49 protein-coding genes and 1 other RNA gene (2 of these 50 cut by a window edge) are annotated in these 57671 nt (G+C 53.8%); 27 read left to right on the top strand and 23 right to left on the bottom strand.

Going from position 1 to position 57671, the window contains the following annotated elements; translation table 11 throughout:
* The 4 genes from PSR63_RS15480 to PSR63_RS15465 form a co-directional block, all read right to left on the bottom strand.
* A protein-coding gene (locus PSR63_RS15480; RefSeq protein ID WP_274326579.1) for a hypothetical protein crosses the window boundary here: on the bottom strand, positions 1-222 show its 5' portion. It extends 126 nt beyond the left edge of the window; only the first 222 of its 348 coding nucleotides appear in the window; the start codon lies at positions 220-222; its stop codon lies off the left edge, out of view.
* A 339-nt stretch (positions 223-561) separates the two neighbouring features.
* Positions 562-1449 carry a DUF3592 domain-containing protein gene (locus tag PSR63_RS15475; RefSeq protein ID WP_274326578.1) on the bottom strand — a complete coding sequence of 296 codons (888 nt, stop codon included), beginning with the start codon at positions 1447-1449 and terminating at the stop codon, positions 562-564.
* A gap of 1161 nt (positions 1450-2610) precedes the next feature.
* The gene (locus PSR63_RS15470; protein WP_274326577.1) at positions 2611-3255 is read right to left on the bottom strand and encodes a hypothetical protein; all 645 of its coding nucleotides are present in this window, start codon (positions 3253-3255) and stop codon (positions 2611-2613) included.
* 620 nt (positions 3256-3875) lie between these two features.
* The gene (locus PSR63_RS15465) at positions 3876-5366 is read right to left on the bottom strand and encodes a cation:proton antiporter (protein ID WP_274326576.1); all 1491 of its coding nucleotides are present in this window, start codon (positions 5364-5366) and stop codon (positions 3876-3878) included.
* Between the two features lie 639 nt (positions 5367-6005).
* Between PSR63_RS15465 and PSR63_RS15460 the strand changes: the two genes are divergently transcribed.
* The 7 genes from PSR63_RS15460 (at position 6006) to PSR63_RS15430 (ending at position 13158) form a co-directional block, all read left to right on the top strand.
* Positions 6006-6473, top strand: a complete 468-nt coding sequence (locus tag PSR63_RS15460) for a hypothetical protein (protein ID WP_274326575.1) — start codon at positions 6006-6008, stop codon at positions 6471-6473.
* A gap of 63 nt (positions 6474-6536) precedes the next feature.
* On the top strand, positions 6537-6785 hold the full coding sequence (locus PSR63_RS15455) for a hypothetical protein (protein WP_274326574.1): 249 nt from the start codon (positions 6537-6539) through the stop codon (positions 6783-6785).
* Positions 6778-7176 (top strand): hypothetical protein, encoded by a 399-nt coding sequence (locus tag PSR63_RS15450; protein WP_274326573.1) that lies wholly within the window; start codon positions 6778-6780, stop codon positions 7174-7176. The genes PSR63_RS15455 and PSR63_RS15450 overlap by 8 nt, the downstream gene beginning before the upstream one ends.
* Positions 7177-7216: 40 nt before the next feature.
* On the top strand, positions 7217-8596 hold the full coding sequence (locus tag PSR63_RS15445; RefSeq protein ID WP_274326572.1) for a DUF4339 domain-containing protein: 1380 nt from the start codon (positions 7217-7219) through the stop codon (positions 8594-8596).
* Between the two features lie 17 nt (positions 8597-8613).
* Positions 8614-9774 carry a LamG-like jellyroll fold domain-containing protein gene (locus PSR63_RS15440; RefSeq protein ID WP_274326571.1) on the top strand — a complete coding sequence of 387 codons (1161 nt, stop codon included), beginning with the start codon at positions 8614-8616 and terminating at the stop codon, positions 9772-9774.
* Position 9775: 1 nt separating this feature from the next.
* On the top strand, positions 9776-11011 hold the full coding sequence (locus tag PSR63_RS15435; RefSeq protein ID WP_274326570.1) for a DUF4339 domain-containing protein: 1236 nt from the start codon (positions 9776-9778) through the stop codon (positions 11009-11011).
* Between the two features lie 872 nt (positions 11012-11883).
* Positions 11884-13158 carry a hypothetical protein gene (locus PSR63_RS15430; RefSeq protein ID WP_274326569.1) on the top strand — a complete coding sequence of 425 codons (1275 nt, stop codon included), beginning with the start codon at positions 11884-11886 and terminating at the stop codon, positions 13156-13158.
* A 470-nt stretch (positions 13159-13628) separates the two neighbouring features.
* On the opposite strand, the gene PSR63_RS15425 is transcribed toward PSR63_RS15430, so the two are convergent.
* From PSR63_RS15425 to PSR63_RS15395, 7 genes are all read right to left on the bottom strand, one after another.
* The gene (locus tag PSR63_RS15425) at positions 13629-13922 is read right to left on the bottom strand and encodes a hypothetical protein (RefSeq protein WP_274326568.1); all 294 of its coding nucleotides are present in this window, start codon (positions 13920-13922) and stop codon (positions 13629-13631) included.
* Positions 13923-13988: 66 nt separating this feature from the next.
* On the bottom strand, positions 13989-14411 hold the full coding sequence (locus PSR63_RS15420; RefSeq protein WP_274326567.1) for a hypothetical protein: 423 nt from the start codon (positions 14409-14411) through the stop codon (positions 13989-13991).
* Positions 14412-14464: 53 nt separating this feature from the next.
* Complete coding sequence (locus PSR63_RS15415) at positions 14465-14881, bottom strand: hypothetical protein (RefSeq protein WP_274326566.1); 417 nt, start codon at positions 14879-14881, stop codon at positions 14465-14467.
* Between the two features lie 93 nt (positions 14882-14974).
* Positions 14975-15280 carry a hypothetical protein gene (locus tag PSR63_RS15410; RefSeq protein WP_274326565.1) on the bottom strand — a complete coding sequence of 102 codons (306 nt, stop codon included), beginning with the start codon at positions 15278-15280 and terminating at the stop codon, positions 14975-14977.
* A 56-nt stretch (positions 15281-15336) separates the two neighbouring features.
* Positions 15337-16269 carry a tyrosine-type recombinase/integrase gene (locus PSR63_RS15405; protein WP_274326564.1) on the bottom strand — a complete coding sequence of 311 codons (933 nt, stop codon included), beginning with the start codon at positions 16267-16269 and terminating at the stop codon, positions 15337-15339.
* 56 nt (positions 16270-16325) lie between these two features.
* Entirely contained in the window at positions 16326-16790 is a 465-nt protein-coding gene (locus PSR63_RS15400) for a helix-turn-helix transcriptional regulator (RefSeq protein ID WP_274326563.1), read from the bottom strand.
* Positions 16791-16878: 88 nt separating this feature from the next.
* On the bottom strand, positions 16879-17814 hold the full coding sequence (locus PSR63_RS15395; RefSeq protein WP_274326562.1) for a Holliday junction DNA helicase RuvB C-terminal domain-containing protein: 936 nt from the start codon (positions 17812-17814) through the stop codon (positions 16879-16881).
* A gap of 337 nt (positions 17815-18151) precedes the next feature.
* Between PSR63_RS15395 and PSR63_RS15390 the strand changes: the two genes are divergently transcribed.
* From PSR63_RS15390 to PSR63_RS15380, 3 genes are read left to right on the top strand one after another with little or no spacing between them, the layout of a single operon-like run.
* Positions 18152-18418 carry a hypothetical protein gene (locus tag PSR63_RS15390; RefSeq protein WP_274326561.1) on the top strand — a complete coding sequence of 89 codons (267 nt, stop codon included), beginning with the start codon at positions 18152-18154 and terminating at the stop codon, positions 18416-18418.
* Complete coding sequence (locus PSR63_RS15385) at positions 18415-18816, top strand: TspO/MBR family protein (protein ID WP_274326560.1); 402 nt, start codon at positions 18415-18417, stop codon at positions 18814-18816. Before PSR63_RS15390 ends, PSR63_RS15385 begins: the two co-directional genes overlap by 4 nt.
* On the top strand, positions 18813-19328 hold the full coding sequence (locus PSR63_RS15380) for a DUF6933 domain-containing protein (protein ID WP_274326559.1): 516 nt from the start codon (positions 18813-18815) through the stop codon (positions 19326-19328). Before PSR63_RS15385 ends, PSR63_RS15380 begins: the two co-directional genes overlap by 4 nt.
* Before the next feature lie 9 nt (positions 19329-19337).
* On the opposite strand, the gene PSR63_RS15375 is transcribed toward PSR63_RS15380, so the two are convergent.
* The 6 genes from PSR63_RS15375 to PSR63_RS15350 form a co-directional block, all read right to left on the bottom strand.
* Positions 19338-19535 (bottom strand): hypothetical protein, encoded by a 198-nt coding sequence (locus PSR63_RS15375; RefSeq protein WP_274326558.1) that lies wholly within the window; start codon positions 19533-19535, stop codon positions 19338-19340.
* Positions 19532-19687, bottom strand: a complete 156-nt coding sequence (locus PSR63_RS15370; protein ID WP_443111044.1) for a DUF2256 domain-containing protein — start codon at positions 19685-19687, stop codon at positions 19532-19534. The genes PSR63_RS15375 and PSR63_RS15370 overlap by 4 nt, the downstream gene beginning before the upstream one ends.
* A gap of 22 nt (positions 19688-19709) precedes the next feature.
* The gene (locus tag PSR63_RS15365) at positions 19710-20423 is read right to left on the bottom strand and encodes a methyltransferase family protein (protein ID WP_274326556.1); all 714 of its coding nucleotides are present in this window, start codon (positions 20421-20423) and stop codon (positions 19710-19712) included.
* The gene (locus PSR63_RS15360; protein WP_274326555.1) at positions 20420-20893 is read right to left on the bottom strand and encodes an alpha/beta hydrolase; all 474 of its coding nucleotides are present in this window, start codon (positions 20891-20893) and stop codon (positions 20420-20422) included. Before PSR63_RS15360 ends, PSR63_RS15365 begins: the two co-directional genes overlap by 4 nt.
* 15 nt (positions 20894-20908) lie before the next feature.
* Positions 20909-24676, bottom strand: coding sequence for an RNA-directed DNA polymerase (locus PSR63_RS15355; RefSeq protein WP_274326554.1), 3768 nt, complete (start codon positions 24674-24676; stop codon positions 20909-20911).
* A gap of 66 nt (positions 24677-24742) precedes the next feature.
* Positions 24743-25060, bottom strand: coding sequence for a helix-turn-helix domain-containing protein (locus tag PSR63_RS15350; RefSeq protein WP_274326553.1), 318 nt, complete (start codon positions 25058-25060; stop codon positions 24743-24745).
* A 101-nt stretch (positions 25061-25161) separates the two neighbouring features.
* On the opposite strand from PSR63_RS15350, the gene PSR63_RS15345 reads away from it, so the two are divergent.
* The 6 genes from PSR63_RS15345 to PSR63_RS15320 are packed head-to-tail and all read left to right on the top strand — an operon-like array spanning position 25162 to position 35049.
* Positions 25162-26688 carry a type I restriction-modification system subunit M gene (locus PSR63_RS15345; protein ID WP_274326552.1) on the top strand — a complete coding sequence of 509 codons (1527 nt, stop codon included), beginning with the start codon at positions 25162-25164 and terminating at the stop codon, positions 26686-26688.
* A complete protein-coding gene (locus tag PSR63_RS15340) occupies positions 26681-27919 on the top strand; it encodes a restriction endonuclease subunit S (RefSeq protein ID WP_274326551.1) in 1239 nt (412 codons plus the stop codon). Before PSR63_RS15345 ends, PSR63_RS15340 begins: the two co-directional genes overlap by 8 nt.
* 3 nt (positions 27920-27922) lie before the next feature.
* Positions 27923-31192 (top strand): type I restriction endonuclease subunit R, encoded by a 3270-nt coding sequence (locus PSR63_RS15335; RefSeq protein WP_274326550.1) that lies wholly within the window; start codon positions 27923-27925, stop codon positions 31190-31192.
* Complete coding sequence (locus PSR63_RS15330) at positions 31189-31926, top strand: M48 family metallopeptidase (protein WP_274326549.1); 738 nt, start codon at positions 31189-31191, stop codon at positions 31924-31926. Before PSR63_RS15335 ends, PSR63_RS15330 begins: the two co-directional genes overlap by 4 nt.
* 18 nt (positions 31927-31944) lie before the next feature.
* The gene (locus tag PSR63_RS15325) at positions 31945-33096 is read left to right on the top strand and encodes an SIR2 family protein (RefSeq protein ID WP_274326548.1); all 1152 of its coding nucleotides are present in this window, start codon (positions 31945-31947) and stop codon (positions 33094-33096) included.
* A complete protein-coding gene (locus PSR63_RS15320; RefSeq protein ID WP_274326547.1) occupies positions 33097-35049 on the top strand; it encodes an ATP-binding protein in 1953 nt (650 codons plus the stop codon).
* A gap of 794 nt (positions 35050-35843) precedes the next feature.
* Here PSR63_RS15320 and PSR63_RS15315 read toward each other — a convergent pair.
* From PSR63_RS15315 to ssrA, 5 genes are all read right to left on the bottom strand, one after another.
* Positions 35844-36638, bottom strand: coding sequence for a DNA-methyltransferase (locus tag PSR63_RS15315; protein WP_274326546.1), 795 nt, complete (start codon positions 36636-36638; stop codon positions 35844-35846).
* Between the two features lie 184 nt (positions 36639-36822).
* Positions 36823-38181 carry a DNA methyltransferase gene (locus tag PSR63_RS15310; protein WP_274326545.1) on the bottom strand — a complete coding sequence of 453 codons (1359 nt, stop codon included), beginning with the start codon at positions 38179-38181 and terminating at the stop codon, positions 36823-36825.
* A 275-nt stretch (positions 38182-38456) separates the two neighbouring features.
* Positions 38457-39467 carry a hypothetical protein gene (locus tag PSR63_RS15305; RefSeq protein WP_274326544.1) on the bottom strand — a complete coding sequence of 337 codons (1011 nt, stop codon included), beginning with the start codon at positions 39465-39467 and terminating at the stop codon, positions 38457-38459.
* 604 nt (positions 39468-40071) lie between these two features.
* Positions 40072-41808, bottom strand: a complete 1737-nt coding sequence (locus PSR63_RS15300; RefSeq protein ID WP_274326543.1) for a hypothetical protein — start codon at positions 41806-41808, stop codon at positions 40072-40074.
* Positions 41809-42018: 210 nt separating this feature from the next.
* Positions 42019-42378: a transfer-messenger RNA gene (ssrA, locus tag PSR63_RS15295) on the bottom strand.
* Between the two features lie 346 nt (positions 42379-42724).
* Here ssrA and PSR63_RS15290 point away from each other — a divergent pair.
* Positions 42725-43564: an MBL fold metallo-hydrolase RNA specificity domain-containing protein gene (locus tag PSR63_RS15290; protein WP_274326542.1), complete on the top strand. Its 840-nt coding sequence runs from the start codon at positions 42725-42727 to the stop codon at positions 43562-43564.
* On the opposite strand, the gene PSR63_RS15285 is transcribed toward PSR63_RS15290, so the two are convergent.
* Positions 43540-44505, bottom strand: coding sequence for a DUF368 domain-containing protein (locus PSR63_RS15285; protein ID WP_274326541.1), 966 nt, complete (start codon positions 44503-44505; stop codon positions 43540-43542). The two genes, PSR63_RS15290 and PSR63_RS15285, sit on opposite strands and share 25 nt — an antisense overlap.
* Positions 44506-44867: 362 nt before the next feature.
* Here PSR63_RS15285 and PSR63_RS15280 point away from each other — a divergent pair, with 362 nt between their 5' ends.
* From PSR63_RS15280 to PSR63_RS15235, 10 genes are all read left to right on the top strand, one after another.
* Positions 44868-46544 carry a tetratricopeptide repeat protein gene (locus PSR63_RS15280; protein ID WP_274326540.1) on the top strand — a complete coding sequence of 559 codons (1677 nt, stop codon included), beginning with the start codon at positions 44868-44870 and terminating at the stop codon, positions 46542-46544.
* 307 nt (positions 46545-46851) lie between these two features.
* A complete protein-coding gene (ispE, locus tag PSR63_RS15275; RefSeq protein WP_274326539.1) occupies positions 46852-47808 on the top strand; it encodes a 4-(cytidine 5'-diphospho)-2-C-methyl-D-erythritol kinase in 957 nt (318 codons plus the stop codon).
* Between the two features lie 31 nt (positions 47809-47839).
* Positions 47840-48472, top strand: a complete 633-nt coding sequence (locus PSR63_RS15270) for a SpoVG family protein (RefSeq protein ID WP_274326538.1) — start codon at positions 47840-47842, stop codon at positions 48470-48472.
* Between the two features lie 100 nt (positions 48473-48572).
* Entirely contained in the window at positions 48573-49997 is a 1425-nt protein-coding gene (locus tag PSR63_RS15265; protein ID WP_274326537.1) for a class II fumarate hydratase, read from the top strand.
* 131 nt (positions 49998-50128) lie between these two features.
* A complete protein-coding gene (lepB, locus tag PSR63_RS15260) occupies positions 50129-51151 on the top strand; it encodes a signal peptidase I (RefSeq protein ID WP_274326536.1) in 1023 nt (340 codons plus the stop codon).
* A 122-nt stretch (positions 51152-51273) separates the two neighbouring features.
* Complete coding sequence (locus PSR63_RS15255) at positions 51274-51729, top strand: hypothetical protein (RefSeq protein ID WP_274326535.1); 456 nt, start codon at positions 51274-51276, stop codon at positions 51727-51729.
* A gap of 127 nt (positions 51730-51856) precedes the next feature.
* Positions 51857-52915 (top strand): tetratricopeptide repeat protein, encoded by a 1059-nt coding sequence (locus PSR63_RS15250; protein ID WP_274326534.1) that lies wholly within the window; start codon positions 51857-51859, stop codon positions 52913-52915.
* 639 nt (positions 52916-53554) lie between these two features.
* The gene (fusA, locus tag PSR63_RS15245) at positions 53555-55648 is read left to right on the top strand and encodes an elongation factor G (protein ID WP_274326533.1); all 2094 of its coding nucleotides are present in this window, start codon (positions 53555-53557) and stop codon (positions 55646-55648) included.
* A gap of 231 nt (positions 55649-55879) precedes the next feature.
* Complete coding sequence (locus PSR63_RS15240) at positions 55880-57034, top strand: LLM class flavin-dependent oxidoreductase (RefSeq protein WP_274326532.1); 1155 nt, start codon at positions 55880-55882, stop codon at positions 57032-57034.
* Positions 57035-57090: 56 nt separating this feature from the next.
* Positions 57091-57671, top strand: the 5' portion of a protein-coding gene (locus tag PSR63_RS15235; RefSeq protein WP_274326531.1) for an alpha/beta fold hydrolase. It continues 202 nt past the right edge of the window; 581 of the gene's 783 nt are visible here — the first part of the coding sequence; its start codon is at positions 57091-57093; its stop codon lies off the right edge, out of view.

Raw genomic sequence — 57671 nt, 5'->3', positions numbered from 1 at the left:
CGGATACAGTACGGACAACGCCCCTCCCTTTTTGAATGCAGCCACGAACAACACCATCACCGCGATATAACAGACAACGCCCCCAAGGATCCGCGGATTGAGCAGATAACTGCTGATCGAACCGCCTGCGGTTTCGGCACCCGATTTATAAAGAAACTGTCCCACTGCCCCTATCAAGGAAGCCAACAGAAAGAGAATGATCGACACGACCGGAGTTGTCACAAAGATGCCTCCCAATGAAGTCAAAAGAGAAGTTGGCCAGGTAGCCGGAGCCACCATAATCAAGTCGGTGGCGCCCCAAGCAATGCAGCGTTGCCTAGATCATACTTGGCAGCCCTGACCAAATCACCATCCTACCGGTCACTTCCAGCGAGAGTTCTTGGCGGTCGTTCGATCCATGCAAGGGATGGCTGGCTGGCTTCAGAAAAGCGAAAGAAAAACGCATCTTGCCAAGTCGGACATGGTGGGTCGCAGTGGGGGCGGCCAAAAGGACCCGCGACGGGTCTAGCGGCTAATTAACTCAAACTGACATAGAGATTTGATCAGGGGATGACTTAATAGTTACCCAGCCGAACTCCATTCGCCCTGACTGGTGAAGAGATTGATCAAACTCTGAATACGCGACACCATCAACGCGCCTCCCATCAGAATAAACATGCACGACATCAACAGCGGTAGGGCTATGGTGCGTACATATTGTACGTTCGGGTAGAGTACCGAATCAGAATGTTCTTCAGGGTTAACGTAAACGACGACCTTACGGCCGACGGGATACTTCGCTACAAACCGATTTGCGAAAAACTTCGTTTTAAAATCAAGATGATCCTCTCCCCGCAATTGGGAAGACTCGTAAGTACGACCATCAATTTCGTAGCTGTAAATGATGACTACGCCATAAATATTCTGAGTCCCCTCCTCGCTAGACCGAACTGTCCTACGTATCCAACCTGAGTCTACTATCTCCCCCTCGACTTGACGCCACATCGTAAACGAATGCTGCCTTCGCCAAGAGTCAGGTATAGCGGCCATACCGCCCAGTCCCAAAAGCAGTAGAAGGAGACCACCAAAGAATTTGAATTCGACTACGAGAATGAGGAGGATTACAACACAAATAACACCGAGCAAAATCCACTTGAGAGTACTACTTAGCCCTGCTGACTTACCGTGCAGCGAAGCCAAGTTCGCAGATTCATCTACTGTCGACGGCTCACACGGAACGGAAGGTTGATCCGTTTTCTCATCTTGGGAAGGCGGTGCTTCGGCTTGGTTGGTTTGGATTGCGACTCTTTTGATCCTGTCCCAAACTGATTTCAACTCTTGAAAAGGACCATCCGCAGAATTACTTACAAGATCGGAGCCCACCACTTTCTTTGCTCTCACAAAGCCGAGCAATTGCTTGTGGCTGAAAGGGCCTTGTACTTTTTCGCCGCGTTTCAAGAAGTACTTCAAAGCATCGTAGTCCTAATTTCCTGATAATCGGAAATCGATTTGCGACGGGAAGCAAAGTGCTGAACCTTATAGACGTGCTGACAACCTCCTTATCCTTCGCGTCAATCGACTCTGCTGAACTCTCATCGCCGAGAATTTGAACACTTTCTAACACAATTCTAATCGAATCTCAAAAGATGACGTTCAGCAACACCTTTTGCCCAACCCAGCCGTTTTTCGGTTTGGACCGTTCATGGTGGCCAAATTCAACCATGATCAAGAGTTCGACCTTGTGGAAACAATCCACCAGCGGTGCCCGTCTATGATGTGGACGCCACAATGTATCGGTGTTTCTTTGCGTTTTCTGTCAACGAGTGGAACTGACCATTCACTCAAGGAAATCGTAGTCCTACCATTATGTTTCATGCAGTTTCCGGCAGAAGAAGCATGAAATGACGGATGAGAAACCGAGGGAATTAGAACGGTGCCACTTACCTCTGGCAACACTCGATATCGTGATCGCCGGGATGGTTGCGACCGCAAGGGAGTACTATAAGTGGTGATCGTTTGCGAACGTGCTTCGATTATCGATCACATCCTTGGATTTGTGTCGGTGATTCAATGAATGGCTACTTGCTTCTAATTCTTCTCGTGTTCTTGTTGGCGGCCATAACAGCTTGGACCTGGTGGCAAAAGGGTCGAATTCCTTACCGTTCACTGCCACGACCGTTTCGAGAGCGACCGTCATTAGAAGAGACTTGGAAACAGGCCTGCCACGATGAAACGATATCCGAGGCAGACACTTGCCTGCAGATGTTATGCGAAGCATTCTCGTTCGACCCAGATGATCGCTATCGATTTGCCCCGAATGACCGCATCGTGGATGTGTACCAAGCTTGCTATCCTCGCTGGCAGATATGGAATATCGGCGATTGTATGGAGATCGAATCACTAATGATGGACCTTCAGCGGCGTTTTCAACTCGACGACGTAGAAATCTCTGAGATGACGATCATCGAGATTGCGGGCCTAATGAAGTCCTCTTTACGGTCCCAAGAAAGCTAAGCGATCGACATAAGCCATCCGCTTTCTTTCCAGAGGCTATTTCTTCAACGATACCGTCGCCAAATTTGGCGGTCCCATTCAGCCATGATCGAGTGATTCGCTTGTGAAAACTTGGGTCTACGGCATTAAGGAAATGATTGCCCAGTATGTTCGGGCGATTGCCGCTGGCAGCACGATTAGGATCGCGATGAAATGGGGCCAGCGAACCTCCATCCCTACCAGCAAATCAACGATGTAGACCACCCCAAACAGAATGCAAGCCGCCAACCAGATCAAGGCCGGCGCGATACCCGGATAGTCGTAACGTATGCTGTGAAATTCGGTCATCGCTCCAAGCATCATGAGTACTGCGAAGATCCCATAAGCAATCATCCAGCGAGTTGGCAGAGGGTGTTTTTGTGCTCGAAGTCCGAGTAACAACGGTAGCCAATACAATGGCACGATTACCCAATGAGACACAATCCGAATCACCGAGATAGCTCCATCCCCCATCTGACCTTGGATCCACACCGTTTCTATCTGTCCGTCCTCGTCAATCATTTCAAACGACGTTGGACTCAAGTATGTGTATGAACCCTCCAGCAACTCGACGGCATCTAGGCTGTTATTCAACAAACAGAGCGTGGCCGCCAGGTACCATAACCAGACGCCCGGATAAGGGATGGGTGGTAGCTTTTGCAACAGCCTCGATACGAAAAACACGAGACCTGCCAGCGAGGTGCCCACAGCCAGACCGATGCTGATCTCTACGCCAACGGTCACAGGGGTCCATCCTTCCGCGTCGTCCGGCGCAAAGAGCAACCCAGACACGGCGAATGCTACCGTACAGCAAGTGACCCAAACAAATAGGTGCGCGATCGTAAGTTTTTGCTTGTCCAAATTTCAGCCCCGGAACCAACAAGGGACGGGTGTCTTTGTAGATACAACCTTACGACCGTCGATGCCGTCGCCCCTTCACCTGATTTGACCTACTCACACCTAGGATTGTCCTTCGTAGCTGGATTGACCAACAACTCGCCGAACTCGGCTTGCTCTCCTGGCCACTCAACGCTGCCGAAAACGCTGCGAGGCCATGACGTGACCGCAACTCCATGTAGAAAGCCACCTTGCGACGAAAGAATCTTGCCGAAACGTCTCCTTATCGGACCATTTATAGGGCCCATCGGAAAGCTCTCGACGGTAATTAGAAACCAACCACGACATGATCCCTAACGAGGTTTATCTTATTCGTCATCTCACCCAGGACTCGTCCTTATTGTGCACGAACGGCATAGTCGAAGTAGGCTTCGGTGGCGAGGGCTGGGTTGTTGTCAATTTGGTGGTGCTCGTACGGAGGTGGCCACAACCTCCTGCTTCAGCTTTGACTAGATCGCCATCAGTAGCTAGTGGGCGTCTGCTTTGCCTTGCCCTGCGAGACCCAACTGGCGCAGCATCGGCCCCATGGTCAGCCCGCCGACGAGGATCGAGAAGGCGACGACAACGTAGGTCATCGTCAGGACGAGTTCGCCGACGTTGTCGTACTGCGATTGCATGGCGTGGATCTCTTCCTTGAGCGATAACGCGAGTGCAACACTGATCCCGCCGCGCAGGCCGCCCCAAGTCATGACCTTGATCGCGTGCGGCGTGAATTCTCGGCCGGTCATCTTCTTCAAGGCAGTTATCACCGTGCCAACTGACAGGAACCTCGCCAGCAGCGCCGCGGGGATCGCCAGGGCCCCGGCCAACAGATACGGCACCGTGAACGAGAGCACCAAGACCTCCAGCCCGATCAGCACAAACAGAACCGCGTTCAGCAGTTCGTCCACCAATTCCCAGAACGTATCGAGGTGCTCGCGCGTCTTGTCGGACATCGCAAACGTTCGGCCATGGTTACCCAGGATCAGCCCAGCGACCACCATCGCCAATGGCCCGGACACGTGCATCGCCATCGCCAAGGCATACCCGCCGGTCACCACGGCCAGCGAAAGCAAAATCTCCGTCGCGTAGTGATCAATGCTTCGCAACAGGAAGAACGCGATCATCCCCAGCACGAAGCCCAGTGCAAGCCCGCCGCCGGCTTCGAGCGCGAAGAGCTTGGCGACATCCATTGCTGTCGTCTCCGCCTTCTCAATGTGTTTTTGATCATCGAGCGAATGTTCGCTTTCGTGTTGTTCCGCATCCTTTGCTGCCTCAGGCGTGACGGCTGGTGGATCGCTATCCGCGTCGGGTCGTTTCCCTAAATCTTCCTCGCTCTGTTCAACGACGTGGTTGGACTCATGCTTCTTCTCTACGTCTTCATGCGATTCCCCATGCTGGCCCAACCCCGCGATCCCCAGCAGCGCAATAAACACCACCACGCCCACGCCATCGTTAAACAGCGACTCGCCCGCGATCTTGGTCTCCAGCGGCTTGGGCGCGCCGAGGCTCTTGACGATACCCAAGACCGCGATCGGGTCGGTTGGCGCGACAATCGCCCCGAAGATCAGGCAGTAGATGAAGCGGACTTCGATGCCAAGCCAGCCGGTGATGACATAGGTGAGCCCCCCGACGATGAACGTCGTCGCAAGGACGCCGACGGTCGCGAGTAGAGCGATGGCCGCAGACTGCTTCTTGAGGTCGTTTAGGTCGACATGCAACGCCCCGGCAAAAAGCAAATAGCCGAGCATGCCCTCCATCAGCGTCTGGTCGAAGTCGATCGAACCGACGAGCATCTCAGCCGCGGTGAGCGCGCCCGCCTCCGGTACGATCCAATCAATCAGTAGCAGGGCGACCGCGTGCAGCATGGCCAGCAGCATCAAGCCTACCGTCGTCGGCAGCTTGAGCAGTTTGTGGTTGATGAACGCGAAGGCCGCTGCGAGGGCCACGAGGATGCCGGCGATATTGAAGAAGCTCATGGCAACCTTTATACCGTACTTCGCTGGAGGAAAAAGAGGGAGAACACTGTCTGATCGCCTGCCGATACGCCGAATGCAGGCGCGCTTCGCGCTGGGGTCGTCAAACGATCAGATGGAATGAATGACGCTGGATTCTTCCGTCGAAGATCACAGTCTGCGAACGCCGTCATTTCCAGAAACTTTAGGGGAGTTGAACCTGAGTGCGGTATGACGATCCTGTCGGCTTGTTGTCTGATCCCCTAGGAGGTTTGCTTCTTTAATAAACCTCCCGCTGTGGTTGTCAGCATGCTTATCGACCGTTTCGTTCAATTAGCGGGGCGAGCGACACCTTGTCATGATGTTGATCTCAGGCCGACCGAAAAGAACTCGCCGACCGCACCCGTTATGGCATTCACGTAACCCAAAAGAAAAACGCACCCCGCCGAAACCGACAAGGTGCGTTGAAAGTGGAGGCGGCGGGCTGGCAGTTTGGTCGCCACAACCCCAGAAATACAAGGGCTTTACAAAACGGCCTTTTTCTAATTGGCCACTGGTTTGGCCACCACCAACCAGACTATTTGGCCACTTTGTTTTGCGAATTTTCGCTCTCTAGGCACCTGCTACCTCTCCAAATTTTGAACCACAAAGTTTGGAGCCATCATGCGAAACAGCAGCGCCGCCGAAGTCATTGCCCGATTCTGGATCATGGGGTTCTTAATCTCATTGCCCATCGGCATTCCCGCCGTCGTGACCGGGGCCATCAGCCTCGGATTCTTGGCCTCCATCGCCTTCATCGTCGCCGTATTATTCAACACCGCTCAGTGGCTCGGGCATCGACTCCTGTTTGGTCACACCGAAGAGTATCGGGAGTTCACGGCCAACGGACTCGACCCGTGGTTTGACCATTCGTGCCCGTGGCCCTTCCGCTCGGACGCTGAAATTCTTGCATCGCCAGAAGATGGACCAGCAGAGCGATGGTACTGCCCATACTGCCACGCTGAGATGGTCGATCTGGATTTCCATTGTTGGAACTGTGGCCAAGGCCATTGGCTGTGCGGGAACTGTAACGCTCCCATTGAAGGTGAGTTCGCTCCGTGTAATCGGTGTGGGAACAGTCCACCTCGGTAAGTAGGCACCTGCTAGTGAGGAAGCGCTTTGTGCCCAAAAACTGCAACCGAGAGGAGTTTCCAAATGAAATTGGATGTTGCCGAGTGTGAAGTTCTGTCGCTCGATACCGGCGTGATTGACTGCCCAACCACGGCGAAGAAAGTGCCTGTTCTGTTTATGACAGTGCGAGTCACAGGCCAAGGGATCGTCAATCTGGCCATTCGCAACCCGAGACGACTCAAGTACGACGTGCCGCTGGTGATCCGTAATTCTGCTGTCTTGAACGGAGGCAAGTTTGTGCCCGAGCATCCAGAGGGAGATGACAATGAATGAGAACATACCAGCAATCACCGTCGTCAAGCGAGGATGTGACAAGTTCCCACGCTTCATCGTCGCCAAAGGAGACGCCTACAAGAATCCCGTGTTTTGGGACGGCTCGGATTGGACGGCCAACGAATCCGAGGCCCGAATCTTCGCAAACGTCACCGAGGCGTCTTGGGTTTACCACGATGCGATGATGGAGAGTCTTCAAGATCGCCCGGTCCATCGATTTGTGGCTCCGCTGTATATCGAACTACACGGGGAAAAGCCGAAGCTCGAAGACCTTCGCAAATGGCTGGAGAAGGCCGTGCGGGTTGTGGTGAACTCACCCGATCATGGTCTTGGGCCGGAAGAGTCCGTGGCGATGATGATTCTCGATGCAGAGGAGACGAAGGGGGAGTGAATGTTGCAGTTCGTGAAAAGTCAGGGGATAATGCCAAGCCATGAGCGAGAAACTTTGGCACTATTCACAAAACGGCGAAACGCACGGTCCAATCACGTCGTCGCAACTGAATGAACTGGCCACAACTGGCCAGCTTTCCCCCGACGATCTCGTTTGGCATACCGACATGAAAGATTGGCGTCGGGCAGGGACCGTAAAATGGCTGTTTCCTCATCTGTGTGAAACAAAAGTTTCAACTCCGACTCAACCACCTGAGGCACGAAAAACAGGTGTGTCGCTTAAGGAGGGTCAAAGGTGGTGGCAGAACCTTTTCGTCATTGGTTTGTTTTGTCTGATCTTTCCTCCGGTCGGTTTCATTTTGCTCATTTTCAAGCTCGTCGGCACTGAGAGACTTTCAAGGAAAACTCTACTCATTGGTGGAGGTGCCGTTGCTGCCCTGCTTGTCATGAGCATAGTAACCTCAGTTTTCCAACGTGAAGCTGCTGCTGTCAAGATCGCACAAGCGGAGTCGCTATGGGATCAGGGAGATAGAAGTGAGGCAGGCCCATTCTACCTTTCCATCGTACAGGAATTATCGGATTGGATTCCCACAGAGAAACGATCCAGTGTCTATGGAAGGACATTCGACTTTCTCGCCGAAGATGGTCGTGAAGCTGAAGCTAAAGATGTTTACGAGAAAATGAACTCCTATGTCTCGCCCGTTAGCCCTATGGTTTCGAGTGATGTTGGACGGGAGTTGATTGCGACAATTCGTTCGGGGTCAACAATCGCTACAAAAACAAAGTCTTCCTCAGCTTCAGCGGAATCTGGCGAAATCGGAACACTCGAAGAGTTGGGCGATGCAGCCTATGAAAACCTGCCCTTTGCGGACGTAGAAGAAAGTCCAGATATAGCAGCAGTCCCTCTCACGGAAGATTTTGCCAAGGCTGGCACTTTCCGTTTCCGCTCCATTAACCCTGATATGCTTAAAGCTTCCTTGACACCACAATTATGGGAACAGACATCGATCACAGGTTACAAGGAACGCACGCAGATTGGTGAATCAGACGTGACGTTCAATATTCAACTTAGTAAAGGTGAGCCAAAAACTATGCTCCAATATCATGGTGAAGGCTTCACCTCCCCGATCATCCGTATCGGTGCCTTGCCCGGAGATCAGTGGGAATGGATTAATCTCGATGTGGTTGGTGAGGAGGTGATAACTCGTTTCCATTACCGACGCTGTGTACGCCACAATGAAAGACGCTGTGTCATGATTGAAAAAGAAATCTTAGGCGATGATAGAATGCCAGTAGTTGCAAAGTGGGTTAATTGGTACGCCGAAGGAATCGGTCTTGTGAAGCAATCTGAGTATCATTGGTGGTCGTCAAAATTGAACTTTACACATATCAGAGCCAAACACAGAATCATCGATCAATAAGTTGATAGAGCCGATTCATGACAAACGAATGGTTTTTAGCTGATGACGGAAAGGGCTATGGACCTTTCTCAGCTTCACAGCTTGAGAAATTGGTAGAAACTGGGGTTATAGAGCCTGATGACCTTGTGTGGCGAGATGGTGACTTGGAGTCCATTCCAGCCAGCGTCATTGGAAGCAATCCACCGCCACCTTTACCTGATGGCAATACCCCTAAAACCTCACGTTCGCTCAATATGAAAGGCTGGGGGGGGGTAGCACTGTGGACGTTGGTGCTAATGATAATTGGCTTCGGAATCGTGGCTCAGTTTCGAGATGAGCCAACCGCTTGGGCAAGGGTCTCGGGTGCCATTCAAGACCTCCGAGATAAGATTACCGGAGAAGACCTTGTTCAACAGACCCGAGAATCATTGGATCGTCAAGATGCTTTGCTCAGACGAGAATTGCAAGCAATGGACGAGAGGGTTGACGCAGCAGCAGCAGCAACCACTCCCAAACCACAGCAACCAGACTCGCCTGAAAAAAATCCGAGTAAGACGAGCGAAACAGCCAATGTGAACTCCCCAGAGATTCCCACAAATGTTGGCGGATCGGTAACGCCCGACACGGTATTCTCGTTGACGTTCGATGATAACTATGTGCCACGAAGTCAACTTGCCGCCAAAGGGATCGTTCTTGTGGACGGTATCGACGGAAGGGCAGCAGCGTTCAAGGATAGGCGATTACTTCAAGTGCCTTGTAAGCTTCCTGCGGGAAAGGCTCCACGCACACTATCGGCATGGATCAAAAATGGCGGTGAATCTGAAGCAAGAAACTCACATGTCATCTCATGTGGCAAGGATGAATTCGGCAAAAGAGCGTGGGGTATCTGCCACGTTAAGGGCAGATGGTGTATGTACGGATGGGGTGGCCAGCACTCCACTGACGCCGTAGTAGATCGTGAGTGGCATCATCATTGCCTGACCTTCGATGGCACTACTGTACTGTACTGGTTTGATGGGAAAGTTGTTGCAAATGTCTCCCGTACACTGGACACAACAAATGGTCCAATAACATTGGGCACATACACAACTGGCAGCACCTACTACGCATTTTCCGGTGTGATTGATGAATTAGCTGTATATGATGTGGCTTTGACCGAAGAGCAGGTGGCGAGACTTGCCAATAGGAGGCCAAGGTAACATGGCACAATGGTTCATTCGTCGTGAAAACAGGTTGAGCGGCCCTATCTCTGGCCACCAGCTTCGGGAGCTTGCGCTGGCAGGAAAACTCAATTCTGATGATCTCGTTCGTAAGGGAGGCGATGGCGATTTCATAATTGCTGAGAAAGTGAAGAACTTATTTTCTTCGGATCAGGTGGCATCACGTCCCAGTTCGCCACCCCCCAAGCTTCCGTCTAAACGGAAGATCGACGAACTAGAAACTGCTGGGAGGGTCCAAGTATTCACGCCGAGGCGGTTGCTGGTGGGTGTGGCGTTTGCCACAGTCATGGTCCTTTTTATCGGACTTTTGAGTATACCGCCGTCCGACGGACCTTCTGCGACAATCGAGAGCAATTCCGATGTCGTAGCTGAAGCAAACGAAAATCGCAACGATCATTTTGGCAGTGGTTTCGAAGCCACTTCAAAAAGCAGCATTTCTTCCAACTCAGCAGATTTTTTCCAGAACCTACCCGCCAATATCGATTCATCAGATTTTCAGGGCCGGAAGATCAGCGTCACAGGACTCTGGACCAATAGAGGAAAGGCCAGAGACTTGGATGGAGGGAGCATAAAGGGCAAGATTTCTATAGGACTCAGCACTGAGTACAAGGATGTATCAGCAGTTTGCCACTTCGACCAGACGGAAGAGGATACATTAAAAAATGTAACGAGTAGCCATTCACAGCTTACAGTATCTGGCACGTTCATCGGACGACATCCTTTTCCCGACAAAGATGCCTACATCATCATGTTGGATAACTGCTCGGTTGTGGACAAGCGAGAACGAGGACAAGAAACCATAGAAGCCTTTTCACGGCGATTACCACTCCCCAAAGCAGACACATTCATGGCTCAATTTGAGCAAATGGGTGGTTCGATAAAAAAACAATACACTGATCCACGCACAATACAGCATGGCACTAAGGTAAACTTCGGAATCGACGATGGTGTGACCCGGAAGTACTATGACATTGACTTTGGATGCAGCTACCAAGATTGGGTTGACGGGTTCGGGGAGCCAACTTTGGTCCGGGACGCCCCGGGTGATCGGGGTCATGTGTGGGTACAGTCATACAACGGGGAGACTATTCATGTTCTTGGTGTGTTGAAAACAGGACTTCACTTTACTCCGATGATAAAGACCAACGAACTCGTTCCCGGCTCTTACCCTCCCAGTTCGTGGAATGTGATTGTTTGGGGGGCCTGCGTCGAGTGACCCCGACCACGCACGAAGTGGGTGCTTACAACAATAAGGCAACAAGTCAGACCTCATAGCCCGAGTCCAACGACTGTACTGTGCGGAAAAACTACCATTGAAGATGGATGTCGCAAATGGTTTTGGTCCTGATGAGACCTTGGCAATGCTGATTCTGGATGCAGAAGAGACGGACACAAGACAATGTGCTTGGTCTTAGGTTCCAACTTTTGTAATCGAAAAAATGCAGCCGTCTGAAATACCGGTTTCTCAGACAGAGCCAGCCCATAGTTCAGTAGGTGAAGATTGCTGGGGCATCAGACTTTGCTTCGATCAATTGGCCAACTGTGACGTTGATCGCACGGTACCATGACTTTCATCAGCGAGTTCGAGTGTTCTGCGATAAATTAAAGAATGGCTAAAATCTACGAGTGGCCCGTTGTGTTTTGACCTTTCGGGCCAAAAAGTATGACATTTTTCAGTTGCGATCTCCCAACTTTGAGCTTCAAAGTTGTCTATCAAGGTGGCAGAACAGATTTTTGACCTATTCCTGAATTTTTGAGATCATCCACACTACATAAAGGTGCGGGGAACGGACGCCAAGAAAGCACCGAAGACATCTATCAACACAACTGGACGCCTCGGCCCGGTGCTTTTCCGTTTCCCAACTGAAAACCTGCTGAGGCGTTCTTTATTTGTTGAACGATACGATGGTTGTTGAAAGAGAACATGCGGACGAGTTCCGCCGAAGGATCGCTGAAAGAAATGCAACGCCGACGAACGAGCGGACTACCTCACCGTTGGCGTGGTTCAAGCGGCATGTGTCCGAGATTGATCTTGGAGAACACTTCGCCGGTGAGCCTCGCCCAAAGCATTGCAACAAGAATGAACGTGTGCTGAAGCACTTCGCCGTTCTGGAGCGTGGAGAGCCATCCTTTCTTCCGTTCCGCTGGGGCTGGAACAATGTCACTCCCCACTGTCACGCCCTACGACAGATGTATTTCGCCGGGGCTGGCGAGTCCAAGAAACTACTGACACTCACAAACATCGACGTGGACTGCAAGAAGAAAGGCTCGCCCGAGGGCGCACGTCAGTATCTTCAATTCCTCCGTGACAACTACTTTCCCAACCTCTACTCCGAGCCATCGACGAATGGCAGGGGAGGCCACGGCTATTTTCTGCTCGAAAAAGAGGACCACGACACGGAGCATGTGAACAAAGCCCTTTTGCAAGTACTGACTCCGTGGCTCAATGATCTGGCTGCCGATTTTGACGTAGAGTTTGTGGAGATCAAAGGAACCATGCCAGTGGTGGAGTGGGGATGGCGAAAGTTTGAAGTGCTGAGCTACAAGTCGGGGATGCTGGCCAAGGTACCAAGAGGTCTCGTCTCCCGGTTCGACGAATTAAAGAACACGACTCGCATTGCAGCAGGTGACATCCTGTTTCATCTGCCTACACCTGAGACCAAGCCTTCACTGATTCAGGTCGATCCGTCGTCTGGGTCGGTTTCTGGCAAACACTTTGACGCTGAAACCCTTGCTGGGCTGAAGAAAGACGGTCGTTTTCAGGTGGTGGCATCAAGTCTGATCTCCGCTCATCCGTTGAAGACGAGTGGCCGGTCGGTGGTCACGGTTGGGGACATGGCCATTGCCCTGATGCTGGGTGAATGGTTGACGAACAACATGCCTGCCAATGGTGCCATGCCAACGAAGCGGTGGGCTGAATTGTGGAAGGCTTTGTACGAAGCTGGTGATGTTGAGCGAGGCTGGGACCACAAACGCTTCGCCGTGATTCGGAACTACCTGTCTTCGCTGGGCCTGATTGAGTGGGAAGACGAAAGCTACCGGCCCGGTTGGTACGCCGACGATGGCACGTTCGTCAAAGGCAAGGCTGCCAAATGGCGTTTTTCGGCTGAGTTGATGGTGAAACTGGCCGAAGCTGGTGAAAAGCAGTTGGAAGCAGAAGAAGCGACTTTCTTTACAGGAGGGGGGAGCATCCTCTATGGAAACCCCATTTCCCCATCACTCCTCAGTTGGTCCGAATCACTGACTAGAACACCGGACCAAGACGTGATTCGCCCCGTGGAAGTCATCCCAATCCGTCCAGAGCGGCTTCATCCCGACTATGTGACACGATTTGTTGGGTGCTTCGACATGTTGGCAGCGTGATCTCAACGTTCACGTTGCGCACCCACGATGGCTCAACGTATCGACGGCGGTTTTTGGGGGGAGTCCCGTTCCTTCTGAACCACGAACAGGCCACCAGCACACCGACTTTTCACGCCACGATTACAACTTTTGCAACAGCAACACTTGGACGACCCTGCCGCCAACAGATTTCGAGGCGACGGTGATTTTTCAATCTCGCTTTTCCCATATTGATTCACAGCCCATTGGGGAAAACGAAACGAGCGGGGACCAACAAAAAAGAAACAGGGTTAAGTCATCTGCAACCCCGGCCTGCCTGACATCGATGTGAAGAAATGGTTGAGAATTGTTTGGTTTTTAGTTCTTCAACACGACTTGGCTTGTCGCCGATGAAGAAAAGGCCAGCCTCGGGTCGGAGACAAAACCACGAGGCTGGCGGCACGGAGACAACTCGATCATTGATTTCTATGTTGGATTAGCAGGTGCCTGACCTAGTAGCAGGTTGGGAGCAGCACGCATGTACTCGACCTGTCTGCCTCGGTGATGATCCAGACCTTCTGGCCGGTGTTCTTGAGGATGTACGCCGAGAGGATGCGTGACCCGTCGTTGAGAGCTTCGTCGTTCAGTGCTTTGTCCTCATCGCAAAGTGCTTCGCCCCAGTCACCGGATTGATGACGAAGGATGAAGGGCATGGCGGACTCGCCTGCCTCTTCGAGTGAGGCGATGGCGTCCGGCGTGGCGACGACCTGACCAAGAGGGAACAACTGTTTGCGTTCTGCGACCATGTGATCTCCGATTGTTCGAGTTGGATTGGCTGACGGTGAAGTAGCAGGTGCCTAGCACTGTCACGATCAGACGATGATGGCTCGGCACTTCCGCTTCTCAGCACGTCGGCGGTGATGCTCGACCACTTGTTCTCGCCACTCGGCATTACCCCCGTAGCGGTCGATGGGAACGAGTTCGAGGTATCCGAGTGGACAACTGAAGTAGAACGGACCCATCGACTCCTCCATGTCCTTGTAGCCCCAATCACCACGGTCGCAGCGGAGCAGGTCACATTGAATCCATCGCTCGGACGGCTGCGCTTCCTCGCCGTTCTTCGTGAAGGTGCGTTCCCAGACGCTCCACAGCACGCCAGAGAACACACCACCACGGTAGCAGTGCTTCAGGCATGTGCTTTTCACCAGCATGTCGCCGGTGTCTCGCTCCCAACCTTCCACTCGCTGGGCGATCAACTGCTTGCGGTCCACGCCGTAGGGATAGGTCCAACCCATGTTTAGTCTCCTGCGTCTTGGGGATGATTGATGTCTGCCCGAGTTGCAGGTGCCTATTCCTCGGCGTCGAAGTCGTCCCAGCAGAACTCGGTGGGATCGATGCCTTCGGGTGGCAAACCTTCGCCGTGGTATCGGCATGGGAATGGCACGTCGCAGCCCTCGCACCCGTGGATGGCCAGGTGGTCAAGATCGAGAACTTGGCCAGACGGCCCGTAGTGGCAAGTTTCGGGGTCGTAGTCGCCCAGATCGGCGTCATCGACCACGATGTTGTGGCCCCACTTCTCACTGTCGGCCAGTTCGTCGATGGCGTCACTGGCCGAGTCCGCTTCGACGATTAGGAACAGCGGCGTGTAAGAGCCGCCGATTTCCAGCAGCCACGTCTTGCCGAACCAGTCGCCGGGATTGACGACGGGAACGTCGGTGAGTTCGTGGCCGTTCAGCGTGCAGGTTGCGGTGATCGTCTTCGACATCGCCGGTCTCCAGTACAAAATTTGGAATGTTGTTTGTCTGGCGACGTAGCAGGTGCCTCCTGTCGGCGATCAAAGTGGGAATTGCCTTTTTGGTCACAGCGGGATCACTTCGTACTCGACGTCCTCTCCACGCTGAAGCTTGTCGATGGCGGTGAAAGCGGCCATCTCACGGTCGAAGTTCATCCGACACAAACTGCTCAACTTGCTCACGAAGGCGATGACAACTGGATGGTTGATGAGATCGTCACCGCAAACATCGGCATGATGGAGAGCGAGCAGGTGACGGTGGAAGCAGCCGACCACTGCCACGAGGTTGCACGCATCTTGCACGGCATTAGCATCAGCGGCGGCTTTCTGTATGGTCTCGACTTGGCCGTTGGCGATTGCGGTCTTGGTCATGTGCGTTCTCCGAGAGAAAGGGTTGTGATTGTTCCCTCGGATAGCAGGTGCCTCGCTCAGAACTGCATCCGCTCAGCGGCGTCGGCCAACTCCTGCTCGGTTCGGGCGACGTACCGCTTCGTGGTGTTGAGGTTCTCGTGACCGAGGATTTGTGCGAGCGAGACCAGATCGCCGGGATTGTCTTCAAGGAACTTGTGCGCCATCGTGTGACGAAGCAGATGCGGGTGAATCTTGAAACCGCAGATGACGCTGTACTTGTCACACAGGCATCGCACTCCCTTGTCGCTGAGCGGTCCACGCTCGCCGACGAACACTTCATCACCTTCAATGGGTGGCCGTGTTTCCAAATAGGCCGAGAGTGCTTTCCGTGCGGCCAGTGGAACCGGAACCGAGCGTTGTTTGTTCCCCTTGCCAGAACGGAAGACCGCCGTGCCGGATCGCTCGGACAACAAGAGATCATCGAGTGTCAGGTCCACGAGATCACCGACTCGGCAGCCGGTGTAGATGATGAAACTGAAGACGGCATTCGCTCGCACGTCGTTCCGAAGTTCAACTTCTCGAAACAATCGCCGGACCTGCGCTCGGTCAAGTCCCTTGGGAGCAAGCTCCTGCATCCTGAGTTCTTTGACGCCCTTCGCTGGATTCATTTGCAGGTGCCCAACTTCGCACAGCCAACGGCAGTAACGACGGACACTGACGAGGGCACGGTTCACTGTGGCGACAGCTTGCCCTTGGTCACGAAGCGAGTCTCGGAAGTCGGTGATGTCTCTGGTGGTAACTCGGGCGAACGTCAGTGTTTCCCGGTTGGCGTTCACAAACCACCGTGCGAATTTTCGCAGGTCGTTGACGATGGCTCGCTGGGAGTTGGCCGAGAGATCGGAAGAGCCGAGGTACTCCCCGAACAGACGGGCCTCGTCTTTGCCGACAGGGATGTTGTCGAAAACATTATCACTCGGGTTTTTGCCGCCTTCTGTACGAGAATCAGACACTTTGTTGACACCTTTCAGACAAGATTGGGGAAGATAATCTCAATTATCGGAGGACGTTATCGCTCGGATTCTTTGCGCTTCAGATGAAGGAACACCGCCCGAACCACCTCGCCCGAATCCAACTTTTGGATTCCGTCAGGGAAGCATTCAGCGACGGCGGCTTCTACCTGTTGGGCGGTCGCCGATAGGCCGAGGCACGACAACGAATCGATCAGGTCTGTGTATTCGCTGGCCGGTTTCGATGTGGTTTTTCGCCTCGGCCTCCGTTTTGATTGTCCTGAAAGCGGGTGCCTACTTCCGTAGAACATCACCACCTTTCCGTTGACACCGACGTTCCGACGTTTCACTTGGATGCACTCAGCCTGCATGTCTTCGTCGTAGTACGGACGGCTGTTCGAGTCATCGTACTTCGGCTTGGGGAACACGCCCTCGCTCATCAATTGGTAGAAACGTGCCCGGCTTAGCCCGACGATTCGAGCCATCTCCGAGACGGATACGGCGGCTTTCTGAACTTCGTTCATTCAACACTTCTCCAAGATTTGGACAATGACTTGCTGACACCCAAGTAGCAGGTGCCTAGCCGAAATAAGACGGCAATCAAACACCATCTCAAGGAGATTCAGACAGGTGGCGATGGCCTGCTTCGGTCAGACAACGCCGCCCCTGCTCGTCCTTGCCGATTAGTCCGACACGAATTAGGAAACTCTCGGTCACTTCGCTCACAGTCCGTGTCGGCAGACCGATCCTACTGGCGATCACGTTGAGACGAGTCGGCCCCTCGGCAACGATGTCGAGATACTGCTGTTCGGTCGGACCAAGCCCGAGTTCGTCGAGTTGTTCAAGCTCACATGCTCTCAGTAGGTGCCTCTTCGTGATCGTGGTCTCGCCTTCGCTGCGGCAACAACGAAAACAACTCTGGAGCAGTCGCAACCCGAGCCGTGGCGTGCCACGAGATCGTTGAGCGATTTGAGGGAGAGTTTCCTCGTGGATGTCCCAGCCGAGGCCACGCACACGGTTTAGGAGCAACGTCGTGAGTTCCTCGTTGTTGTAGTACCCAAACCGAAGCAACATGCAGCGATCTGAAAGCGGCCTTGGGACCGCATATTCTTCAGTCGTGGACATGAGAAGCGTGAAGTCGGCCAGCGGCAAACTCTGTGGCGAGCGATTCTTGCCTGACAGAACGATCTTCTGCTGATCGAGCGCCAATAGAAGCGTCACGAAAATGTCCTTCGAGGCGGCATGGACTTCGTCGATGTAAACGATATCTTTGGCCTTTGCTTGTAAGAGCAAAGCAAAGAGATCGCTCGTATTCGTAAGAGTGCTGCCGAGGACTTCGTAAACGTCGCTCGCCATCTCAGCAGCAATGACATGGCACATCTGCGTCTTGCCGCAACCTGCGGGGCCAACCAACATCGAGCTTGGGTACTTCTGCCCGTCCATCTGGCAAGCATCGAGGGCGACACGAACTTGCTCGACGACTCCTTTTTGGCCGATCATCCTCGACAATGAAGTCGGCTTCACGTCGTTGACGTTGTGGTTCGCCATGAATTGATCTCCTGTACGAAAGTTGGATTGGTGATGCGGTACTAGCAGGTGCCTGTTTGCGAATGGCAGTAGCCTCGCCCGTCAATGGGGCCAAGAAATGGCCGAGCAGGACTGCCGATGACTTGCGAGATGCTGGGTCTCCAGCGAAACAGCACAAGGCTGAAATGTGCGGGAAGACCACAGATCGGCGTTGTTCACCGGCGAGCGTCCTGCTCGACTGAATGACTAGCAGGTGCCTACTTGGTCGCAAGCTGGTTGCTCTTCCAGCTGGCGGACGTGGCTCAGCAGGTAGTCCACGGCCTTCGACGCAGTGGCCGCCGCCTTGAAGATGAAGCGAGTGTCGCCGTCCTTCATGGCCCAAGAGGATGAAGCTTTCGCCAACCTCAAGGACTTCGGCGATGTTGTTATCGACGGGCTGATCTGGGCGCTTCAGCAACGGGACATCGACTTGAAGTTGACAGTCCTCGTGCTTCTCCAAGAGCGCTATTCAGACGCCAAACGTGCAATGCCAGCCGTCCGTGCGTTAATCTCAGGCATGGAAGACCGCCTCGTCAGGGTGACTGCGATCAACACGCTTCAAATCATGGAGGAGGCAGAGGGATGACTTGGAAGGAATGGTACAACAGCCTTGAGAAGCCGTCGTGGACACCGGAGCCGTCCACCATCGGGCTGATGTGGCAGATCATCTACCCCATCATTCTCGTCACCTTCGGCTTCGTGTTCGTGCAGGCCATCAGGAAGAAAGTGCCTTGGATGGTCGCCCTGCCATTTGGCATCAACCTCGTGGCCAACCTGATTTTCACACCGATCCAGTTTGGGCTGCGAAACCTGCCGCTGGCGGCACTCGACATCGTGATCGTTTGGGTCACGATCATCTGGATGGCGGTGGCGATCTGGCGACACTACAAGTGGGTCGCTGTTGCACAACTGCCGTACTTTTCTTGGGTGTCGATTGCCACGGTGCTTCAATTGTCCATCACATTCTGGAATTGGGGCCGATGATCCTGCGACTTTCACAAAAGCTCAACACGAAGATCAAGGCTGGCAAACTGACCGAGATGCCGCTGGATGAGAACCCGTATGCGGACTGGTCATGCCATCTTTTCACCGCTGATCGAACGCAGTACATCATCCTGACGAACACAGCATCGTTGTATTCGTGCGTGATGTATGGAGCAGGAATCACCAACGACGGCATCTTCATCGACCGAGCGCTGGACACGATTCGGGAATTCACGGCAGACGACGGGCAGCAGTTCATCTACCGGAAGTTCATTGCCCCATCGAGCGAGACGGTCTCTTTCGCCAAGGCATTGAATCGTTCGGTGACGGGATCAATGAACGATCACATCCATGCGGCCAAATGCATGCTGGAAGACGACATGGCCCCTAGCGAGATTGGGTATCGCCTGAATGAAACACCGATGTCAGCACTTGTCGGCCCTGATGGTCGGAAATACGGCTATCCCAAGGAAGTATTCAAGGGACTTGTTGAGTCACTCGACACCGAGTGAAAGCCTTGGCTACTTGCGCAGCGATTTAGAGATCAAGACGGCAATTCCAAGCAAGCTGCCGACGCCGACCAAAGCGTACCCAACCCGAAACGCCATGAACTGAGTTGTCTTGTCAGTCGGCTCGAATGTCGCCAAGAATCCGAACAAGCAGAAGGCGGCGACGGCCAGCAGGAACAGTGAACAGAAAATGGCGACAATTAGTTTCATGATTTCGTCGCCTGCTTATCACGCTTCTTCCGGCACGACTCGCTGCAATACTTCACGTCGTCCCAGACCTTGGCCCACTTCTTCCGCCACTTGAACGGTCTTCCGCATGTCACGCAGGTCTTCTCGGGCAGGCTGGGTTTCTTGTGGGCCATCGATCAACAACGCTCATTCTTGTCACCAAAGGCCCGGAACTAGCTTGTACCGGACTCTCTGAGTGTACTCCTTGTATCCGTTCAATTCGTCCTGCAACGTTTGGTCCTCCCACTGGGTCCGCACGATCAGCACTAAGGAGGCGATACCCGCAGGAATCAGTGCCCACAGAGAACCCAACGATAGTGCGATACCAATTGCATGGAGAATCCCGCCGACGTAGCCGGGATGACGAATGATGGCATAGGGGCCAGTATCGATCACTTCATGCCCCCGATCCGTTTGAATCCTCACCGTCACTTCAAAGAACTTGTTCACTGCTTCGGCCCAAGTGACGATTCCAATTCCGACAATCAGCAAAGCGTAGCCTACCCCGCATACCCACCACTCAACAGGGAACCAGTGGAATCGGCCATCATCCAATGCCGCCACGAGAAGGACGGCTGCCATCGCTGGAAAGTAAACGCTGAGCAGAATCTTGTCCCAGCCCTTCGTTCCTTCGTGAAAGCTGCTTCTGGCGACAATGACTTCTGGATTCACCCGATGGAGAACAACAAAGACTGCCGAAACGATGCCCAACACAACGGCGACGAAAAGCCACCCCTTTGTCCAAGCCCATGTGCCAGCAGGCAGGAACATTAGCAGAGCGATGAACACAGGCAGGCAAGCTAGTCGCAGCACCAGACGGCGGCGATTTACTCCTTGTGGCGGATCGTTCGTGCCGCTGGCATCAGTCATCGGCACTTTCCCGTCAGTCGCAAGCACGCTTCCAGCATTGCATTCAGTGGCTCAGCATCGGCGAGACGGTGATCGTTGCCCACTTCGATAAGCGTCTCAGGTGGCAAGCCGCTGTTGGCGACGAGTTCCTCAGAGTCAGCAAAGGGGATCACGTCGTCTTGGCGTGAGTGGAGGATGGTAGTGTTCGGCTTGACACTCTTGGCCGTGCCCCAGTTTCTCCAAGCTGGGCAAAGCAGGACCAATGGGGTTTTTCCCGAATTGATGTTGATGGCCACCGCTCCACCTCGGGACGAGCCGACAACGACATCCGGTTTGTGTTGGTCGTACTCGGATTGCGCTGTGCGGACGGCGAGATCAAAGCCGTCATCATCGAGCGCAGGATTGAGGACTTCGTGGCCAGCGTTTTTCAGGTAGGTCGGCTTTCGACCGCCCGGTATGCTGGTCCAGCCGTGGAGAAAAAGAATCTTCATAGCATCTTCTTACCTTTATCGACCTAAGCCAGCAGGCGGGTACTTGATCTCGGGTTTGGCCTTAATGGAGCCAGATCGAAACCGTTTCAAGTCGATTGTAAAGACGCTGACGGTTGCTTGATCTGCACCATGGTGGTGCATAATTACCTTTCGGAAATGGTCTTTGTAGGGAGCCTGCGCCGTACTGCCTCCGAATTCCGCTGAGTTCACGAGAAGCACATGTTGATACATGTGGTAGTGCAGAGCCGTCACCATGGCGTCAAACGTTCCGATGTCCTTGTTCAAGGCGGACACGATAAAGGCATCCGTGTGTTCCTTGAGATCGGCAGCGAGGCGCAGGTCGGTTGCGTCGTAGCAGATTGCTGAGCTAAGTCGAAAAGGATTCGAGGTGGTGCTACGGTACTCGACCAGCCATTGACATGGCCTAAATGGAGCGATCCCCACTTTCTTCTCATTAGCGGTCATGTGGTACTTCCCTTGTTCAAGGAAGCGAATTGACCGTCCATCGCTTGTTTTGATTGGAAGAATCCACAGTCCAGAGTTAATCAACTCATCTTCGTTCTCAGGCTTTGGGTGGAAGACAAGGCCGCAAAATACCATGCACTTGAGTGAATCAGCGAATCGCTCAAGAAGGAAGATGTCTTCAGGGTGGACTGAAAGCTCTGGGAGAAGAACGATGTCAATTGGCTCCCGTTCATTTTTGTAGCCTTCCCGAACCTCCGTCATCTTCATGAACAATCGCAACATTGCTGACAGATGCCTGCGGTGTTTCCGCCGTGTCGCTGGATCACTTAGGGTAGGATCGGTAGCGGATTCAAGTTGTTTCATGGTTGGAAGGGCAGTCTGAACGAGCGCAACTTTCAAATGCCCTGCCTTGCCGTTCTCCGTGACACTCGGCACCGGAAATGGATAAAGTGGGAGGCCGCTCAATCGGCAGTAAAGGCCATCCAAGACACTCAGCCGATCTGTCACTGCACGCCTCAGTCCGGCTGGACTGTAGTTGGATGGGAGCTTTACCAATTCACGTCGCTGCCTGCTTCCGGGCCACTCCAGCAATCTGCCAAGTAGTTCGGCAAGCCATGGCGATACCGGCATCAGCCGATGCCCAAGCCCTTGACGATCATTAAAGAGGCCATGCTTTCGCTTGAACCAACCAGTGGATACTCCTCGATACTTGGTGACTCCCGGCACCACGGGCCGATAGAGAAATGGTTGCGTGTAATCGGTCTTTCCGATGACCGCTGCCCGGAGAACTTGCCCAACTTCGTACTTCCAGCGGTCTGGGGAACGGCACCACGAGGGAACCGCAAACCGCTCATCAACTAATTCCGGCTCAGGAGAAATCTGCACTTCAAATTTTACGTCGGCAAGATTGTCACCGGGATCAGCAAGACGCTGCCATGATGTGCATATAACCAGCACACGGGCAGGTGTAAGTGTTCCCTCGCCAGCATTCTTGCGATCCTTGGCCGCTCCCCATTTCATTGACAGTTCACTAAGAAGTCGAATCGCCGCCGTCTCCTGCTGGAAAGGGTTAACATCGCTCGTGATGATGTCAACGAGACGGTGAACCGTCTCGTCCTTCTCTAAAGCAGTCCATGCAGTTCGAGATGAGATTACGGAATAACCTGTGGCTGAAGCGAGGTTTCTCCAGAACGTTCGTTCGTTGGTTGGAAGTTTAGACAATGCTGCGGCGTAGAGATCATCGAATTCAACGATGTAGCGCAACTGACTCTGAACTCGACTATTTGGAGTGCGCTCAATCCATTTGGCCAATGCTGTTGAAATCGATTTTGCGCCGCCGCTGATCCGATGAGCAACAAGGCACAAAGGCACGGCAATGTCAGCCGAAACACTTCGCTTGGCCGTGACTTTCGGCCACCCGCCCCCTAGCAAATCGTGGAGATAACCGTAGTGGCGATTCTCTTTAGTCGTTTCATGAGAATCTTTGACGGGTTTCTGCATGACTGCGAGGAACAGCAGCGCTTGCTGACGCAAGTACCACGGCGAATCATCTGCATTGTCAAGAATTCCTCGTGCGAACTTTGTAAGCATCTCCCTATACTCACCAATGTCAGTTCCGCTTGGCAGTTCGTCGTCGTCACGAACAAAGCCCGTCTCAGTCGCACCGGCCCGGAGTATCTCGGAAGCGACGTATTGCGCTGTGAGGCGGCACTTGTCTCTGTCGTCATCTTTGTCCAAATGAGATTGCAATAGACTGGTGACGATTTCCAAATGGTCTGGAACCGGAAAGAGATCAAGCGAAACTCTGAGAATGCGAACGTTCGAGGGATCGAGAATCCATTTTCGAAGTAGCTCGACGGAGAAGGTTCTTGCTCGTTGATCGAGAACTTTTCTACCAACATTCATTGTACAGTCGGTGACGTTTTCATCTTCAGCCATAACCCTTAGCGTCCGGTAGACTCTGCGCCACCTGTGAGCAACAAATCTTTCCAGAGTGTCATTCCTGACATCTGGCTCCACAGCTAACACCCGTTTGAGCAATTCATCATGGCCAGTACCTTCAGGGGCTGGCTGGTTCTTGCGGCTGTTAGATACAGCGAGCAGTCCGTCCAGCATTTCCAATGCGTGTCTGGCGGTCTCGACATCCAACGGCCCTGAAACATTCGTATTCACTGATTGCATTGCTTCGGCGACCGGCACGTTGGACGAGTGCGAGTCACCGTACATGATCTGCGTCTTCTTTTTGTTGAGCAGCAGTCCCGGCGCATGTCTCTTCAGTTGACGCTCGATCATCGCTTCGAATTCGTCTCGAAAAGCCTCGGGAGTTTCGTCATCGAAACGAACCACAAAACGCATGTCATCGACGTAACGGCAATAGTCCATTACTCGCCAATTGCGTTTCTTCAATCGCTTGCCAAACAGACTCACCATGTATGAATCGAAATCCAAGAGGTAAGCGTTGGCGAAAAAGCCGCTGGCCGCCAACCCTTGAGGAAGCCCTACCCCCTCATCGTTGCCGCAGATTTCTTTCGCACGACCTGCATCGTTATCATGCCAACTCCAGTCGAAGAGTTGCGTGACGGTCTCAAAGAATCGTTTGTGTGCAATTTGGTGTGAAGGTCTTGCTAGGTCACATAGGGCTTTGAGTTTTCCTAGGAGACCGTCACGAGGAATCAGGTCATAGAATCGTGACAAGTCAATTTGGACAATGGCCCATTTGTCCGAGTCTTCGAATAGCTCTTGGCGAATGCGCTCTGGACGACGCACGAACTGCTGGTAGTCCTCGAAGTATTGCCGATAGAGCTTTGCATTGCCCCATTGAAAGTGTGCGGAGTCGTCATCCCATCGAGCTACGAGCCGATGGCCATAACTCACGACACTCTTCTGGTTTTCTACATTTAGGGGTAGGCGGGGGTCTCCTTGCTCAGTCTCCACGAGATCGGCGAGGCAAATCAGGACTGCCATTGCATACGTCTGATCCTGAATGGCGATGTGCGCTAGTGGCCGCAACCGAAGATCATCAGAGTTTTCTGGATTCCAGCCATCACTGGTACTCCACGGCGCAGCCTTCGGCGCAGTCACCAACCGCATTGGTTCGGGAGCAAACTCGTCGATGGTCTGGGGATTGAGTTCCGACGACCACTCTTCGATCAGTTCTCGCAATCGAATTGCGGAAACATCCAGTTCAAGTGAGTCGGCGTACCAGTTGTGTGAGCGGATATAGGCGTGCGTTTTTTTCCAAGCTTGAACAAGAACCGCATGATCGGCCAAGAACTGGATGTGTGGCTGAATGTCGGAGTAGTCTCTGCTCTTAGCCATGCGTTGCCCCAGTTGCCTATCACGCCATCTGTGCTACTCCGTTAGGTTCTTATCTTCCGTGCTTGCCTAGCCACCGTTGATGAGAGACTTCAGTTCGGCATCACTCATCGCAGCTAGTCTGCGAAATACATCCGGCTGTTCCTGAATCCTTCGCCGAATGGCCTCCGGTACTCGGTCAGTTAACAGCAACAGTTCATCTTCGTCCGCATCAAGTGCCTCGGCCAATCGATTCACGAACTTCTCACTCGGGTAGTCGCCGACGTTAAGTCGTTCGTTCTCGACTTTCGAGATGTACGAAAGGCTGACATCGAGACGCTCAGCCAGTTTTTGCTGAGTGAGTCCCCGTTTCTTTCTGAGTTCACGGACTCGTTCGCCGAACCGCATCGCAGTTGCCTCGCCAGTCGATTGCCGAACCGAAAGCTTTACTGTAGAGTAGTGGTACTAAATGGTCAAGCAATCGGCTGCGTCACTGAACAGGAAGATCGATGGCGAACGGAAACGGGAACAAATCGGATACGGTCTCGCAGTCAGAGATCAACGGCATTCTCTGGAAGGCGTGCGATACCTTCCGAGGGGCGGTCGATCCTTCGGAGTACAAGAACTACATCCTCGTGATGTTGTTCGTGAAGTACATCTCGGATGTCTGGCAGGATCACTATGACACGCTCAAGAAAGAATACGGCGACGATGAAGAGCGGATTCAGCGACGGCTGAAGCGAGAGCGGTTTGTGCTGCCTGCTCACTGCACGTTTACCGCCCTGTACGAGCAGCGAAATGCGACCAACATCGGCGAGATCATCAACACCGCTCTTGATGAAATCGAAGACTCGAACAAGGAGAAGCTCGAAGGCGTTTTCCGCAACATCGACTTCAACTCGGAAGCCAGCCTCGGCCAAACGAAAGAGCGGAACAACCGGCTAAAGTCTTTACTGGAAGACTTCAGCGATCCCCGTCTCGATCTGCGGCCCAGCCGGGTCGGGAACATGGATGTCATCGGCAACGCTTACGAGTACCTCATCGGCAAGTTCGCTGCCAACGCCGGTAAAAAAGCTGGTGAGTTCTACACGCCGCCCGAAGTCTCGCAGTTGATCGCTCGGCTGGTCGATCCTCAACCGGGAGAACGCATCTGCGATCCGGCCTGTGGTTCCGGTTCACTACTCATCAAGTGCGGTCAACAAGTGGGCACGAGAGACTTCTCGTTGTGGGGGCAGGAAAACATTGGGGCGACTTGGGCACTCGCCAAGATGAACATGTTCCTGCATGGGATGGACAACGCTCGGATTGAATGGGGCGACACGATCCGCAATCCGAAGTTGCTGTCGGACGACAAGCTGATGAAGTTTGAAGTGGTTGTCGCCAATCCTCCGTTCTCGCTGGACAAATGGGGGCAGGAGGAAGCGGGGGCCGACCATCACGACCGCTTTCATCGTGGTGTGCCGCCCAAGAGCAAAGGTGACTTCGCCTTCATTTCTCACATGATCGAGACCATCACAGAAACCAGTGGACGTGTTGGCGTGGTTGTCCCGCACGGAGTTCTGTTCCGTGGATCGAGTGAGGGCAAGATTCGCAAACAACTGATCGAGGAGAATCTGCTTGATGCCGTCGTGGGCCTTCCTGCAAACCTGTTCTACGGCACGGGCATCCCCGCTGCGATCTTGGTTTTCAAAAAGGGGAAACCAGACAACACCGTGCTGTTCATCGATGCGAGTCGTGAGTACGACGATGCCAAGACGCAAAACCGTCTGGCAGATGAGCATATTGAGAAGATCGTGGCTACGCACAAGGCCCGTGAAAACGTGGACAAGTACGCCTACGTCGCCGACTTCGACGAGATCAAAGAGAACGACTTCAACCTCAATATCCCCCGCTATGTGGATACGTTTGAGGAAGAAGAAGAGATCGATATTCGGGCGGTGCAGGAGGAAATCGATTCTCTTGATTCCGAACTAGCCCAAGTCGAAGAGCAGATGCACGGGTATCTGAAAGAGTTGGGGCTATCGATCCATGATTAGGCATACACTTCCAGCCGACTGGAGAGAAATGGTCTTGGGGAAAGCCGCCAAGGTTTCGATTGGCTTGGTTACAACGATGACAACCAACTACTCGGAAAGCGGTACTCCTCTAATTCGCAACTCGAACATTTCAGAGAACCGCATCAATAAGCCGGACCTGATATTTCTTCGAGACGACTTTGCCGACCAGTATCCGACACGAAAACTCCAAGCCGGGGATATTGTCACGGTTCATACTGGTGATGTGGGTGTGTCTGCCATCGTCGATCAAGAACTCGACGGATGCCTCGGATTCGCAACGCTAAACACGAGAGTTGACCCGGCCATTCTTCTACCTGAATATCTCTGTTGGTACTTTAATAGCCATCCGTTTATCAGCTATTCACTGGCAGTTTCAACGGGCGATGGGCGAAACAATCTTAATCTCAAAGATTTCGTCAAGGCTCGAATTCCAGTTCCTCCCCTTCCAGAACAGCAGAAGATTGCCGCCATTCTTTCGACGTGGGATCGGGCAATTGAATTGACCGAGAAGCTGATCCTCGTCAAGCAGAAACGCAAACAAGCCCTCATGCAGCAGCTTCTCACCGGCAAAGTGCGGTTTGCTGAGTTTGAAGGTAAGCCGTGGAAGCAGGTACGGCTTGGCGATCTTCTCAAAGAAGTGAAGCGGATGGTGGAATGGGACGACAACGCCGAGTACCACCTGTTGAGCATACGCAGGCGTTCGGGGGGCATGTTCGACCGGGAAACCAAGCTTGGTCATGACATCAAGACGAAAGTAATGATGAAGACTGAAACTGGTGATTTCGTGATTGCTCGAATGCAGGCGGTGCATGGAGCGATCACTGTCACTCCGCCAGAGTGTCATGGAAAGCACGTTTCAGGCTCGTACTCGACTTTCGTTGCGAAAGACCCCGACAAGCTGCACATGCCTTTCTTGAACTACGTCTCGCAGACACTTTCGTTCTATCGGCTGCTGCTACTATCAGCTTACGGTGTGACCATCGAAAAGATGACCTTCAATCTACCGTGGTTTCTCAATGAAAAGATCGAGATGCCACCGACGTTGGTGGAACAAAAGCGAATTGCTGATGTGTTTGACTCATTCGAAAGAGAAAACGCAGCACTTGGAAGACGCCTTGACTCATTGAAACAGCAAAAGAAAGGACTGATGCAGCAACTTCTCACCGGCAAAGTCCGTGTCAACGTGGACGCCGAGATGGTGAAAGGGTGACGAATGGCTGTCTCGGAGTTCCTCGAAGATTTGGTCTCGCACCTGCCTGCATTACAACTATTGCAACAGATTGGCTACCAGTACCTCACTCCGACCGAGGCACTTGATCTTCGTGGCGGTAAACGCAGCCGAGTCGTGCTGGAATCCATCCTTTTCGATCAACTCCGCAAACTGAACAAGATCAATTTCAAGGGACAGACGCACGACTTCACCGAGACCAATCTCAAGAACGCTGTCGATGCTCTGACCAACATTCCGTTTGACGGCTTGGTAAAAACCAACGAGCAGGCGTTCGATCTGCTGACTCTGGGCAAGGCTCAAGAGCAGACCATCGATGGGAACAAGCGGAGCTACACGCTTCAGTACATCGACTGGGAGCATCCCGAAAAAAACGTCTACCACATCGCCGATGAGTTCGAAGTCGAGCGAACCGCATCCCACGAATTGCGTCGGCCTGACATCGTGCTATTCGTGAACGGCATTCCGCTGGCCGTCATCGAATGCAAGCGCCCTGACGAACACGATGCGGTCGAAGTCGGCATAAGCCAAAACCTCCGCAACCAGCGTCAGGATGAAATTCCGGGCCTGTTCGTGTACTCGCAGCTACTCGGCTCCATCTGTCAGAACGCAGGCAAGTACGCCACGGCTGGAACGCCCAAGAAGTTTTGGTCAACATGGAAGGAGGAACATTCCGACGATCTGGACTTGAAACTGGCGAAGCTCATCAACACGCCGCTTTCGCAGCAGCAGCTTGACCGAATGTTCGAGAGCCGAAAGCCGTGGATCGTTGCCAAGATGAAAGAGGTACTGGCAGCCGGAGAACGAATGCCTTCTCCGCAGGATCGACTGCTTTATTGTCTATTCCGTCCCGAACGACTTCTGGAGTTGGCTTTCCGGTACATCGTCTTCGACCAGAACCAAAAGAAAATCGCCCGGTATCAGCAGTATTTTGCCATTGGCGAGACAATGGCAAGGATCACAAAGTCCAAAGGAGACGAGCAGCGACCGGGTGGCGTGATCTGGCACACCACTGGCAGCGGCAAGAGTCTGACGATGGTAATGCTCGCCAAGGCGTTGTCACTTGAACCGTCGATCAAGAATCCAAAAGTTGTAATCGTCACGGATCGGGTTGATCTCGACCGGCAAATCTGGAAGACATTCCTCGCCTGCCGAAAGTCGGTTGAACGTGCAGGTAGTGGCAAACATCTGGTTGAACTGGTGTCTCTGGGCAAAGCCGACATCATCACCACGATCATCGACAAGTTTGAGTCGGCGGCATCGACTCATGAACTGAAGGACGAAGGCAGCAATGTCTTTGTGCTGGTCGATGAAAGTCACCGCAGCCAGTACGGACTGGCTCACGCCAAGATGAAGCAGGTTTTTCCTAACGCCTGTTACATCGGATTCACCGGCACGCCGCTGCTCAAGAAGGAAAAAAGTACAGCCACGAAGTTTGGTGGTTTCATTCACAGCTATCCCATGCGTCAGGCAGTTGAGGACAAGGCCGTCACACCGATCCTCTACGAAGGTCGGATGTCCGAGCTTCATGGTGACCAGAAGGCTATCGACAAGTGGTTCGACCGAATCACGAAGGACTTGTCCGAGGAACAGAAAGCCGACCTGAAGAAGAAGTTTCGTCGAGAAGAGGAACTGACCAAGACATCTGAGCGACTGTACGAGATCGCCTTCGATCTGGTCACTCACTTCTGCGACAACTTCAAAGGAACCAAGTTCAAGGGGCAGTTCGCCGTCAGCAGCAAGGCGATGGCACTCAAATATCACCAGTTGTTCGAGGAGATCGGCAAGGAGTATCCAGAACGCAAGGTGTCGTCTCGTGTCATCATCTCGCCCCCTGACACTCGGGAAGACAATGAGACCATCGAAGAAGAGGACGTGCCGGAAATCCAGCAGTTTTGGCAGGAGATGATGAAGGAGTTTGGTTCGGAAAAGAAGTATCTCGAACGAACCATCGACGACTTCGAAAAGAAGCCGAATCCCGAAATCATCATCTGCGTCGATAAGCTGTTAACTGGATTCGACGCTCCCTGCAACACGGTCCTGTACATCGACAAACGACTGCGAGATCACAACATCCTGCAAGCCATCGCCCGTGTGAATCGCCTCTTCGATGGCAAAGATTTTGGACTGGTCGTTGATTACCGGGGCATCTTCGGCGCACTCGACGAGGCAGTGAAGAAATACGACGCTCTCAGTGGCTTTGACGAGGAAGACCTTGAAGGGACATTCACGGCGGTCGAGGAGGAGATCGCCAAACTCAAGGAACGGCACACAAACGTCTGGTCTGTTTTCAATCCTGTACAGAACAAGCAAGATTTGGAGGCGATGCAACAGCATCTTCGCCACGAGGACATCAGGCAAGATTTTTACGATGCCCTGAACGACTTTGCAAAGACGCTGCAACTCGCCATGTCTTCAGCGAAGTTCCACGACGAGACTCCCAAGGAAACGATTCAGCGTTACGTCGACGATTTGAAGTATTTCCGAAATCTGCGAGCCGCCGTCAAACAGCGTTACAACGAAGCCGTGGATTACAAAGAGTACGAAGACCAGATTCGGAACATGGTCGATAAGTACATCGGCGCAGACGAAGTGAAGCAGATCGTCGAGCCAGTCAATATCTTTGAAGTCGAAAATCTGGACAAGGAACTGGAAGACATCGAGGGGACAGCGGCCAAAGCTGACTTCATCGCATCTCGGGTGAAGAAGACCTGCACTGAGAGGATGGAAGAAGACCCTGTTCTCTATCAAAAGCTCTCAGAGGTGATCGACGAGGCAATTCAGGCTTATCTGGAGAAGCGACTCAGCGAGGAAGAGTACCTCCAGAAGATGTTCGAGGCATGGAAGGAAGCCAAAGAACAGGGGTCTTCCAAGGTGCCTTCCGAACTCCGCACCGATCCAGAAGCCAAGGCGTACTTCCGGTTGCTGCTCGAAGGATTCGAGAAGATAGCTTCCCAGTCGGATCAGGTTGCCGAATCCAGCGAGGAATACGCCGCTGGTGATGCTGCCCCCAAGCGTAGTGATCTCGCCGCAATTGCTGCGGAAACGGCGATCAAAGCTAAGAAAATCATCGACGAGAAGAAGATTCGAGACTGGGTGGACAACAGAGACGTTGAGAACGCCATGATTAACGATCTCGATGATCTGATGTTTGCCGCCAAGGGACGCTATGACTTGGCTTTGACTGGCGACGACATCGACGAGATTCTTGAAGGCATCATGCGAGTCGCCAAGCGGCGGGAGGTTCAAAAGTGACCAACCGCAATGGCCACGCCACTCGACGAATGACGACTCAGTTCGGTCGCAAACGCATCGACTACGAACTTTCGTATTCGACTCGAAAGACGTTGGCCATTGACGTGCATCCCGACCTGTCTGTCGTGGTAACGGCCCCCAAGGATGCCTCGGACTCTGCCGTTGAAGGGAAGATGCAGAAACGAGCGTCGTGGATCATCCAGCAGCAGCGTTTCTTCGAGACTTACCTTCCGGCCATTCCTCCCCGTCGATACATCAGCGGTGAATCACACCGTTATTTGGGGCGGCAGTATCGCTTGCGTGTTCACAAAAGCGACGAAGATGCCGTCAAAATGGCCCGAGGCCAAATCAACGTCTATCTGACTGATCCGAACCAGAAAGGCCGCATCAAGTCACTGGTGGTCGGTTGGTTTCGCCAGCGTGCGAAAATCATCTTTCAAGAGCTTTTCGACGAAATGGCTGCGAAAGCGAGTCGTCACGGGATCGAAGCGGGGAGCTTCAGGATTCAACGAATGAAGAATCGCTGGGGCAGTTGTACCAAGGAAGGTCGCATCCTGCTCAACCCAGACCTAATCATCGCCCCCAAGCAGTGCATTGAGTATGTGATCGTCCACGAACTCTGCCACCTTCAAGAACACAACCACGGCCCACGGTTCTACCGCTTGCTGAAGACGCTGATGCCCGATTGGGAGCAGCGTAGAAATCGGCTAAATGTGTGTGTTGTGGGGGCGTAACAAGAACAAGGAAGCACAATGCGAGCAATTGGGGCATACACAAATGGCAAGTGGGCTGATGTCTTTCCGTCTGACGACGAAGATGAACCAACACCGGGATGCGAAGAGCAGCTTCGACAGACGCTCACGGAATTTCTCCGCAGCCAGAATCTTATTGTTCTCACTGGACTTGGAACTTCACTCTGTATCAAAGATGAAGGCGGGGATCAGCCTGCTCCCACGATGTGGCATTTATGGGATGGGATCGAGCAAGAGGTTTCAACCGAAAAGCTGGAATGGGTTTGCGAACGTGTCGGCCAGCCTGTTGAAGACAACGAGGCATACAAGCAAGACATCGAGTTGCTTCTGTCAAAGTGTCTGCTGTCTCAGGAATTTCAGCCCCATAAGAATGTTGCTGCTTTCATTCGCAAAGCTGAAACAGTCATCAGTGAGTTGTGTAACTTTGTAACGGATGACCTTTCACTCGATGTTCATGAGGCGTTTCTGCGGAGAATTGCTCGCCGACCGACAAGGCATCCCAGAACGAAGTTATTCACGACAAACTATGACCTTGCATTTGAAACCGCTGCCAGCAGGATTCATTTCATTGGAGTCGATGGGTTCTCGCACACCCTCCCTCAAGAGTTCGACAGCAGCTATTTTGCCTACGACCTTGTGCGCCGAGACGAAGACGGGTCATCGCCGGATTACATTCCGAATGTTTTCCACCTGTACAAAGTCCATGGAAGCATAGACTGGGAGAACGTCGCAGGGCGTATCGTGAAGTCGCAGTCCACCGAAAAGCCAGTGCTGATCTATCCTCGGCACAGCAAGTTTGAACTGTCTTACGAGTCACCCTTTCTTGATCTGATCTCCCGATTTCAGTCGGCTCTCCGTCAAACTGAAACGTCCCTGCTTGTTGTCGGATTTGGCTTCAACGACAAACATCTTACGCAGCCAATCCTGTCCGCAATTCGCAGTAATGTCGGCCTTCGCACTATAGTTGTTTCACCTTCGCTGGAGAGTGACGGTGGTGAGGCGATTGATTTGATGCAAGAACTGATCGAGGCCGGGGACTCTCGTATTTCTCTGGTTGCTGGGAAGTTTGAGCAATTCGTGCCATTGATCCCTGACCTTATCTCGGAGACCGAAGAGGAACGTCATCGACGGCGGATGAGGGGAGATGCTTAGATGAGCGAACTACCACATCCATTTGAGTCCCAACGTTGTATCGGAACGGTAACGCAAGTGGGGCCGAACTCGGTGCGTGCCAATCTGCCAAGGGCAGGTGAGAACGGCAGCCGGTTGCACCACGGTTTGCGAGTTGGAGGCGGTGAAGTTGGAGAATTCGTTGTCGTCGAGTGCGACGAGTTAGCGGTATTCGGTCGAGTCCTCGACGTTCGCCTGCCCGAACGAGAGAGATTGACGGTGGAGCCGTCTCTTGGCTCTCAGGATGAGGTACACCCCGTCGGCGCAATTCAGCTATTGGCAACCATTGATCTCTCGGAAATGAAAGCGACTCCGGGAATTGGACGCTATCCAAGGCTCGGCGGGAGGATTTACTCGGCACATCCCGAATTGGTTCGTTGGTTGCTGGCCGATTCGGCCAGTTCAAAAGACAAACCCCATGTTCTGCATCTGTCATTCGCATGTCTCACCGATGACCATGCAGTCACACTCGGTGTGACACCGGAGCAGGTCTTCGGACGCCATTGCGCTGTATTGGGGACAACTGGAGGCGGAAAAAGTTGGACCGTGGCTCGCCTGCTTGAAGAGGCAACTCAGCACAAGTCGAAATTGATCCTGCTGGATGCAACTGGAGAGTTCTGGAGGCTGGATAGCGAGTGCGTTCGCCATGTCACCATCGGTGAAGGCCCATCCCTGCCTGACACGGCAGAGAGAGTTGCTTTTCCCCACTCAGATATGGTCGAAAGCGATCTGTTTGCATTGTTTCGACCAAACAGTCAATCGCAAGGCCCAAAACTACGAGAAGCGATTCGAAGCTTGAGGTTGGTACATTGTTGCGATGAGATGGCAGACGACAATGGCAATCTCATTAAGCGCAATGCTGAACGAGAGCCAATCGAGTCTGCATTCGCCGAGTATGCAGAATACGTTGAGTCGCCTCGTTCGCCATTTGCAGTCAATGTATTGGCGAGGCAGATTCGGGAAGAATGTATCTGGCCTTATGCGAGAAACAGCGATTACCGATTTGGCGACAGCAATCAGCAAGATGAAGGATACTGCCTGCCACTGATGATGAGGATTGAAAGCATTACGTCGTCGTCGGACTACGCCTGTGTCTTTCGCACAGAAGGCATGGCAACAGTGGCAGACTCTATTGACGAGTTCCTCGAAGACGAGTCCGCACGCCTACTTCGAATTTCGCTCCAGAATGTGCCGTTCGGAAACAACGCAAGGGAGGTTGTTGCGAATGGCATTGGGAGGGTGCTATTGGACAAAGCGAGAGACGGCAACTTCAGGGAGCAACCGCTCGTGGTGTTCCTTGATGAAGCTCATCAATTCTTGAATAGAACAATTGGCGATGACTTTCTCAGGGTCGAATTGGATGCCTTCGGTCTTGTTGCGAAGGAGGGAAGGAAATACGGTTTGTCCATCTGCATTGCGACTCAGCGACCACGAGACATACCGCAGGATGTTTTGAGCCAAATGGGAACTCTGGTTGTCCACCGACTCATCAATGATCGGGACCGTGAAGTTGTCGAACGTGCTGCTGGGGAAATTGATCGTTCTGCCGCCGCCTTCTTGCCAACACTCGGACCCGGTGAAGCCATTGTCATTGGCGTAGACATTCCTGTCCCGATGGCCATTCAAGTTCGAAAGCCTACAGCAAGACCGGATTCGCAAGGCCCGAACTATCAAGTGTTTTGGGCCTATCCAAAGACGATTTCCGCATCATCACTTCCGAACGAGGAGTTCGGCATTGTTGGCATGAGCCAGTTTGAAGAGCGAGAGTACGAATTGCCAAACGGAGACGTTGTGGATGGAATAACGTGCGTACTTCAGTTTGACGACACAAGCTTTGAAGTTGGAGAGGGGACGGTTTTTTCGTGCGGGGACTTTGACTGGGAAGTGACCACAATTGACGACTTTGACGAGTCGATAACAGTCAAGCGAGTCTAAAAATCAGACAGCAAAAGCGAAACGAAGAAACACTAAGATCATGCACATACTTGTGGCCCCCTCTCTCCTTTGGCTTTTCGTCTGGTGGTGTTGGTGCTTAGCTTCCTAAAAACACCAGTGCCTTCGCCGATCTGGTGTTTTGGGGCCGCCACCTGCGGCTTGACCGGGGTTGTTCTTCTTTATCGAAACACGCACCGAGTCACTTACTTGAAAAGACGCAAGAAGGACTTTGAAGGGGCATTGAAGGTGATTCGGCATGAGCAATCCAATTTCCAACAGATCGTAGACGCACAAGCAGAAGGAAGGGAATTCGGAGGATATCACCAGAGGGCTGTCGAGGTGTATTCCTATGAAAAGACGCTAGAGGCTCTCACCTCGATCAGCGAGTATTTCACCTTCAAAAGAATAGCCAAGCGTGCAATTTGAGAGGTTGAGTCGAATCAAGGCCGTGATCTCTCGGAAATGAACGTGCAGCCGCTTCAAGCTCTGTTAGAGCAACTTGAAGAAAAGCTCGAACGGGAATGCAAGAAGATCAACTTGCCAGATGACGAATAACGTTTCAGGTTCTCACGAGTTGCTCCACCCGGTCATCCATCGTCTTACCGATGAGAGTGGGAACCTGCTCAGCCACACAGACTCTGACCGCCATCCTTCCTGCGCCGAAATGAGAAGAGCCGGGAAATCCCGGCTCTTCTCACGAAATCGACTTCGCACACCCAGAGGGCGTTAGTAACCACGTTTCTCATCTCCTTTTACGAGAGTTGGACTAATAACGAACAAACATCGGACAGTTATTAGGCAGCTTGTGGACCACCCTCAGACAGTCGCCGCCGAGCGAGGTTGACGTATTTCTTCATTACATCGATACCGTAGAAGTTCCGTCCGGTAGCCCGTGCCGCTAATAGCGTCGTCCCCGATCCAGCGAAACAGTCCAAGACTGTGCCATCCTCGGGACAGAACGTCTTGATGAGCGACTCGCAAAGCGTTTGCGGGTACTTGGCCGGATGATCCACGCCTTTGGCATTTCCACCAACAGGTACGACAAGCACATCACGCATCCGGGCAGTCCCTTCCTTCTTACCCGTCTTGCCGTTGGTCCAATCGGACTGATCGTAGTTTCTCACGGCAAGATTCGTCGATGGCGAGCCAGCAGCCCATGGATCACAGAAGGGGTGAGTAGTGCGGCTGAACCACAGAATTTCTTCGTAGCAGTGGTGAGGCCACCATCTGTGCCCGAGTGGGAGTCCATCGTGTTTGAACCAGATGTGTGTCATGTGCTGAGTCCACCCAAGTTGCCTTAACACAAGCTGTGTGATGAGCAGAAAGTCAGACATCACACCATTCTTGACATGTTTGTCAATTACCATGAGGACGCTACCGTCGTCAGCCAACTTGCCGACAAGCGAGTCCATCCATCGTGCTGTCCATGTTGGAAAGTCAGCTTCCGAAACGGTCGGGTACTTGTCGCCCCGTTTATCTGGGTAAGGTGGTGAACACAGTGCCAAGTTGACGGACTTGTCACGAAGCCGATGAATGACTTCCTTGCAGTCACCAAGCTCGACTGTGTTGAGTTTGAAGTGGTTGTCCATGTGTTGATCCTCCAGAGTGCGCACGGGTTTGGTTAGCGACCACGCTCAGTGCGCACCTTGAGCGCAGTCGCAGTACAAATGTTGGATTCGCTAACCGGATTGGTTAGATGTCAAAGCAAAACGGGCTGCGGTCCGAGAGGAACGCAGCCCGTTTCTAAAGGCCGATAGAGATGAGACGTGGTATTTATGCGGCCTGCTCTTCGCCAATCAGATCGAAGTCAATTGCAACAGTTCCCTCGGGAGACTCGCTCTCTTCCGACGCTTGTGCTTTGGCGAGTCGCTCCAAGCCTTGGACGACGTATGCCTTCTCGATGTCGCAGGATATGCACCGTCTGCCGAGTCTTTGACAGGCGACAGCCGTGGTGAATCCGCCACCACATGGGTCGACAACAAGATCGCCGGGCCTCGTAAAACTGAGGAGCAGGCTTTCGACTTCAGCCAGCGGTCGTTGCCACGGATGGTATTCCTTCTCCTGACGGTCGAGATCGAGCGTGTCTACCCATTTTGTCCACTCGTCAGGTTTCCGCTGACCTTTGGTGTAGATAACGAAGGGCGTATAGTTGCTTACAACCTTCACTGCGTGCATCTGGTTGCAGCGTCCAACCCATCTTGAGGTTCCCATCCACTGGTAGGTCAGATGATCGTCGAACGCTCTCATCTTGTCGTTCAACTTGTGCTGACCAACAAAGCAGATGAAGATGCCTCCCTCAACAAGCACTTCGGCAGCCAGTCGAGCCAAATCCCCAATCTGACTGACGAACTCACCATCGTAGGGGATGTCAGTGAGGACACACTGCACGGAACCCGGTTTAAGGTTGGCGACTTCCTTCAACTGCTGAAATGGGGTATGGAGAATCTTCACGGATTCCGAAGCCAATGGAGCTTCAAGCTCGGCCTTTCGTCGTTCCGCAAGCTTCTTCTGGTTCTTAAGACGACGCAGGGTTTTTAGAATGCCTCGGCGCTCAGCAGCAGTCGTTGCTGATCCGAGCCTTTCAACAGCCTCACGCTGAATGTCTTCAGGCTCATCCACCAACTTGGCGGCGGCGTGGGGTGACACCTTTCCTTCGTCCATTGCACGCACCAGTTCGTCGATGGCGTTCTCCACGACCTTCTTTGCATCATCGTACTTGTCAGTCTTCCAACCAGCGATCTCGCAGGCTTCCTTCTTGGTGACACCACTACCGTTTTTACGGTATTGATCGGAACGACGATCTCCACCACGGGTGAAATCTCGAAGGGCGTCGGTGATTGCGACCATCTCCGAGAGAGTCAGGTCTTTGCGGATCGTATTCTCGATCCACTCACCATGCGTCAGATTTTCGGTGTCGATGACGACGGCGGGAATCTCGGTCCACGCCAAGTGGTCTCGGCAAGCGAGGAGTCGGCGGTAGCCGAAGACAAGCCGGTTGTCTGGGGTAACACCGATGGGTTGGAGTAGCCCATCGTCGGAAATGGAATGGGCTAGGCCGCCGATGTCACCGATTTCTTTGCGGTGACGCTCGCCGATCTGGATGTCGTTGATGGTGATGGATGTCGTGTTCATGGATTGGTCTCCTTGGTTGAAAATGTACCCGGAACAGCCGCAAGGCACCAGCCTTGCTTGGTTGAAGCAGTTCCGGGCGTTCCGAAAAGGGCATAAGAAAACCCCGTCGCACGAATGCACGCCGGGGTTCACGAGTCGTCATACAGGCTGCTGGTTCTGGTCCGGTCAGCCTGCTCACCGTGTCACTGATCTACGAAGTCACCTCCTTTCGTTGTTGCTAGGACTGGTTTCGATCTGGCGGACTAGCAGGTGCCTAGAGGCATCAGCCTTGCCTTCTACGTCGAGTGCGGCTCGAACACTGAAGCCAGCGAGGTTCTCAACTCTCGCAGGGCTTCTCGGGCTGGTCGTAGAGCGTAATCCGTGAGGGTATCGGTAGTTCGAGAGTGCCCGAGAAATTGTCGGGCGACTTCATCGCCATACTCTCGTCGAATACGCTCGGCCATCTGGGTGCGAAGTGTACCCAGAGGCAATTTCGGAACTCCTTGGTTCTCGACGGTCTTCAGAAGCCGATCCCAGTGACGGGCGAATCCAGACACAGGGTTTCTTGAGGCTCCTATCCCCATTGGCGTCCCTTTGTCTGAAACGAACAGCAGGTCCCTTCCGAGTTCGTCGGCACGGGCGATGGCCAGCTTCGCCGCCTCTACAGTTTCCGGCCACAAGAGCCATTCGCAGCACGCCCCAGTTCTCGGACGCACGAATCTGAGGATGCCTTCTCCCGGCTGTAGGTCAATCATTAAGTCGTTGTCACCGTCCATGATGATGTTGCTACGGTTCAGTTGCCCCATCTCGACTGCTCTCAGACCGCAGTTCATCGCAAGGCACAGCATGAGCCGCTGCATTCGGGCGGCATGGCGATACAGAATGGCGAAATGCTCGTCGGTGAACTTTTCTCGATGCACGGGGCGACGGTCGCTCGGCAACCGACACACTCGTCGTGAGACTTGTCCAAAGTGAGTTGGGGCTGTCCATTGAAATTGATCGGACATGTCGAGCCAGTAAAAGAACCGAATGAGTTCAGAGAGGACTTTCGCTGCTGTTGAAGCAGCATAGCGCTGGCCGGTCTTCTGATTCACGGGGCGGGACTTCCACAGATCAATCATGTCCACGCACGCAGCGAGATCGATCTGAGCGAGTGGAATGTTGTCGTGGAACTGCTTGAGCAGGCGCACAACCGTCCTCCGACCGGCGATTGTTGCGGCGGTCAGGAATCCGGCCTGCCTGCCAATTTGTTCGGCGTAGATGTCGAGTGCGGAATGTAGGGTTGAAGATTCGATGATATTGGTCATGTCGGTCTCCTTGTTGTAGATGCGCTGAGAGCTTTCAGACGCAGGTGAATACTTGTCTGATAGCCTTCGGCAAATGGGTCAGGGCATGAAAAAACCCCGACGTGTTCAACGTCGGGGTTACAAAAATTGGACTGCCTCTCGGCAGCACGCTTGTCGAGCAAGTGCCCGTGCAACCGGGCGATACGTCCCGATTTGCCCGATTTGACGGTCAGGCACCTGCTACACACTCTTCGGTTCTCCTGCTTCTATGCCATAAAACGCACCTCCTTTCTTCTTCGTGATTGTGTTTCAGTTGGGCCTGAGTAGCAGGTGCCTGCTCGCCGTCCTGCCTTCTGCTTTGTGGAGAGGACATGATCGCTGGGACGCTGGCTCACCCGAGTAGCAGGTGCCTACCGGGTGTCACGCTCTCTTTCTCGGCTGGGAAGATGGGGCGTCAGACTAGCAGGTGCCTACCTTCTCTCAGGGGACTGGCTCGTATGAAGCACGTTGCTGAAACGCTGACCTGCGTGAATAGCAGGTGCCTGCTTGGTTCCAGATTCAGAGACGGGGCGATCAATGTGGGATTTCCCATATTGATCGCCCGAATAACTCCGAGCTTTTGGTCTCAGTTGGAGTCGATTCGTTGTCTTTCACGGCAGACCGTAGCTCTGGAAACACAGCAGGTTTCGGCAATCTCTCCACTCGGGCGTCCCGCTTTCAGCATTGCTCGCATTTGTTCACGAACTTTCAGAGGAATGTACTGTTGGGTCGGAGCCTTGGTTGGGTCGCCATCGACGGCATCAAAGACAACTTCCACCATGCCTCTGGCTTCACGCATCAATTCGTGAAAGCGACCGAAAGGCTTGTTGGTGTAGCAGTCGATCAACTCGTCACCCTTGAACGTCGAGCCGTGGGCCAAGCAGATGCTCGCCATTTCGCTGGAATGGCTCAGGCGAAGCATGTTCGGCAACGTGTCACGAAGGGTTCCAAATGCCAGTTTGCGAAAGGTCGGTTCGCTCTTCTGGATTCGTCGAATCAGGGCGGTGAAGACGTTCGTGAACTTCGCCTGTGGATTTCGTTTTGCTCGTTCCTTGTACCACGGGTCGCCCTTCTCGGAGACAAACAGCAGTTCACTTCCGGATTGGCGTGAACGGGTGAATCCCCAGCGAACCATCACAATCGTCTCGGGCCATAACAGCCACTCACCAAATACACCTGTCTTGGGGCGAAGGAACCGAATGAAACTGTCCCTCTCCGTGGAAGTAAACCCCAACCGACTGGCATGTTCATGCTCATGATCGAGAAGAAAGTCCCCTGAACGAAGCCGTCCGAGTTCTGCTGCCCCCATCCCACAGTTGAGTGCCACATAGAGCAGCAGTCGTTCGAGTGGAGTGGCGTGACGATTCAGTACAGCGAGTTCCTCTACGGTGTAGGTGTCCTTCTGCACCGCCTTCAATTTGTTCGCTTTCTCGACATCAAGTTCTGCGATCTTCCGGCTGATTTGGTCGAGGCCACGAGGTTTGATCCATGAGAATCTACTTGTGGCGTCGAGCCAGTTGAGAAAGCTGAATAGTTCTTTGATGTGGTGTTCAGCAGTCTTTCGTGCGATGGGCTTTCCATCAATTTTTCCCGTCCTCCGATTCTTGGTCGGTGGCCGGTTCGCCCAGTAACGCACGAGATCAGTGCAACTGTCGAGGTGCAGAGCAGAGAGGGAAATGTCAGGGTGACGCTCCTTGAAGCGGCCAATCCTTTCCATGCGGAGCCGCCCGTACTGAGTCAACTCACCTTCAGACCCGGCTCGCACGTTATTCTTGTGTACGACTTCATAACCGAAGACATCGAGAGCTTCGTGCAGTGTGCCAGTGACAAGTTGGTCGGGCATGACCTGACGTGAGGTGATGACTCCAAGAAAGCGAGCCGACTCCTCAAGTTCCTTGAGTTCTTCACTCACAGCGTTGTCGTTCACCTTGACACCGTGCCTGTAAAGTTCCGGCTCAGCGGGAATGATGTGCAAGGACGGGTAGCGATTTTGCTCAACGTGCAACAACTGAGCGTACTGTGCGGTCGGACTGTCCTCTTCTGCCAGTCGCATCAGGAATGGATAGGGAATCGTGAAAGTTCCCTTTGCGATTAGCTTGGCGGCGTAGAGTGCGAATCCAGTCCAAGTTGGCTCGCCTGCGGCGGCTTCGCTCTCGTCATGAAGATCGTAAAGGCGCTCCATCCGTCGCTCGGCCTCCTTCTTGTCCGTTCCGAGGTTAAACCGGCATTCCTTACGGTTGCCATCGGCGTCCAACCGGAAGCCGAGGTAGGGGCGATAGCGGCCCTTCGTGTCAGGTTTGAGTTCTCGTCTGCGTGCTGGCATCTTGTACCTCCAATCTGGTGAAAATGGGTTGACCAAACTGGGGCACTTAGCAGGTGCCTACCTACAGTTGCGGAGAGGCTAACCTGACACTTTTGGCGGCTAACCTGACACGCTACCTGACACAGAGCGTTTTCCGAAGTCCTTGTTTTGCAGGGGATTTGACGTAAGCGCATGAAAAAAGCCGTCTTACGAAGATCGTAAGACGGCTTAAAGTGGAGGCGGCGGGAATTGAACCCGCGTGCCGCGATATTTCCATGCAAGCGTCTACGTGTGTATTCGATTATTTAAATTTCGCAACCTGGGACTCCAATCGACAGGATTCCCGGGAAGCTAGAGGAGAACGGTTTTTAACCTCAGGCGTGCTCCACGTGACCTTCGGCGAGTCGGAATTGGCATCCAACTTTCAGGTCTCTCCGACAAAGACCCTCAGTTGGGGCTACAACTAATTAGGCAGCCAGTGCAAAGTTATCGTTTGCAATTATTGTTTGGTCTGCTTTTTACGTGGCCTGCTGACCAACCACGACACGCAACTTACACTTCAGACTATCCGGTCGATACCAGTTCGCCCCCGGTGTAAGTCTCTTCAATCTCTCGTTCTCATTTCTGAGATTTCGTCCTCTACCTATCGGCAGTTGACCCCAGAGGCTTGAAGAATTGAGTACAAAGAGTGGGTCGTTCAAATCAAACGCCCATCTCACTTGTTAATTTTAGGTTGTCCTTGTCCGGAAGAAAAGCGACCAACACGTCGGAAAGTACCAAACAGCAGTTGCTTTCGTCCGATTTTGCCCCCTTGCCAGCACGGCCGGGGCATATTTCCGGACTTTTCGCAATGGACCGGGGACTCTTCCTCCTTCCGTCTCGCATCGGACTGGATGTGACACGCCGGCAGGCAATTGGGTTCATTTCACATGCGCACATGGACCATTCCGCCCATCATGCCCTAGCGCTGTGCACCGAACCGACGGCCAGGCTGGTTCGTCATCGGCTGGGGAATGTGACGACCAAGACCATGCCGCTGGGCGAAGCGGTCGAAGTGGCCGGCCTGCGGATGACGGCCCTACCGGCAGGGCACATCTTCGGCTCGGCGATGCTCTATGCCGAGCACGAAAAGGGAACGGTCCTCTACACAGGTGACTTCCGCCTGGGGCCATCGGCGACAGCGGAAGAGGCCCAACTTCGGTCGGCCGAGTACCTGATTATGGAGTGCACGTTCGGCCATCCGAATTATCGCCTGCCGGCTCGCGATACGGTGATCGAGATGCTGCTGGAGAAAGTCCGCGAGGCATTCCACCGGGGAGCGACGCCGGTCATCTCGGCCTACGTGCTGGGCAAGTCGCAAGAGGTGACCAAGATCTTGACCTCTCATGGGATCCCCGTCCTGCAGCATCCCGACATCTACGCGATCAGCCAGGTCTATGAAGAGGCCGGCTGCGAACTGGGAGACTACCGACCCTACACAGGGCGTCCGGTCCCTGGCTGCGCGGTGATCGTCCCTCCGAAACCACTCACGCCAGGCGTACTACCAGGGGCGGTTCATGTCGAGAAATTCCATGTCACCGGCTGGGCTTTTGATCCACGACGAAGGCGCAATGCACCGAAGGACCATTGGATTCCACTTTCGGACCATGCCGACTTCGATCAGTTGATCCGTGCCGTGGAAGAGGTTGGGCCGAAGACGGTCTTTTGCACGCATGGCCCGAAGAGCTTTGTGGAAGAACTCAAGAGCCGCGGTCATGATGCCCGTTGGCTGGAATGATCGCCGTCGATTTGTTCTTCCACATCAGGGCGAGCGAGGAAGTCGATCACCAGGACAACGATCGCCGCAACAACCATCAGGGCGAAGCAAATCGCTGCTTCGTTGGCGAATGGGGTTTCGATTTCGTCTCCTTGCCAAGGCCACAGCTTGCGTAGTGCTCCGATCATAAAGCCACCCATGATCGAGAGCGTGACGGCTTCGTGTTGATGCAACAGCCACTTGAGTAGTTTGCTGAACGACAGCAGCCCAACCAGGCACCCCAACGCGAAGCAGGCAAAGGCGAACAAGTCTCCCAGCACGATCTCGCCCTTGGCCAAGGCCTTGGGAACGCCACTGAAGTAATGGTAAGCACCAAATACCAACAGCAAGTACGAGCCGCTGATGCCTGGCAAGATCATCGCACAGATAGCGATCGCCCCCAACAGAAATGAAACGATCGGATTGGGCGCCGCGTCGAATGCTTCCAGGGCCGGCAGTCCGGTCAACCACCAGGCAAAAACACCTCCGGCGACGGCCGAGAGAAGACAAAGGATCCCGTGCCCGGTGCTGGCTGGTCGGACCATCTTCGCCACGAGAAAGCCTGAAGCGACGATGGCGCCAAAGAACACGGCGTACACAAAGGGCCGCGTCGAGGCCGGATGATCGGCTTCTCCGATCAGTTCATGCAACACGACCACAAACGTGAGCAGACCGCAAACAATCCCACCCAGCAGGACCACCAGAAACCAGAAATCGAATCGCTCGGCCAACGCTTTCCACTGACGCTTCAAAAGCAGCCGAACGGCGTCGGCGCTGACGGCACTGACCGCATCGACCAAGCGGCGGTAGATACCCAGCACTAGGGCAACTGTCCCCCCAGAAATCCCTGGCACCGCGTCCGCAGCCCCCATGGCGATTCCGCAGAGGAAGTGTCGAATTGCGTCGATTTTCAAGGGTGCCATCTCACGAGTCCATCTTCTTTCGTGTTGAAAGACAGGATTCTAGAGAACCTTGGCGAACAAGGGCAGGGCAATCTGGAGAACTTTGGGACGTTAAGGTTTGAAGAAAAGACCCACGCAAGCCGGGGCTCTTCCTCGGATAGGCGGTAGGCCTCCCATAGAATGGGATGTTTCGCACCAACCTTTATGTCTTTCCCGACGTTTTCTGCCTTTTATGCCTGAGGTCTCCGATCGAAGTTCTCACCGAACGTTGCCGCTGTTTGCGGTAGCAATCGTGGCGGCATCGGCAATCTGCTATCACCGGACCTTAGACTTCCGCTTGGTCGTACAACAACCGATTGTCGACCAACCGACTTGAAACACTGATGTCAGAAGCGATTACCCCTTCATCCAACCGCCTGAAATGGATTGCCATCGTGGCGATCCCAGTGCTTGTTTTGGTTGTCTACCATCGGACTTTCACATATCCGTTCCAGTTTGATGGCGCGGCCAGAATACAGACCAACGAAACTTATCAGACACTTCGCTGGGAATACTTTCCTACACGCACCCGATCGCTCGTCAACCTGACCTGGCGACTGAACTACGTGGCCGACGGGGGAACTCTCGTTGGCTACCATGCGGTAAATATCGCAATCCACATTACGGCCAGCCTGCTGCTGTTTGGGTTTATCTACCGAACCCTGCAATTACCCAAGATAGCCCAGCGTTATCGTGAGCACGCCGTGCTGCTGGCTGCATCCGTCGCGCTGCTATGGGCAATCCATCCACTGCAAACCCAGTCGGTCACCTACATCGTTCAGCGATACGAATCGTTGATGGGGATGTTCTTCGTGCTATCCCTGTTTTGCTTCGTCCGGGGCTTCACCTCGAAGAATCATGTGCTCTGGTATGTCGGTAGTGTGCTGGCCTGCGTGGCTTCCGCTCTCTGCAAAGAAGTGGCCGTGGTCATTCCCTTGGTGGTTCTCTGGTACGACCGCGCCTTTCTGGCCGAGTCGTGGGGCGAGCTGTTTCGCAATCGCTGGCCAGTTTACTTGGGTTTATCTGCGTCTTGGCTGATTCTCGCTCAGGTAGCCCTGATACCTATCGAGAATCACAACGAACATGGCACGGTGGTTGTGCATGAAGTGGACTTCACCGGGGACGAGCCTGTACGCTCGCTCGTTGGCCCCAAAGAATATCTCTACAGCCAAGCCCATGCGATTCCCTTCTATGTTCAGCTAACCTTCTTGCCGATGGGACAGTCGCTAGACCACGGTTGGCGGGCAACCTATTCCCTGGCCGATGCCATCTGGCCAGGCGTCCTCGTGGTAGCCGCGTTAGGCCTGACGATCTGGTGTATCTTCCGTGCTCCTCGGTGGAGCTTTGTCGGCGCATGCTTCTTTTTAATTCTCGCCCCGACCTCCAGCATCCTGCCGATCCAAGACATCGTCTTCGAGCATCGGATGTATCTTCCGCTGGCAGCCGTACTGGCGCTAATCGTCTTTGGAATCTTCGAAGGGCTCCGACGAGCCACGCCCGACCATTCGACCGACTCGTCGCATTTGTCGGTGTCGCAAGCAATGATCGTGCTGCTGGTCGTGCTGACTGTAGTTTACGGTGGCGTGTCGATCGCCAGGAACGAAGTCTATCGCAGCGATGAATCAATGTGGCGCGACGTGTTGGCGAAGAACCCCAAGAATCCTCGGGCCTATCATGGTATCGCTCATGCCTACATCATGCGCGGCCAGTGGGCCGAGGCCATTCCCTATCTCGAGAAGACCATCGAACTTCACCCAGAGTACGAGTTCAAAAAGAGCTACTCCGAAACGTTCCGTAAAGGTGCCGCCAAGGCGATGGAAACCGGGGACCTGAAGATGGCCCTCGACCTGCTTGACCTGTCGATCAAAATGAATCCCGAGGACGCCGAGGCCTACCTCCTGATGGCCAAGCTGATACAGCAGCAGAATCCGCGGCAATCGATCGCTCTTCTACAACTGGCGATCAAGCGCGACCCCGACAATGAAGAAGCTCAACAACTGCTGAAAGAATTGAGCCAGTAGCCATGTCGCAGGGAATTGGCAAGCAATTTGCCACTTCTGGCGGCGTCTGTGGTGTTATCAACAACACCCCGAAAGTAGCGAAATCTATCGCATTTCGAACTCATCGTGAAACGCTAGCGAATTACCTTGACCGAGCAGTGAGGGGGGGATAAATTGCGTTAACACTCACCTAGGTTGGTCGAAGTGTGCGCATTGATCGAAACAGAGAAATTGCTTCGCGTGACTCTTGGCTTTTCTGGCACGCGTACCAGTACGACGCCGAGATGATTCCCCCAGAGTCTCCGAATGCATCGGCAAGGTAGCACGGATGTTGTTTCAGCGATTGGCTTCCAAGGTATCCGTACTTGCTCCGGCGAAGATTAATCTCTTCCTGGAACTACTAGGTAAGCGCCCCGATGGCTTCCACGAACTGGAAACCGTCATGGTGGCCGTCTCGCTGTTCGATCGACTGGAAGTCACCCCCACGAAGCAGCGTGAAATCATTCTCGAATGTGCGTGGGACTCAGGGCAACTTGCGCAAGCCACGAAGTTAGGCGACAGCAGTCAACTACTTGGCGATCTTCCACCTCAGTACAGCAACTTGGTTTATCGGGCCGTGAAATTGCTTCAGTCGGAAGAAAATGTCCCGCACGGAGCGCGAATCGTTTTGCAAAAGCGAATTCCGTCCGCTTCTGGTTTTGGAGGAGCGTCCAGCGACGCTGCGGCCGCCTTGTTTGCTGCGAGCCAAGCCTGGAATTTGAACCTTTCCATCCAGCGGTTGAGCGAGTTGGCTGCCCAACTGGGAAGCGATATCCCATTTTTCTTTCATGCCGGGCAACTAGGAAGCGGCCAGGCAATTGCCACAGGACGCGGGGAAAACATCGAAACCTTCTCGGGGCGACGGCTCGATCTGGTGTTGATCCGGCCTGCCGGGGGAGTTTCAACCGCTGAGGCCTATCGGCGCTGTCGGCTGCCAGAAGTGCCTGACTCATCCAGTGAACTTCTTGCCAGCCTGAAGTCACATCAGCGCATGTCGATGCCGCGTCACCTCACCAACCGCCTGACAGAACCTGCCCGAGAAATTTCGACCCGAATCGACCAGCTCGCTAACATTTGCGAACAATTAGACGTGGTCGCCCATCAGATGTCAGGGAGTGGATCCGGCTACTTCACCATTTGTCGTAGCCACACTCACGCCAGGCGCGTTGCCGCCAGGCTGAAAGCCCAGAACGTCGGCATGGTTTTTCCAGTCACGACGTGCGGGCTCCAGTCGCTGCGAAACTGACGCCGCATTTAACGTCCGGGAGTATGCAACCGTGAAGATCACCGAAGTCCGCATCAAGCTGATGGAAGATTCCAGCGATCGGTTGCGTGGATTCTGCTCCATCACCTTCGACGATGCCTTCGTGATTCGCGATTTGAAAATCATCGAAGGTGCCAACGGTCCATTCGTCGCCATGCCCAGTCGCAAGCTGACCGGGCATTGCCCTGGCTGTGGCTGCAAGAATCACTTGCGCGCGGCCTATTGCAACCAATGTGGTACGAAGTTGAAGCTACCGCAGATCGAGCGCGGCTCGGATCAACGGGCCAAGCTTTACGCCGACATTGCGCATCCGATCAATTCCGAGTGCCGCGAGCAAATTCAAACGCGCGTCATCGATGAGTACCTCAACGAAATCGAAGAGGCCAAGCGTCCCGGCTACCGCTCGAAATACGACGACTACTTCAGCGATGCGGGCGAAGATTACGACCATGATGATGACGACCAGCCATCGTCCACTTCTCCGCCCGCGAAACGGGAAGCGCCTCCTCAGGAAACTTCGGATTCGATCGAGCGCAGCGAAGGTGCTTCCCAGCTGAAGGGACCTCATTCGCCACCAGCGGACAAACCGAGCCAGTCCAGTTCGTCTCGCCCCCGAAAATTCGGGGAAGGCATCTTCGACGACTAGTCATTGCGGCCGGGCCTCTTCTTTCGCCTCACAGCGAACCGTCATAAAATACGCGGTTGGTACTATCTGATTGCAAAAATCACCGGATGAGGCACAACCAATGTCGCAGTTTCGCACCGAAAAAGACTCGATGGGGGAAGTTCAGGTTCCCGCCAATGCCTATTACAGCGCTCAAACACAACGAGCTGTCGAGAACTTTCCGATCAGCGGCTGGACATTGCCCCCGGCGCTGATCCACGCGATGGGCTGGGTGAAGTATGCATGTGCGATTGCCAATCGTGATCTCGGCAAGCTAACCGGAACCGGCAAGAACCCGCTCAATGATGACCAGGTCAAAGCCCTGTTGGATGCGTGCACCGAAGTACGTGAAGGCAAGCTCGACGGCGAGTTCCCGATCGACGTCTTCCAAACCGGTAGCGGCACGTCCAGCAATATGAACGTGAACGAAGTGATCAGCAATCGGGCCATCGAAATCATCGGTGGTGATCGCCTGGCCGTGGCCAAGCCGATTCACCCCAACGATCACGTCAACATGGGGCAAAGCACCAACGATACTTTCCCAACCGCGATCCATGTGGCCGCCGCGATGCAGATCAAGTCGAGCTTGATTCCGGCACTCGAAAAGCTGCACGCTTCGCTCAAGAAGAAAGCGGAAGCCTGGGACAAGATCATCAAGATCGGCCGAACCCACTTGATGGACGCGACCCCGCTTCGCCTCGGTCAAGAGTTTGGTGGCTTCGCTCGTCAGATCGAACTCTCGATCAAGCGGGCCAAGATCGCCCTGGAATCGGTGCTCGAACTTCCCGTCGGTGGCACCGCCGTGGGCACCGGCATCAACACTCACCCTCAGTTCTCGGAAAAGGTCTGTGCCGCACTTGCCGAAGGCTTGGACATTCCATTCATCGAAGCCATCGATCACTTCGAAGCTGCTGCCAATCGCGACGGCCTGGTCCAGTGCCATAGCGAGCTGAAGACGATCGCGACGACGTTGTTCAACTTCGCCAATAACATTCGTTGGCTGGGTAGCGGTCCTCGTTGTGGTTTCTATGAAGTGGCTCTTCCTTCGCGGCAACCTGGTAGCAGTATCATGCCAGGCAAGGTGAATCCCGTGATGAGTGAAGCCATGATGCAGGTTGCCGCCAAGGTAATCGGTAACGACAGTTGCATGGCTCTTTCCGGTGCCGCAGGCGGTAACTTCCAACTCAACATCATGATGCCGGTCATGGGACACACGGTCCTGGAGAGCATTCATTTGCTGGCCAACTCATGCGACGCATTCGTCGAGTTCTGTGTCGAAGGCATGGAAGCGAACGAAGACAAGTGCAACGCGGCGGTCGAACAAAGCCTGTCGATGTGCACCAGTTTGAACCCGCTGATCGGCTACGACAAAGCGGCCAAGATGGCCAAGGATGCGTTCGCCAGCGGCAAGACGATTCGCGAACTGGCCGAAGAGCAGGGCGAAATCGAACCCGAAGCCCTGAAGGATGCGCTCGACCCTTGGAAGATGACCTACCCGCACGAGTAAGCGCGTGCAGACAGGCTCACGCCCGATTAGAATTGCCCTCGTATCGCCACCGTGATACGAGGGCTTTTTCATTTCTTGATGAAGCAATGGCCCTCGCCCCGTTAACACCCCTCATCGAAGAACGGAACTTCATGCTCGGTCTGCTTTTCTTTGGAATCCTGAAGACACTAACGCTAATCCTCTGGATTATTGCTCTCGCACTGGGACTCAAGTGGATCAAAGCAACGACGTTCTCCTGGTGGAAAATCACCCTGGCGGGCTTGGTAATCATCGTAGGTTTCCAGGTCATAAACGGCATCCTGATTCGGATGATGACTGCGGCAGGTTTGCCGTGGGTAGCAAGTTGGGGGCTGATCGCTGTCGCCTACGTCATAAGCACGATCGTCCTGGTCGCTGGCCTCTTTCAGCTACCCCCTAAAAACGCCGTGCTCGTGTCACTTCCCACTTTCGCGCCAATGGTCGGCATGCTGTTAGTAATTAACTTGATCCTCACGCCCTATGTATTCGAGGCTTACAAGATCCCGTCCTCGGCTATGAGCCCGACGCTGTTGGGTAGACACATTCGTGCGGAATGCCCCGAGTGCGGAGCAACCCGGTATGGTTCGGCTCCGAGAGATTACATCTCGGACGAATTCTTCGAAGACGTCGATATGATCTGCGATAACTTTCATATCACCCAGGGCTGTCCACCGACGGATGAATTCTACAGTGGGGATAGAATCCTCGTCTCCAAACGCTCTACTCCGAAACGCTGGGACCTGCTGGTCTTCCGCTATCCGGAGAATCCGCAAGTGAAATACATCATGCGTCTGGTTGGTATGCCGGGTGAAACGATCCACATTGAAAATGGTTCTGTCTATGCCGATGGCAAACCACTTACCCTGCCGCCGGAACTGGAAGGCATTCGCTATGCCGATCACATGGAGGGTTTGCCCATCGGCTATTTCCTGTGGGGCACCGTTGATGAACCGGCCAAGCTTGAAGATGACGAATACTTCGTCCTGGGTGACTTCACCACCAACGCCAAAGATTCACGCTTGTGGCGTAGCCCTGCCAAAACGGGCTTAAGCCCTTATGCCGTGCCCCAGGAATACATCATTGGCATCGCAACTGAAATCTACTGGCCGTACGACCGCTGGCGACCGTTTCCCTAGATCGCGAAGCGATCAACTGGCTGCACGAGTTCATCGTGACAGATTCCAACGTTGACCGTTACAATGGCCTCCGCGCTTTGCTGAGGCTATTTTTTGTTCCGCTTGTCGAAGGATCGAATGCCATGCGATGGTTCACCCCTGTTCTCTTCATGCTTGTTGTTGGCAGTACCTGGTCGCTAGCAGTCGCCCAGGACGAAACGCCCCCTGCGGCGGATTCGCCCGCGGCGGAGAAGTCGCCCAATGCCGACAAGATCCGCGAACTGATGATCGAGAAGCGCGATGCGTTAAATGACTACTACAAAGTGGTGTACGCCAAATATGTCGCCGGACAGGTTGCCATCGTGGAAGTCTACGATGCAGAGTCGAACCTTATGGACGCCAAACTCGACCTGGCCGAGTCGGACGAAGAACGACTCGAACTGCACAAGGCCCGCGTGAAACTTCTGAAAGAACAAGAGAAGAAGCTGTACGCCTACACCCAGTCGGGCCAGATTCCCGCCGGCGAGTTCCTGCAAGGCAAAGCGCGGCGACTGGCAGCCGAGATCCAGCTGCTTGAGGAAGAAGATCGTCAGCGCTAAACAGCAGGCATGCTATCACCTCACCGAATCGCTCTATCCCTCTTTCGGTGAACTCGCTAAAGTCGCCGCCGGTACCCCTTAGGTAGAAGAGCCAGTGGCTCGGTTTTTTGTGGCGAGATTAGCTGTCATGCGGAAGATGCTTTGGCAATCCGGTTGGACATGGTTTGTTCTGTTCGCTTGTGTTTCGATGGTTCACGGCCAAGACATCAAGGCCATGATCACCGAAGCAGCGAAGCTAAGCGATACGGCTGAAAACCAGGACGAACTGACCCGTCTGATCGATATCTGCGAAGAAGCCAGCGAGCTGGAACTAGGCGAAGAACAGGTCGAGTACTTTACCAAGCTCGAGGCCTGGGCACGCAATAAACGGGGCGAGATCTACGCCGAAACGTCCCTCATGACCGACGACCCCGAGAATATCCAGAAGCTGGAAGCAGCCGCGCTGAAAGACTTCTCGCTGGCCATCAAGAAGAATCCCAAGCATTGGCAAGCGATTCACAACCGAGCGCTGTCGTATGCTTTGCTCGGACAAATCGAGCAGGCGCTGGCCGACTTGGACTTGGCCATTCAGCTGAACCCCAAGTTTGAAACGGCCATCTACAACAAAGCGGAACTGTTGTACGAAGCCAGTCACTTTGCTCCGGCTTTGAAGCAGTATCAAACGGTGCTGAAGCTGAACCCGAAAGACGTCGGCGCGATGACCGGTCAGGCTCACTGTTTCTATCGTCTGGAAAACTACGAGGCCGCGATGATGGCCTACAACCAGGCCGTCAAACTTGCCCCCGAGAACGCGCTGGTTTTGTCGAACCGAGCCGACGCCTACAGCGACCTGGGTTACTTCAAAGAGGCTGTTCTCGATTACAAGAAGGCGCTCTCCGTCGAAAAGGATCTCCCCCGAGCCCAGCAAGGCCTGGCTTGGATTCTGGCAACCTGCCCTGACGATACGTACCGCAACCCGGAACTGGCCCTGCGGTTCGCCAAGGCAGCCGTTACCCAGTCGGACGGCCTCGACTTCCGCTACTTCGATACACTGGCCGCCGCGGAAGCCGCGACCGGGCAGTTCGATGTCGCCAAAGCACGAGTCGGCGAAGCGATCAAGAAGGCACCGACCTCGGAGAAGCCATTCCTACAACATCGGCTGGCCCTGTACGAAAAACGCCAGGCTTATCGCGAACCGAAGCGGTAAGCAAGGTCTCTACTGTTTGCTGGATGATCCGGTGACCATCACACCACCGATCCGAAGAAAAGCGGTACATCCGGCATTCCAGGGTTCACCGCATTGATAAAAAACGGTGAAATTTTCGCCTTCCCCATTTGAGGGCCTTGGTATACAAATAGGGAGTCAAGCGGCTAGGGCGCTTTGCCATCCCTTAACACTTTGTGATTCCCGATAAGGGACGCCGAGAGCCTTTTGAGGGTCGCTTGCCGGTGATAACTATTGGCCAGTTAAGCCTTTACAGGGAATTTGTTCCCGCACATTTATGAAGACCATCCATCTTCCCATTCTTCCGTCGCGTCGTCCCATCGTTGTGGGACCAGGAATTTCAGCTGCCGCTTAAGCTGACGTTCCCCTCTGGACATGTGCGCTGGTTTCTCCTAAGTGACCTAGCGGGAAAAGCCAAAACCAGTAAGATGCTGGATCACTATACACAGGCTCCGCGAGCCCTTTTAGGGCAGACTGGGCCCGATGTCCGAGACGAGTCAGTAGCGGTATTACCGGATTCTGTTTCCGATTAATGGTTTCGGGTCATCTCTTTCCAACCCACCGAGACGCCCCGATTCCTTTCGCACCCTTACACCTGTTTTTTAAATCAATCGTGACATTATGGACCTGAAGAAACTACGAAACATCGGTATTTCGGCTCACATCGACTCCGGTAAAACGACGCTGAGCGAGCGCATCCTGTTCTATAGTGGTCGTATCCACAAGATCGAAGAAGTCCGCGGTGGTGGCGATGGCGCGACCATGGACCATATGGAACTGGAAAAAGAACGTGGTATTACCATTACCTCGGCCGCCACGAGCGTTGCCTGGAATGGTCACCCGATCAACCTGATCGATACTCCGGGCCACGTTGACTTTACCGTGGAAGTGGAACGTTCGCTCCGCGTGCTCGACGGTGCGATTCTCGTTCTCTGCTCGGTCGGTGGTGTTCAGGCCCAGTCGCTCACCGTTGACCGCCAGATGAAGCGTTATAAGGTTCCGCGTCTGGCCTTCATCAACAAGATGGACCGTACCGGTGCCAACCCAGACAGCGTTATCCAGCAGATGCGCGACAAGCTGGGTGTTGACGCCATTGCTTACCAACTTCCGATCGGCAAGGAAGACAACTTCAAGGGCGTTGTCGACCTGATCGAAATGGAAGCCATCTACTACGATGGTGAAAAGGGCGAAACGGTCCGTAAGGAAGCCATTCCAGCCGACCTGGAAGAAACGGCCAAGCAGGCTCGTCACGACATGCTCGAAGCACTGTCGAACTACAGCGACGAGATCATGGAACTGCTGCTGTCCGAAGAAGAAGTGCCTAACGACCTGGTCTACAAGACCACGCACGACGCGGTTGTTGGCCTGCAGATCACCCCAGTCTTCATGGGTACCGCTTTCAAGAACAAGGGCGTGCAAACGCTGTTGGACGCGATCGTGCGTTACCTGCCGTCGCCACTGGAAGTGAAGTACTCGGCCAACACGTTCGTCGAATCGGACGAGAAGATTCCGCTGGCTTGCGATCCTAAGAAGGATTTCGTCGGCATGGCGTTCAAAATCGTCGAAGACCCCTACGGTCAGCTGACGTTCATGCGTATCTACCAAGGTACGATCGAAAAGGGTCAACCGTACGTCAATCAGCGTACCGGCAAGACCGAACGTTTCGCTCGTATCGTGCGAATGCACTCGAACAAGCGTGAAGAAATCGATTCCGCAGGTGCCGGTGATATTATCGCCGTGACCGGTATAGATTGTGCTTCCGGTGATACGTACGCGAAAGAACGCGAATACTGTTCGCTGGAAAACATCTTCGTGCCGATCCCGGTCATCAAGATCTCGATCGCCCCGAAGAGCCGAGACGACAGCGACAAGCTGAGCAAGGCCCTGCAGCGTTTCCGTAAGGAAGACCCAACCTTCCACGTGTTCACCGATGCCGAGACGAACGAAACGATCATCGCCGGTATGGGTGAGTTGCACTTGGACGTTTACGTTGAGCGAATCAAGCGCGAATACAAGGTGGAAGTTGAAACCGGCCCACCGAAGGTTTCGTACCGCGAAAGCCCAACGCAACCCGTCGAGTACAACTACAAGCATAAGAAGCAGACGGGTGGTTCCGGTCAGTTCGCTCACATCGTGGGCAGCATGGAACCGATTCCGCAGGATAGCGAAGACGCCGAAAACTTCATCTTCGAAGACAAGATCAGCCAGGGTCGTATTCCTAAGGAATACATCCCAGCGGTTAAGGCTGGCTTTGAAGACTGCATGGCCAAAGGCCCTGTCGGCGAGTTCCCGGTTGTGGGTATGAAGATCGTCCTTTCGGATGGTTCGTACCACGATGTGGACTCCTCGGAAATGGCGTTTAAGACGGCTGCCAAGGGTTGCTTCCGCGAGAACTTCATGAAGATGAAACCGACCTTGCTTGAACCTGTCATGAACGTGGAAGTCGAAATTCCAGAAGCGTTCCAAGGTCCTGTTACCGGCGACATCATTGTCCGCCGTGGGATGGTCAACCAGACCGACATGAACGGTGACACCACCGTCATCCGGGCTGAAATTCCTTTGGCCGCCATGTTCGGTTACGCGACGGAACTTCGTAGCATGACCCAAGGTCAGGGTACGTTCAGCATGGAACTGGGCAGCTACAAGCCAACTCCTTCCCACATTCAGGAAGAAGTGATTGCCGAACGTAAGAAAGATTTGGAAATGGCGAAGTAAGCACGACTTACGCCGTTTAACATACCAAGCACCCCGGTCAGGTCTTTGCACCTCTCCGGGGTGTTTTTTTGCGCCTGTAGGCAAGAGAAACCAACTTCTCGGGTTGTCACAGATGCGCATTTTGGCGACTTTAATAGAAACAAATTGGGGCAACTCAAACGCCTTTGCATCTGATCCCCTCTCCATCGCCTGCGGTCGAGAGGGAACCGGATCTTCCAAAGAGAATCACCCATGAAATTCTTCGCCTTCCACTTGATGCCCTGGGACCGGTTGCCGGACGACTTTGCCGAGAAGTACGACACGGCCTGGACCTGGCTCCCTAACGAAATGTTCGACCCAGAGCATGGCGGCGAACTGTACAACAACTATCTCGATCAGTTGGTGCTCGCCGACCAGCTGGGCTTCGACGGGGTGTGCGTCAACGAGCATCACCAGAATGCTTACGGCACGATGCCCAGCCCGAACCTGATGGCCTCGATCCTGGCCCGTCAGACCAAGAACTGCCGCATCGCCGTGGTGGGCAACGCGATTCCCTTCTACGATCCGCCCACCCGCTGCGCCGAAGAGTTCTCGATGATCGACTGCATCAGCGGCGGTCGATTGATTGCCGGTCTGGTTGTCGGTGGTGGTCCTGAATACTACAGCTTCTCGAAGAACCCGACGTTTGCCCGCGAGATGTACCGGGAAGCGTTCGACTTAATCATTCGTGCCTGGACCGAGCCAGGTCCGTTCGAGCACTACGGCAAGCATTGGAAGCTGAAGTACGTCAATCCATGGCCGCGTCCGATCCAGCAGCCGCATCCGCCAATCTGGATCCCCGGAGCTGGTAGCCGCGAAACGATTCAGTTCGTCGCTCAGCGCCGCTTCGCCTACATGGGCATTCCGTACTTTCACATGGACTTCTTCCAACGCAACTTCGACATGTTCCGCGACGAATGCGAGAAGTGCGACTACACAACCGATCCGGAACAGCTTGGCTGGCTGCTGCCGATCTACTGTGCGGAAACGGATGAACAAGCCTGGGCCGAGTACGAACCGCATCTCTGGTACTTCGTGAAGAAGCTGCTCAAGGGCTTGGTGGTCTTCCCGCCTGGCTACACGTCGGCTCGCTCGATCGCTGGCATCCAGAAGGGCCTGCAGCAGTTCATGAGCACCTGCGAAACCCGCGAAGACATCGAAGCAGGCGGGTACGCCATTGTCGGCAGCCCCGACACCGTGCGTCAGAAGCTATCCGAACGCATCAAGAAGCTGGGCGTGGGCAACCTGCTGGGCTTGTTCCAACTCGGTACGCTACCGCACGACATGACCTGCAAGAACATGAAGCTGTTCGCCGAAAAGGTCATGCCCGGCCTTCGCGAAGAGATGAATGCCGCTCTGACGAGTTAAGCGCCGCAAGTCTTCTTGCTGAAAACTGAACACTGAAAACAGAACGCTCCTTCCGCATGAAAACTGAAAACAAGACGCTCAACATCGCCGGTAAGAAAACGCAGCTCACCATCCTGGGCGAAGGTCCTCCGCTGCTTTACCTGCACTCAGCTGGCGGCGAGACCGAACCGATCGCGTTTCATCACAAGCTGGCCGAGAAGTACACCGTCTACCTACCGGCTCATCCTGGCTTCGCGCTCAGCGAAGGCCTGGACCAGATCGAAGACATCCACGACCTGGCCTGGCACTATGTCGACCTGCTGGGCGAGCTAAACCTGGAGAACGTTCCGGTCGTCAGCTACTCTCTGGGTGCCTGGACCGCGGCCGAAGTGAAACTGATTCGCCCCAACCTGATCGGCCCGCTGGTGATGATCGCCGCAGCCGGTTTGCACGTGGATGGGTCCCCGATGGAAGAGCTGTTCATCGACAGCTTCGACAAGCTCCGCGAGTTGCTCTTCTTCGATCCCGCCAGCCAGGAAGCGATCGACTACTTCCCAGCCGATACCAACGACCCGCGGATCCTCATGTGGCTGCGAGCACGTGAAGCGACGGCTCGTGTTGGCTGGAACCCTTATCTGCACGATCCCAAACTGGCAGG

It is taken from the genome of Bremerella sp. P1 (assembly GCF_028748185.1).
Lineage (GTDB): Bacteria > Planctomycetota > Planctomycetia > Pirellulales > Pirellulaceae > Bremerella.
The sequence above is the reverse complement of the archived record's forward strand: the minus strand, read 5'-3'. Positions and strand labels throughout refer to the sequence as shown.

Excerpts from the sequence above, each read along its gene's own strand:
- PSR63_RS15395 (WP_274326562.1), bottom strand. The coding sequence starts at position 17,814 with ATGGCGAACCACAACGTCAACGACGTGAAGCCGACTTCATTGTCGAGG.
- PSR63_RS15315 (WP_274326546.1), bottom strand. The coding sequence starts at position 36,638 with ATGGACAACCACTTCAAACTCAACACAGTCGAGCTTGGTGACTGCAAG.
- PSR63_RS15300 (WP_274326543.1), bottom strand. The coding sequence starts at position 41,808 with ATGCCAGCACGCAGACGAGAACTCAAACCTGACACGAAGGGCCGCTAT.
- PSR63_RS15345 (WP_274326552.1), top strand. The coding sequence starts at position 25,162 with ATGGCGAACGGAAACGGGAACAAATCGGATACGGTCTCGCAGTCAGAG.
- PSR63_RS15445 (WP_274326572.1), top strand. The coding sequence starts at position 7,217 with ATGAGCGAGAAACTTTGGCACTATTCACAAAACGGCGAAACGCACGGT.
- PSR63_RS15340 (WP_274326551.1), top strand. The coding sequence starts at position 26,681 with ATGATTAGGCATACACTTCCAGCCGACTGGAGAGAAATGGTCTTGGGG.
- PSR63_RS15380 (WP_274326559.1), top strand. The coding sequence starts at position 18,813 with ATGATCCTGCGACTTTCACAAAAGCTCAACACGAAGATCAAGGCTGGC.
- PSR63_RS15360 (WP_274326555.1), bottom strand. The coding sequence starts at position 20,893 with ATGAAGATTCTTTTTCTCCACGGCTGGACCAGCATACCGGGCGGTCGA.
- PSR63_RS15240 (WP_274326532.1), top strand. The coding sequence starts at position 55,880 with ATGAAATTCTTCGCCTTCCACTTGATGCCCTGGGACCGGTTGCCGGAC.
- PSR63_RS15305 (WP_274326544.1), bottom strand. The coding sequence starts at position 39,467 with ATGACCAATATCATCGAATCTTCAACCCTACATTCCGCACTCGACATC.
- lepB (WP_274326536.1), top strand. The coding sequence starts at position 50,129 with ATGCTCGGTCTGCTTTTCTTTGGAATCCTGAAGACACTAACGCTAATC.
- PSR63_RS15410 (WP_274326565.1), bottom strand. The coding sequence starts at position 15,280 with ATGACCAAGACCGCAATCGCCAACGGCCAAGTCGAGACCATACAGAAA.
- PSR63_RS15415 (WP_274326566.1), bottom strand. The coding sequence starts at position 14,881 with ATGTCGAAGACGATCACCGCAACCTGCACGCTGAACGGCCACGAACTC.
- PSR63_RS15285 (WP_274326541.1), bottom strand. The coding sequence starts at position 44,505 with ATGGCACCCTTGAAAATCGACGCAATTCGACACTTCCTCTGCGGAATC.
- PSR63_RS15375 (WP_274326558.1), bottom strand. The coding sequence starts at position 19,535 with ATGAAACTAATTGTCGCCATTTTCTGTTCACTGTTCCTGCTGGCCGTC.
- PSR63_RS15370 (WP_443111044.1), bottom strand. The coding sequence starts at position 19,687 with ATGGCCCACAAGAAACCCAGCCTGCCCGAGAAGACCTGCGTGACATGC.
- PSR63_RS15355 (WP_274326554.1), bottom strand. The coding sequence starts at position 24,676 with ATGGCTAAGAGCAGAGACTACTCCGACATTCAGCCACACATCCAGTTC.
- PSR63_RS15350 (WP_274326553.1), bottom strand. The coding sequence starts at position 25,060 with ATGCGGTTCGGCGAACGAGTCCGTGAACTCAGAAAGAAACGGGGACTC.
- PSR63_RS15290 (WP_274326542.1), top strand. The coding sequence starts at position 42,725 with ATGGACCATTCCGCCCATCATGCCCTAGCGCTGTGCACCGAACCGACG.
- PSR63_RS15320 (WP_274326547.1), top strand. The coding sequence starts at position 33,097 with ATGAGCGAACTACCACATCCATTTGAGTCCCAACGTTGTATCGGAACG.
- PSR63_RS15265 (WP_274326537.1), top strand. The coding sequence starts at position 48,573 with ATGTCGCAGTTTCGCACCGAAAAAGACTCGATGGGGGAAGTTCAGGTT.
- PSR63_RS15365 (WP_274326556.1), bottom strand. The coding sequence starts at position 20,423 with ATGACTGATGCCAGCGGCACGAACGATCCGCCACAAGGAGTAAATCGC.
- PSR63_RS15425 (WP_274326568.1), bottom strand. The coding sequence starts at position 13,922 with ATGGTCGCAGAACGCAAACAGTTGTTCCCTCTTGGTCAGGTCGTCGCC.
- PSR63_RS15250 (WP_274326534.1), top strand. The coding sequence starts at position 51,857 with ATGCGGAAGATGCTTTGGCAATCCGGTTGGACATGGTTTGTTCTGTTC.
- PSR63_RS15280 (WP_274326540.1), top strand. The coding sequence starts at position 44,868 with ATGTCAGAAGCGATTACCCCTTCATCCAACCGCCTGAAATGGATTGCC.
- PSR63_RS15335 (WP_274326550.1), top strand. The coding sequence starts at position 27,923 with ATGGCTGTCTCGGAGTTCCTCGAAGATTTGGTCTCGCACCTGCCTGCA.
- PSR63_RS15450 (WP_274326573.1), top strand. The coding sequence starts at position 6,778 with ATGAATGAGAACATACCAGCAATCACCGTCGTCAAGCGAGGATGTGAC.
- PSR63_RS15440 (WP_274326571.1), top strand. The coding sequence starts at position 8,614 with ATGACAAACGAATGGTTTTTAGCTGATGACGGAAAGGGCTATGGACCT.
- ispE (WP_274326539.1), top strand. The coding sequence starts at position 46,852 with ATGTTGTTTCAGCGATTGGCTTCCAAGGTATCCGTACTTGCTCCGGCG.
- PSR63_RS15465 (WP_274326576.1), bottom strand. The coding sequence starts at position 5,366 with ATGAGCTTCTTCAATATCGCCGGCATCCTCGTGGCCCTCGCAGCGGCC.
- PSR63_RS15310 (WP_274326545.1), bottom strand. The coding sequence starts at position 38,181 with ATGAACACGACATCCATCACCATCAACGACATCCAGATCGGCGAGCGT.
- PSR63_RS15420 (WP_274326567.1), bottom strand. The coding sequence starts at position 14,411 with ATGGGTTGGACCTATCCCTACGGCGTGGACCGCAAGCAGTTGATCGCC.
- PSR63_RS15385 (WP_274326560.1), top strand. The coding sequence starts at position 18,415 with ATGACTTGGAAGGAATGGTACAACAGCCTTGAGAAGCCGTCGTGGACA.
- PSR63_RS15460 (WP_274326575.1), top strand. The coding sequence starts at position 6,006 with ATGCGAAACAGCAGCGCCGCCGAAGTCATTGCCCGATTCTGGATCATG.
- PSR63_RS15435 (WP_274326570.1), top strand. The coding sequence starts at position 9,776 with ATGGCACAATGGTTCATTCGTCGTGAAAACAGGTTGAGCGGCCCTATC.
- PSR63_RS15325 (WP_274326548.1), top strand. The coding sequence starts at position 31,945 with ATGCGAGCAATTGGGGCATACACAAATGGCAAGTGGGCTGATGTCTTT.
- fusA (WP_274326533.1), top strand. The coding sequence starts at position 53,555 with ATGGACCTGAAGAAACTACGAAACATCGGTATTTCGGCTCACATCGAC.
- PSR63_RS15255 (WP_274326535.1), top strand. The coding sequence starts at position 51,274 with ATGCGATGGTTCACCCCTGTTCTCTTCATGCTTGTTGTTGGCAGTACC.
- PSR63_RS15455 (WP_274326574.1), top strand. The coding sequence starts at position 6,537 with ATGAAATTGGATGTTGCCGAGTGTGAAGTTCTGTCGCTCGATACCGGC.
- PSR63_RS15400 (WP_274326563.1), bottom strand. The coding sequence starts at position 16,790 with ATGAACGAAGTTCAGAAAGCCGCCGTATCCGTCTCGGAGATGGCTCGA.